Origin of the sequence: Bacillus sp. FSL E2-8900 (assembly GCF_037966225.1) — a bacterium.
GTDB lineage: Bacteria > Bacillota > Bacilli > Bacillales > Bacillaceae_G > Bacillus_A > Bacillus_A cereus.
In genome coordinates this window covers 955686-1013356 of the sequence record NZ_CP150193.1, presented here as the reverse complement: position 1 = coordinate 1013356, position 57671 = coordinate 955686, and the positions used below count along the sequence as shown (strand labels likewise).

The following is a 57671-nucleotide window of genomic DNA, read 5'->3' as shown; positions in this document are numbered from 1 at the left end:
TACTTACGATTAAGAAACCTACGATAAATGGATTTAATCCATCTGCAAATTTATTTGCACCAATTGCTAATATACCAAATACTAAAACGAATGTTCCAATCATTTCACTTAAAAGGTTTGCAAATGTGTTCGGAATTGCTGGACCTGTTGCAAATACACCTAACTTTGTTCCTGGATCTTCTGTTTCTTTCCAGTGTGGTAAGTAATGTAAATATACGATAACTGCCCCGATAATTGCCCCAATCATTTGTGCTACGATATAACCTGGTACGTCACTCCATGGGAACGCTCCCTTAAATGCTAATCCTATCGTTAAAGCTGGATTCAAATGTGCCCCACTAATTGATCCAACCGCATACGCTGCAACCGCTACTGCTAAGCCCCAGCCCATTGTAATAACAATCCAACCTGAATCTTTCGCAAACGATTTCTTTAAACTTACACCAGCACAAACGCCGCCACCAAGTACGATTAACAACGCAGTCCCTATTAACTCTCCTAAAAATGCTGACATAGTATCCCTCCACAATCAATTTAAACGCTTTCAAATGTGATAGAGGTAAAATGAATGGCCATTCGTTTTTGTCAAAAGAAAAAGACCCACAGCTTGCACGCTTCTATATAAATTTATATAGAAACAATGAAATGTGGATCTCTACTTTTCTCCGTCACGTTTATTAACTTGTCTATAATGTTAACCGTAAATGAAAGCGGTGTCAACGAAAAAATTCACATTTTCGTCACTTTTTTTGGTAATGTTTCCATAATTCGCGTTTTGATGTCGTAATTGCTGTCGCACCAGCGTTTAAAGCTCTTTCCACATCTTCTACAGTACGAATAAAACCACCTGCTAAAATCGGTACACCAGTACGCTCTTTCACTTCAGCGATAACATCCGTTAATGCTCCAGGAAGTACCTCAATATAATCCGGTTTCGTCTTATCTAAAAGATTGCAGCTCTTCTCCATCGCACTCGAATCGATTAAAAAGATGCGTTGTATTGCCACAACACCTTTTTGCTTCGCCTTCATAATAACGCTCGCCTTTGTTGAAAGTAACCCGTACGGTCTAAACTCCTGACATAAATATTCCGTCGCATGCCCATCACTCTGCAAACCATGAATTAGATCCACATGTAAAAACACCTTTTTACAATATTGCTTCGCAAGCGATATAACACTCTTCAATTGGCCGACATGAATATCTAAAATAACGATATATTCATACGAACTATGTAATAGCTTTTCCAAATCTTTAATTTGCCTCACTGCCGGCAAAATTTTCTGTTCATGAAATTCCATTCTATACGTCCCCTTCTTTATGTCATCCTATCCTTTATAGTACACAATTTAAGTGAAAAGAACAGCTAGTGTCGGGGATTTCTTTCAAATCTTTCTCTTATCTATATATTTTCTTCAACTTATCAGAACCTATACCACCTATAATCATGAATACAAGAGGCAAAAGATTCATTACATATGGCGCATCTGCTACAATTGTAATACTTGCTCCAGCAAACTTATTTAGCATCCATACAACGATTTTTGCAATAAATAAAAATACTCCTATTATAAATAGACTATCCAAAAACACCTTCCATTTTGGATACGCCAATTGCTTACTATCTTCAATTACTTTCTGCGTCAATTCTTCATCACTCCTTAGCAGTTCATCAATTGTAATACCGAACAGATCACTTAAATGAATAATAATTTCAATGCTCGGATAGTTCTTTCCCGTCTCCCATTTCGAAACAGATTGCCTACTCACATGAAGTTTTTCAGCCAAATCATTTTGCGACCAATTTCTTTTTTCCCTTTCTTCTTTTAAACGCTCACTAAAAATCATACTGTGTTTATCACCTCTCTATGCCCATTATGTTCAAATAAATGATGAAGAGTAAAGCTAGTTATCGTTGCATTTCCTGCGCAACTTATGCGTTACAGCTTATAATGGCGCTATTTTATATGTATCTTCCCTATACTATGCTCCAATAATAATTTCCCGAACAATAATACAAGGGACGGATACTAATAAAGTGAAACTTTAATCAGCCCTCACCAATCGGACTTTTACGGACAGCCCGCCCCCCCACCTAACTTCTTTACTTCAGCTGAATTTTGAGGTGGGGGTCTTACTACCCGGCAAATAGCGGGATAAAGACTAGATTAGGCATAAAAAATACGCCATCCCTTCTTATCAGTCTCCAGAAAGAATAACGCAATTTTTCATTTTTACTCATCACTTTTCGGACTATATGAAAACCCCGGATATTTCACAACAGGCCACTTCTCCTTACGCAGAGCATCCATTACTTGCGGGCCAACATGTATATTACTCTCCACTATTTCTTTAGGAGTCAGTGCCATCCATTGATTTAACGATACATCTTCAAAACGATTGCTTCTGAACATCTCTAAAAACCATAATGTTTCGGTACCTGTATTTTGAATATAATGCCCCGTCGCAAACGGTACATATCCGACATCGCCAGCTCTATAATCAAATGTACGAGCGGTACCATTTCCAAGAAACACAGTCATTCTCGCTTCCCCCGTCAAATAATATTGCCATTCATCATTATTCGGGTGCCAATGAAGTTCTCTCATTCCGCCAGGCTCAACCTCAACGAGCGCTGCTGCGATTGTTTTGGAAATAGGGAAATTTGTGGAATCTACAATTCGAACGCTACCACCAGGCGTCTTAATCGGCTTTTGTTTTAACAATTCATGTTTAAATGTTAAAGGAACTTCTCCTTTCGGTGATTGAACTTCCTGACTTTCAAGGGAACCTGGCACCTCTCCTTGATAAATATAAACTTGATCTGAAGGGATAGAACGAAAAGCACTCTCAGGTACTCCAAAATTAGCCGACAACACCTCTTTTGGCGTATGCGCAAACCAATCTGAAATAGCTAAAGTAGATAAATCAGAAAAATGTCCATCATCGAAAACGAGTAGAAATTCACAATGTTCCAATCCTTGAATGGAATGCGGAATACCAGGCGGAAAATACCAAAGATCACCTGGTCCAACATCAGCAATAAAATTCCGTCCATTTTGATCAACAGCCGTTATGCGTGCCCGTCCTAAAAGCATATACGCCCATTCCGCTTCTTTATGCCAATGTAGTTCTCGTACTCCACCGGCCGTTAAACTCATATTTACTCCTGCAATCGTCGTCGAAACCGGTAGTTCTCGAACAGTAATCTCCCGAGACCACCCGCCTTGTTTCAAAATCATAGAAGTGTCCGAGAATGAAAACTTCAAGTTAGGAACTAACCCTGCATCCGTTATAGGCGGAACAAGCATATTCGGATTTTGAATATCCCGCATAACATTACGAGGTCCAGAATCAATCGCACCTGCTCCGTCGCTGCGGATTGGTTGTGGCACATTCCTTCCTGCTTCATTAACAGTACGTTTCTTCATGATTACACTCCTTTTTCATCCGGTTATGAAGTAAAAAGCCTCCATCATAGTGTATGAATTGGGCTTTAAATGGTTACAGTTACTATGGAGTTACATCATCTGCCTATCATTATCGTTTTGTTCATTTCTCAACTTATACTAGTATGCTTAGCGCTTAGGAAGACAAAAAAATAAACTAGAACTAACAAAAAACCCTGTAAAATTTATTACAGAGTTTTTCACCAATTATTTATTGTTTTACATATCGAATACGAACATTATCGTCCATTTGATAAATTTGTAATGTGTTTCCATAACTAATTCCTAACTCTTCACTTGCACCAACTGCACTTACAAATACCCCTTTAAATACTTTATTCTTAGTTGGTTTTACTACCGATACTCTTCGCTGCTTCTTCAAACAATTTTGAACCTTCTTGTGCTTTACTTAATGATTGATGCATTTTACTCTCGTCTTCTTGGTCTAATGCATCAAAGAGAAGTTGGAAACAATCCGCATACAGTTCCATCGATTGCTTTATCTTCACTTGTTCTCCCTGTAATTCAGGAGGTGCTTGTAGATTCTTCAGTTTCGTTGCAGTTGCCTTTGCTCCACCTAAACTCAGTTGTACTTCACTTTTCTTTTGTTTGTATGATTTTACGTCTGAATCTGCTATTCCTTCAATTAATTTCATTGTATTTTCAATTTGAGTAGCACTATTTATGATTTCTGCCTTATACCTTTCAACATCTGAACCAGTTACCTTGCCAGTTGAAGAACTAGAAGAAGTTGAATTATTTGAAGAGGAACTTTGTTGACTACTTGATGAACTACTATTTGTACCTTCACCTTTCGCTACAGATAAGCTATCCTCTTTCTTGCTATCAGTTGACTTACTCTCTTTTTCAGTAGCCTTACTCTCTTTCTCTACCTTTTGCGTTTCTTCTTTCTTTGGTTCAGCTTTCTTACCATCAGTTTCAATTGTAATACAACCACTCAATAACATAACTGGTAACGCCAAACTTACTAATTTCTTTGCTTTCATGATTACTAATACCCCTTTATTTGTAAAATGTAGTGCAAACAAGTTAATATACTTAACTAATAAATTTCCCCCGAGTAATTTATTAAAATCTACTATCCATAGATTTCCTGTATATTCATAATCTTTCCATATATATCATTTTACAAAGAATTACATATTTGGTCAAAGGGATTTATGTAGTTCTTAAAAGGAAATTTTAATCGCAAAGAAAAGAAGCTAACAATAAATTGTTAACTTCTCAGCTTAAGGAAAAAATAGTATCTTTCCTTATCTTCTAATATCTAGGTTGTGATTGAATATTTGTAAGATGAACATCGTACATATCAATGATTTCAAGAAATCTATCAGCTTCACGGAAAACATGGTCTGCCAATAATGGATGAATGATGCTCTTTATTTTACATTGCTCAATTAAATCACGTGCTGTTTTCTTAAAATCCCGAAGAGATGCAACTGACACGCGATTTTGATCTAAAAATTGATCTAAAAGAGGAGCTGTTTGGGATTGTGGTTTCATAGATTCTAAGTCAATTGCTTGATACATCAATTCATCAAAATCATTGCTAAAATTCCGTGCTGTATCTACAAGCTTTCTTTCTGATGGATCAAGAAGATGGCCAATAAATTTAGCATGGTCTGCCATAATCCTTAAAAAGAAAACATTTTCTTTAATAATAGCATCAGGAAGAGCATCTAATTTACCTTCATTTAATTGTATTAAACGTTTTCTAAAATAATCAGCTTCCCTACTTGTATGGTCAACTAAAAGTGGAAAGTTATTTTGTCCTGGCAATTTACATGTGAGAATTAATCCTAAAATTTTTCGTTTAAATCCCCAAATATTAGTTGCGGCTTGTTGTACTTCTGCATTAAACCTTTTGATTTGCTCAGGATCTGTTTCATTTGTATAGGAATGCGCTATTTGTTCAATATGTTCAAACAACCGATAAAATTGATTCGCCTCTTCAATTAATTGAGTATCCTCACATCTAAATCCCAATCGAAGAAAAAAAGAATGCTCCTTCATGATTCTAGACCAAAAACGAATTTCATTTAATGAACGCTCAACAAACATTACAGACGTAACGCCTGTATCAGGATGTAATGAAGTTTCATCCCTATGCATTGTTAATCCCCCCCAGTAAAATCCCCGCTAGTTCCATTCTTATGAGGAAAAATATATATAAATGCCATCAATAAAAGTTTATGATGACTCTCTTATACATGTAAAATTAAACTAATATAACCTTAGCTTGATGAACATATACTGCTCCCCCAGAAGAAAAAAGCTACCACCTAGATGTAAAATCCTACTAGGTGGTAGCCTTTCAAAATTTCTATTAAAGCAATACCGAATCTTTATCACTATCCTGATTACGTTTCTCACGCTCTTCTTCTAAACGCTTCATATATACTTCGCCTTCTTTTTCGATAAACTCATTATCCATATCTTGCTCTTTTTTCGAAGTATATAAAACCATGTAGCCACTTAATACAATCCCAACAATTACAAGATAAACCCACCATGGTAAAGTTTCCACTCTACTTCATTCCTTTCCTTAGACAAGCCTTATTAGTTTCACTCTATGAGGAAAGAAGTGGATTTATGCTTAAAATTTTTATTGTGGATGCTTCACGAAAAATGCTTGTACATATTCCATAAACTCAATTGGTTCCTGACGAAACGGTGCGTGGTATCCTTTTTCAATAATATGAAACGTACTATTCGCAAATAGCCCATGATACAGTTCACCATTTTTCCACGAAACACTCTTATCATGTCGTCCCCATATAATTAAAGTCGGTACCTTAATTTTATCAGCTTCCATCGCAATGCGGCGCTCTCGCATTTTCGTAAGCTGATCATAATGCTCTTTATCATCACGACTATTTTTTACTTCATTTTTATTATACTTCGTAATCTCAGTTACAGTTTGTAAGTCCGTCGATAGCGGTGGTACTTCATAACTTTCTTTTTGCTGGAAAGACTCTATCCCTGTAGCATCCGCCAAGATGAGATGCGTCACTGCATCCGGATATAAATACGCTAAATTAAGGGACATCTCTCCGCCCATTGAATGGCCGAGCACCGCAAACTGATCGTATCCAAGCTTCTTCATTAACTTATAATATAAATTCACTTGCGCAGGAAACGAATACTGAAAATCAACCGGCTTAGAAGAACGCCCAAACCCTAAAATATCAACCGCAATAATCGTATGATCTCGCACTAGTTCCGGATAAATATCACTAAACCCATCAGAAGAACCACCAAACCCATGCAACATGAGTAACGGAGGTTTCCCCTCACCAATTTGCTTAAAATAAATCGTCTGCCCATCAATTTGCGCCATACTCTCTTTCGTATTCAGCTTCATCATAACAGTATCTTTCACTTCTTCAACCTTCGCAATCGGCTTATCAACGAAGTTACATACGATAAGCAAAACAAGCACAATACCGCTAATCAAATAAAACTTAAACCGTTTCAAAGTTCCCGTCTCCTTTCTTGAGTTGCTATTTAAAGTTTTTACATTTTTTGGTTGTTTTATGTTCTCTTTTTAATTGTAACTAAAACAGTTACAATTATATTAAAAAAATATAACTCATTTCTATTACTAATGGTTATTCTGTAACTATTATAGTTACACATTTAAAGTAAGTCAATTCTTTTCTCTACATGGCCTAAAAATAGAAAAAGGGACTTCATGTTGAAGTCCCTTTCTTTGTTATTATAGTTGGCTTACTCCGCCGTCGCCTTTATTATCTGCTGGTGCTCCGCCTGTGTCACCAATGTTAACGTAGTCTGGTCTTGCTGGTGCTCCGCCACCATCTCCTTTATTAAGTGCAACTGAATTAAAATCATGAAATCCTAGAGATAAAGTAAATGCGAACCCTATTACCGTTAATACAATTTTTCTCATTATTTTAACGCTCCTTTTATCATTTGTTTTTTTCTTGCTTCTTTACTCATATGATAATATTCGCTAGATTTTTCATGATTGTTTTCATAATAAAATTTATCTGCTAAGCGTTCCGTATACTCTTGAATACAATCAAATAATTCTTCTTTTTCAAAATAAGAAATCGCATCTAAAATAACATTTTCAAACTCACCAGTAGTCGCATTCATTTTATTTAAAATCATGAATCGGTATTGATACTCTTGATTTTTTAACTGATTACAAATACGTAACCCTTTATTTATTAACGACTCTGCTTTTTCTAATTCATTTAGTTTTAGGTATTCGTCTGATTCCAAGTATAGTGCTCGAAAATGATTAGGAGATTTCTTTGTTACTTCTGATAAGTGACGGATAGCTAACTCAGATAAATTTTGATTCGCGTACAATAAACCTAAATTATTTCTAACCATTAATATATATTTTTCATGATTAACTTGTTGGAAAACATTCAATGCTGTATTAAATGTTTCTTCAGCGAACTCGAATTGTTGTAAATCAATATAACACAACCCTAACATATTCTCGCACAACGCAAGATTAATCTCATAACCTGGTTGTTTTAAAAAAAACTCTTTTGCTGTTTTTATTTGATCAATCGCTAACATTTGTTGATATGATTGGTTATAAAGATATCCATAACGATAATGAAACTCCGCATGTTCTATCGGATCGGCAATATATTTCAATAACTTCTCAGCTTGCTCATACTGTTCTTTCGCTTCATTATAATTTGAAATTAATGTGCAATGAAACCCTTTAAAAAAGTGATAGTAATAAGCTAGAACACCTTCTGCCGGGATTTCAAAAGATTCTACTTTATCAAAACTATCTTCTCTAATCCCAATCCAATCAACTAATGCACCATATCTAAAATTCAACAACGCATGATAAAGCAATACATCCTGATCCACGTCCAACCCACTAATCTTACTTTCAATCTCCTCTTTCATTTCCGTGGCCTTCTCTATATTTTGCTGCAACATTACACGATACCAATCATCTAAAGAATGTTTCATTTGCTCCCGCGTTACTACATCTGCTCCCATACACTCGCATCCCCTTTTCTCCAAAATTACAAAATTAGGATTTTTATACAATTATTAAAATTGTATATTACCACTCCTTTTCTATGCATTGAAAAATAATTATCAGAAAATTTAATATTTTAATTAATTATACCAAAGTTTTCCTTTTTAATAACTTGAGAAATAATTGTCAGAAAACTTACTAGGATAAATAAAAAAGCAAGTAGTTCCAGCACTCCGCTAAAACTACTTGCTCTCCTACTTACTATCTCTATTTTTACTCTTTAATAAATTCCTTCGTACTTCTCACTGTATCAATTGGACGAACTAATTTTTCAATTTCTTCACGTTTTGGCTCTAGGAATGGAGGTAAAGATAATTTTTCGCCAAGTGTTTCGTATGGCTCATCTCCCATAAATCCTGGGCCGTCTGTTGCAAATTCAAATAAGATTTGTGGTGCAACTCTTGCGTATAATGACTCGAAGAAGTGACGATCTACATAACCAGATGAAGGAAGCCCTACGCTACTGATTCTCTCAATCCATTCTTCTAATACAGCGCGATCTTCTACGCGGAATGCCGCATGGTGCACTGTACCAAAACCTTGTTGTGCTTCAGGAAGAACTGTATTATGTTCTACAATGACAGAAGCACCGTTTCCCCCTTTATTCACTTCAAATAAATAGAACTCTCCTTCTTGCGCAACCTCTTTAAATAATAAAACTTTTTCTAACACTTCTTTGAAGAAACTAAAGTTTGCAATACGGATGAATACAGGCCCTAAACCAGTAATTGCATATTCTAATGGAACTGGTCCGTTTTGCCATGGTGTACCTGATTCAATCCCTTTATCAAGTTCATCTGAGATTAATTGATAGTGTTGGTCATCAAAGTCAACGAAAGAAAGAATTTTCTTACCAAATTGCTCTTTAATTCCTGTATGTTCTACTTCCAAACGGTCAAAGCGTTTCACCCAATACGCTAGTGCTGCATCAGTCGGAACACGGAATGAAGTTTTTGAAATTTCATTTGTACCGTGTACACCTTTCGGAACACCTGGGAAATCAAAGAATGTCATATCTGTTCCTGCACTACCTTTATCATCTGCAAAGAATAAATGATACGTTTGAATATCATCTTGGTTTACTGTTTTCTTAACTAAACGCATTCCTAAAACGTGAGTGAAAAACTCATAGTTCTTTTCTGCACTACTTGTAATCGCTGTAACGTGGTGAATTCCTTTTAATTGGTTCATTTTATATTCCTCCAATGTTTTTTAATTTATATTTTCTCTCCTATTACTTCTCTTCAATAGGTGCTAAATTCGCTTCAATCTCTGCACGCTGATCTTCTAAGAACGGTGGTAAATCAAGTTTTTCTCCTAAATGTTCCACATCTCCATCAACTGTAAATCCTGGTCCATCTGTCGCAATTTCAAAAAGGATTCCGTTTGATTCACGGAAATATAAGCTTTTAAAGTAGAAACGGTCGATGATTCCTGAAGAATGGAAGCCTCTTTGTTTCACCTGTTCTTCCCAATAAGCAAGCTCTGCATCGTTTTTCACGCGAATTGCTAAATGGTGAATGCTACCGCGGCCCGGTTTTTCAGTAGGACCATCTAAATATTTCACAACGATTTCTCCAAAAGCCTCTCCTTTAATGGACTGGAAAATTGCTTCTTGATCATTTCGGCTAACCTCTGTATAACCGAACATCTCTGTAAGTGTACTCGCCATTTTATCAAGTCTACGAACTGTCATTTCTACAGAACCCATTCCTTGAATTTGATGCTTTGTAGGAACTTCTGATTTCTCCCAAGTTTCCCAGTGCTCTACTTTTTCTCCGTTTGAAACGAGTAATACTAAGCGAAGACCTTCAGCATCCTCAAATTGCAAAGCAGGACGATTTGCATATGTTGTTATTTCACTATGTTTCACATCAAATTTCTCAAATCGTTCTTTCCAGTAATGTAAGCTATCCTCTGAAGGAACGAGCAATCCAATTCGAGTAATTGCATTTGTACCGCGATATGTTCTTCCTACTAAAGGAATTTCAAAAAATGATAATTCCGTACCTGGACTTCCTGTTTTATCTCCATAAAATAAGTGGTACATTGACGGATCATCTTGATTTACTGTCATTTTCACACGACGTAAGCCAAGCACATTTTTATAAAAGTGATTATTTTCATTTGCATTTTTCGTAACCATTGAAATGTGATGATGCCCTTTAATTTTATACATTTGTAATTCCTCCACTTCGTTTTACTAGTCAAGTGACGATAAAAAAATAATATGTTTTTTAGCTGTTCAATTTATTCTCATTATGTTTTTGTAAATTCATCTTGGTTTTTACTGCATAAGTTATTTTCGTTTTTAACTCGAAAACAACTGAGTGTATGTTTTTCATATGACTCAATCGCTTTCGTTACTATCACTTTACAACTCAAGTGATTAAAAAGCAAGTAATTTATCTCAAATTCGAGATATTTTTTTATTAAATAACATTTTGGACTAAAAACACGAGAAATTCTTGGTTTGAGGACATTATAAAATTCATAAGTTGATGGATGTGAGATATCGCCAGCATTTTTGAAAAAAACACGCTAAGAGTATGCGAGATTTTATACAGTTTTTTCGTTAATCCAATAACAGACAAGAACCCTAAAACCGCACCAGAATAGGAATGTATAAAAAATTGCATAGATTGATAGAACAAAAAAAGGAGGTTCCCTTGTGAGAGTAGGGTTCCTCCTTTTTCCTTGCTACCGATAATAGGACGTTATGTTAACTGATCATGTATAGGATATTCATATAGGAATTGTTTCTATCAATGCTGAATTATACAAAGAAGGAGGCATGATAATGAAAAAAGAACAATTAATATTAATTGCTAGTCTTACTCTTTTATTTCCTGTCCTTGAATTTTTCTTCCAGAAATATGATTACTTCAATTTTTACGCACATATAGGTATTATAGCCATTGCTGTATCAACTGTCGTATTCACACTCCATTATATAAAACAAATTTATTGGAAATTATCGATCGTATGAGGAAATTATGAAAGAATAGAATTTAATTGAATATGTTTTCTATTACCCGTTTCAAGCTTTTCCCCATACCTTTTACTGCCCATACTAGTTTAAGGAACACTTTAAAGATAGCATCCCATACGTGTTCATTAATAAAAAATTCGTATACTTTCTTTAACCACTCTTTCGGGGATTTACTCTTACGTTTAAACCTTTGCCAATGCGTTTCTTCACTAGTTTTCATAACTACCCCTTCTTTCTTAATCGAATATGCTTTCTATTAGAAGTTTTAACACCTCGCTATAATGATGAAAAGAACGAGGTTTATCATATCTGGCAATTTAATCACTCCTAATTTTAAATTAAATTCATTATATAACGATTTCTGAATTTTTAGTTAATTACTAGTGAGAATTAAGCAAAATTTAAACAAAAACACCTATGTTAGGCTTTAGTTACAGGTTTTCCCCCTATAAAATCAACTATTTGCGCCACCAACTATGGGGTACGCGAATTACTTTGATATTATCTTTGAACGAACAAAATAACTCCTTTCGAAAAACAAATGAACTGATATTAATCAACTTCCAATATCGAGAATTATGTAAATAAGCTGCCCATATGGACAGCTTATTGTATTTTTTGCTTAACATATTTTTTCTGAAATGCTGGCGGTACTCAATTTAAAAGTTGATATGCCCCCATTCTAGTGGCAAGATATGTTTTATTAGTTCTTCGTTACACCCATGCGTACTTCTTAACTATTTTATTTCATTTTTAATAAAGTGAAACTTTAATCAGTGGGGGTTTTCTTCACCCCCCACTGATTATCAACCCTCACCAATCGGACTTTAATGACTTAACATTATGCTTATCTTAGGAGCAAGGTATTTTATCGGTGAGTGTATACAAACCATGTAATGCTTGCTGTTAATAATGCTGACGAAATCAAAGCTGTAAGAACACTATATGTTTGCCACATAAGTATTGTTGACCAATCGAAAGCGCAGCACAGTATACCCAGAGCAATCGTAGCGATCAGGAAAATAACTGTTACGGTTATTCTCTTTTTTGTCATTGGCTGTCGCTCATTCGTTCTCCTTCTGCGTAATCCTAAGAGAAATAGCAAAATGGCCAATAGGCAAAAAATAATTGTGATAGACGACAAAATGATATCCAAAAGCTGTGTGCCGCTTATTTCATATGACTGAGTTAGATTGCCTTCTAATATATCTTTAACTTTTAGTACCATGTTTGTATTGGTATTTGTGCCGTTGCTCAGCAAGGAGACGGCTGTTCGTTCATTTGGCAGTATGACTACTTCGGTTCTGAAATTTGGATTGCCCCCAGTGTGTTCTATAATCGTTTGTTCGGCATTTACGGACCAACCTGCCGCATAATACATACCGTTGACAGCCGAAACAGACATATCACCCCTATGTGATTTTTCGATAACCGTGTGAAATATTTCGGGTATGTCCTGCACGATACCCATCTGTATGCCCAGCCAACGAGCCATATCTTTTGTATTAGAAATGATGTAGCCTGCGGGTTTATTCCCAGCATAATCCGGAGCTTTAAATGGAGTTGTCATAAAAAAGGAAGAACGGTAGCCCTGTGCCAACTGTCCAGTAGCTTGAGCATCTTCTTTATAAACATACGTCTGGTGAAGACCTAGCGGCTGAAATACCTGTTCCTTCATAAAGTCTTCATAGCTTTGTCGCGACACAATCTCAATAACCAAACCCAATACGTCATAATTAACGGTTCCATAGTTATACTGTTCACCGGGAGGGAACGCCAATTCAGCATCAACGAGCATTTCCACAGTCTTTTGCAACATATCCGGTGTATTGCCTTGTGGAATATTTTGAGTATGCCTAATATTTATTAGACCACTGGTATGGTGAAGAAAGTTATTTAGTGTAAGACTTTGCATATCAACAGGTTTCCCTTGATACTTTAATGTAAACCAAGGTAAATATTTTTGGACAGGGTCAGTCATTGAGAGCAGCCCTTGCTCTTCCAATAGCATAATACCCATACCGGTAAAAGCTTTACTGACCGAGGCTAACTCATAGAGTGTATTTTCACTTGCAGACAACCCCTTTTCACGGTCTGCATACCCTGAAGAAAAGTAGAACACTTCATCATCAGCAAGTATTGAGATTGACATTCCCGGCACACCTGATATACGACAGGCATCATCTAGCAACGCTTGTATTGCCGCAGATTGCGAATCTGACAACGCATAACTTTGTGTTGCGAATCCTGAGAATAATATAAATATCGTTAATACAAAAACAATAATCTTTTTCATAAACTCTCCCTTTTGGAAAATTATAAAAGAATAATATAAATAACCTCCTTTTACAACTACGAAACTAATTTTTAATGTATCTTTCTATTCACCTATATAATATCAAATAATTGCGAATAGTTACACTTGAACGAACAGATGGATGTAATTTGAAACAACTTTAAAGAGCCTTGCTACGTAGAATGTAGTAAGGCTCTTAGCTTTTTAATAATCAAAATTCAATAACTTTATTATCATTATACAACAGCCCCACTAAGCTTATTACCACTTAATGAGGCCATTTGATTCACATTATTAATTATGGAACGTCGGCTTATAGAACGAACGATTATCAAGTGCGAAGACACGCTCTGTGTATTCGCCTGGTTTTGTGCGTCCTAATGCGCGGTCCATCATGTTCATTTTTGCATCTAAGTTATCAATGTAGTGCAGAATTTCTGCTTCTTTTACTAATGGTGGTTTTGGGCTACCCCATTCCGCTTTTCCGTGGTGCGAAAGGACGATGTGTTGAAGAATTAATACTTCTTCTGCATCGATTTGCAATTCGTCTGCTGCTTTACCAATTTCGTTCACCATAATAGAAATGTGGCCTAGTAAATTTCCTTCTAACGTATACGTTGTAGAAATTGGGCCAGATAGTTCGATTACTTTACCAAGGTCATGTAAAATAACGCCTGCATATAGTAAGTCTTTATCTAAAGATGGGTATAGATTTGAAATAGCTTTCGCTAAATCAAGCATTGATACGACGTGATAAGCTAGTCCAGATACGAACTCGTGATGGTTCTTTGTCGCTGCTGGATAGTCTAAAAACTCATTTTGATGCTTATTTAATAAATGTCTTGTTAGACGCTGAATGTTCGGGTTTCTCATTTCAAATATGTATTGCGTAATTTTCTCAACCATATCTTCTTTTTTCACTGGTGCTTTTTCTACGAAGTCTGAGATGTCTGTTACTTCATTTTCATTCGCAACACGGATTTGTTTCACACGTAATTGAATACGTCCTTTGTAGTTTAAAATATCTCCAGCTACTTTCACGATTGTTTCCGCTACATATTGTTTCTCAACTTCTGGTGATACGTCCCATAATTTTGCTTCAATATCTCCACTTGGATCTTGTAAGATTACTGTTAAAAATGGCTTTCCATTGCTTGCGATACCTTTTGTCGCTGTTTTAATTAACAAGAAAATATCGACTTGTTCACCAACTTCATACTCTGCAATTTTCTTTTTCATTCGAATTCCTCCACCAAATCAGTTACTTTTAGTATAGCACACTACAACTCATTTTCTTTACGCATATGTGTTAATTTTATAATCTGTTTTTCTGTAAAATACGCGAGTAAATGCGCATGACATGTAAAGAATATGACTTGTCTATCCTTTGCAATTTCCTTTATAAGTTCAATCGTTCGATTCGTCCTTACCGCATCAAAGTGCACGAAACTATCATCAATAATAAATGGGTAATCATGCTCAAATGTTTTTGCTAGTGCAAATCTCAGCGATAAATATAACTGCTCCGCTGTCGCTTGGCTTAGTTCATGACTGTAAAAACGCATACCATCGTTACGCTCTACAATAAACGGCTCTGACTCTGACGGTGAAAAGATTTTACTATATCGTCCGCCTGTTAAATAGACGAAATACTCTTCTGACTTTTGTAAAATACGAGGAAGATGTACTTCATGATAATATTGCTTCGTTTTCGTTAACACTGTCTTTGCGGCCGCATAAGCAGCCCACTTCTTCACTTGTTCACGCACTTGCGCTTTTTTCATTTCCCATTCATGCATTAAATCACCGTACGTACTACCTTCTTCTAAATTCGCAATTTCCATACGATGTTTCGCAATACGCTCTGTCAGTTCTTTCTCTTGCGCCAGACAGTTTTGCACGACTGTCATTTCTCTCTTTAATTTCTCTTCATAACCGTCAGCTTCATAATGTTCAGCTAATGATAAACTCGTTAAACGCTGTTCTAACAGATCAATTTGCGGCAATAAACGCCCCACTTGTTTCTCTGCATCTTCACGTTTTTCCGCCAGTTTACCTGCTTCTAAAAACATCTCTTCATCTGTAGACGCTGCAATATGCCATAAACCATCTCGTTCTATTAGTAATTGCTTTAATTGTTCTTGCATAAACTCATATTCTTCTTGCCATTCCGCCAGTTTTTCTTTTAACTGCTTACAAGTTTGGCGCTTCTCTTTCTCATTTTGCATACGGCTTTGTGCCTCGTGTAGCTTACTATACTCCGCACTACCGATAACAGTTTCTAGTTTATGTTCAAATTGCGAAATCATTTCATATAATGAAGATTTTCGCGTACCTTGCTTCTCTAACTCCCGATATAATTGCTGCATTTTTTCAATACGCTCAAACGCCGGCAATATGTGTGCATACGTATAAAATTCAGGAAACATATAGCGCGTTTTATATGCATCGACTTGTTCTCCCGCCTGGAACGTTTCTCTCTCCCATTCCTCATACGATGAAACGACTTTATCATACGCTCGCTCCAACTGCTGTAACTTATAAGACTCACGCTCAAATAATTTACGTATCTCTTCATCTTTTTCTAACTGATAGCGTACAGACATCGCTTCTTCACTTTGTCTCCCGCCGGCACTTTGCTGAAGTGTAAGGAGCTCTTCTTGTAATCCACTTGATGGATCTTTATATAAAACAAGGGCGAGAACAATCCCTACAAATACGATGACACTAATAAATAAGAGCGGGCGATTGTCTATCAATAAGCTTGTGAATAAAATGCCTGTATTAATAAGGAGTAACAGAAGACAAACTCTTTGCCACTGCTTTTTCTTTTGCTTAGCTGCTCCTGTTTTCTCTTCATACTTGCGCTTCATTCTCTCTGCGCCCATACCGATAAACGCCGCATCTTGGAACGATTTCTCTTTCTCAACTAACACATTTCTCTCTTCATCCACTAACATTTGTTTCTTAATCTGTCTTATATTTTCTTCTTGTTCTTCTAATTGCTCTTGCGCTACTTTAAAACGATCATCGAGCTTTGCTTTTTGCGTTTCTAATTCGCGCGCCTTTTGCACTGTTTGCGTAATTAACTCTTTCGTTGCCAAACTCATATCAAATGAAAGAACTGTTTCCTTTTCAAAAGTAGTACCAATTTGTTGTTCTAGTTCTGCGATTTCTTCTTTTATATTCGTAATATTCCCGCTCATATCACGCATTTCTTGGCGTGCATTTTCGTAAGACATATGCTGCATACGAAGTTCTTCTACATAACTTTCTTTTTGTAAAAACTCTTCATCTATTTGAATCGAAGCAATTTCCGATTGCACTGTCTCAATTTTCTTGTGGAGCGAATCAACTTGTAATTGAAGCGGCTCCATTTTCGCCTTAATTGCTTCATAACGCGCCATTCCGTTTACAGGAAACTGCCCGCTCTCGTTCTCTAACACTTTCTCATGCGCACGTTTTTCAATAACGAGTGGCTCAAGCGCTGCTAATATTTCATAATCTTGCTTTCGCTTTTCTGCACTCTCTTTTTCCCCGCGAACAGAAGCAAGCTTCTCTTCACTTTCTTTTAACTGCTCTACTTGTTTTTCATACGTGCCAATTTTTCCTTGCCACTCTTTCATCTTCTCTTCAAGTTTCTTCATCTCTTGCAATGACACGTTAATTTCTGGTTTACGACCACTCGGCTTGAAGCGCTGGTCCATTTCTTTTTCTAGCTTTTTATCTAACTGCAATAGCGCATCACTTCCGACTGCACTTGCCGAAAATAAATAATTGCCAATATCCGCTTCGCCTAGCTGATGAATATTTTGAAGACCATGCATATCAAATGAAAAGACAGATTCAAATAAACTTTCATTCATCCCGCTTAATATATCGTTTAAAATTTCTTCTCCGCCCGTTTTCCCGTCTTCAAAATAAACGGTCACCTCGCCAGCTGCCGTCTTTGGCAATCGCTCAATTTTCAAACGACCGTACTGCCCTGTTTGCACAGTCATCGCGCCGCCATACTTCCCGCCTTCTTTCGGCTCATAACGGCGCTGTCCTCTCGTCGGAAAACCGAATAAAATACTTTTCATAAATGAGCGAATTGTCGATTTCCCCGCTTCATTTTCACCATATAACACCGTCAGCAAGGAAAAATCCATTTCCACATTTTCTAATTTTCCGTACCCATAAATATGGAGTTTTTCAATTCTCATTTTTTATCCCTCTCTTGCTGGAATAATTGCTCTAAAATAATATTTTCTGCTTCCTTTTGAATCTCTTTCTTCTCTTCTTCTGTAAAAGATTCAATACTATTACGCGCTACAGGAGATGTCCAAATAGTGCGCAATACTCCGTCCATATTGCTGAAAGCTTCTAACTCCTTTAGCACACTACCTACGAAATGATTTTCCGCTTTCAAACGTTCGATTTCCGCAAAAGAAACCGTCTCATTTTTCCACTTCATCGCATATACAAAATCTTTTCGCTCTTCGCCAGATGCTAAAATGTGAAAAATCTCTTCCACGCGCTTTTCGTCACGCAAATAAGGTGAAAGTGGACCTTGTCCTGTGAATACGACAGTTAATAGCGTACCTTCCTCTTCTCTTCGGCATTCATTCATCGCAGTAGATAGGCTCGTCATAAGTTCATCAACAGTTTCAAGTCTATCAATACAAACTTCGATTTCATCCCATACAACATCTGCCGTATGGAAAAATGAACACTGCGTTCCTTGTTTCGTAAGTTCAATAAGGTACGCACCCTTCTCGCCTGTTTCCTTACGATGACGACCTTGTATGTTCCCTGGATAAATAATGCATGGTTCTTCTGATAAAATTTCACGTTTATGTATATGGCCAAGAGCCCAATAATCAAACTGTTTTTCTTTCAACTCACGAATTTGAAACGGTGCATAGCGATTATGCTCTGCATCTCCTTCCACACTTCCGTGAAGCATGCCAATATGAAAAGGCGCATCACTCATTTTCGTATACTGCGCTGTCATATTATCCGTTACCGCTTGCTGCAAATAACTAAAACCATAAATAGAAGCTAATAGCTCACCATTTTTATAAAATGATTTCTCTTCTACATAAGGCTCAGTAAATACATGAACATTTTCCGGAAACTCAATTGCTGCCCAGCTTCCTCCTAAATGATCATGGTTACCGTGAATAATAAAAACAGGGATATCGTACTGCGAAAGTCTCTTCATTTGCTCACGCACAAACACTTGCGCCCTCAAACTTCTCGTCTCCGCATCATACAAATCCCCAGCTAGTAATACGAAATCAACGCGCTCTTGAATTGCTTTATCAACAATACACTCAAATGATTCAAACGTACTTTGCTTCATTCTCTCCCAAACAGACTGCGCAACATTCATCTCCATCCCTTTAAACGGACTATCCAAATGCAAATCAGCCGCATGTATAAACTTTACTTGTTTCACAAATAACGATCCTTCCTATCTTTCAAAAGTTTCATTTTATCAAAATTAAAATCGCTGAAAACTAATAATCATCGAGAATAAAAATATTCTCGATGATTAAAGTTTCATTCTATTTTACCACGCAATGTCATATATTTCTTTGCATATTGCAGCGTTTTATGTCAAAATAATTATAAGATTCTGATTTTAATTATTGGAGGGAATTTTCATGGGAGTATACGTTCTAACAGTCTTTGAAAAAGATGGTTCAAAAGCATTAGACGAATCATTCGAGGCGGCAACTGAAAAAGAAGCAAAAGCAAAAGGTGAATCTATCTTACAAGAAAAAGGATTGTATGAAAAAACACATCGCTGTACATCTACTGCAGGTAAGCTCGTTTTATTCCAGCGCTAAAAAAAGAAGCGTCATCCGCTTCTTTTTCACTCTACTATATCTTCGTCACACCACGTAAACACCACATCTAGAATGCGATTACCGATACGTACGCGTTTATTCCATTTACCTGTTTGGATCTGATGTTGCAATTCAGCTTTCATCTTTTCCGTCCAGTCGTGAATCGTTTCACTACCGTCGTACGGATATACGCTCGGAAACTCTTTCTGCAGTAGATGCAAGCTCTCTGCATCAAAATGAAAATGGAAGAAGTAGTTTGCTGTAAGCGATGGTTCTTGCAATCGTAAAAAATGATCATCAATTTGCTTTCTATTTCGATAGAAAGTAAAGATATTCACTTTACCGCTAGTAATTTGGTCAATTTGAATTTCGTGCTTCTCTATAATCACGTCTTGTCCACCTCGTTGTATACTATCTTTAGTATATATGTCTTTTGCAACAAAGTTAACCATTTTCGCGCGAAATTCATTTCCTTCATTAATAATTCCTGTACCTCCATATGCAATCAGAATAAATAAAAACAAAGTTGAAGGGGAGCGATCACATGTATTTCGGAAGCAAAGGTTGGTATGTAAAAGAACTTAAAAAATTAGGTATCCGTACTTATGAAGGTAAAAAACTAGAATCTTATCGTACGCATGTGTTATCTAGTTTACTTGAGAGAATGAAGAGAGCTTCGGCTTAATAGAATAGCAAGAAGTAAGCCTGAATATTGGTAAATGATAAAAAACACCTCCTAAATTCGCATACTAAGTATGCAAATTAAATGGAGGTGTTTTTATTAGTCTCACTTTTTCAGGGGCGCTTCAGTTTTCATAAAATATTTTTTGTTTCCGCTGAAACGGATAAGTTTTAATCTCAGTTGCATCTAAATTTTCATGGAATAAATGAATAGCTATAATTTGTCTACAATCGTAAGTATGGTAATAATATGTTCCAGACTCCATACACATTGCACTTGTATAGATCGTATTATCTAATATACCGCCTTCTGTTATTACTGCCCCCTTAGGAACCTCACAGTTTGATAAAATATGAAAAATAGCCGATATCCCCTCTTCTTCGTTCTCTATACTTTGAATGTTTTGTTTGCCATATGCTGCCCGTACAAATCTTGATGGCGGAGTGAAATCTCCAGGAAGCCCCATCGTTCCTGAACCTTGGCCAAAAGCACTTAATGGTACATCTCCCCACTCCGTTGGCGCAAATGGCTGCGATTTAAGACCAATATATTGTCTTAAATTTTGTAAATGCCAATTAAACTCGGGACTATTAGTCATCACTCCTATTGGATTGTCATACACTTTTATTCCATCAGCTGTCGGCTCAAGTACAATACACGCTCCCGATTTATCTGCTAAAATCCAATGTAGCGGTGGCGTAATTCCTAAAACTGGTAATGGCACATCTATAAAGGCAATGTTATCAATAGATTTTCTTACCTCTTCAACAGAATTGAACTGCGTGAGGCTCCAAGTCACAAAATCAAATGGCGCTACATTCGTTTTATTGCTATCTATATGATTACTATAAGTAGCGAATCCTGGGAAATAGAGAGTTGCACATGTCATACCAGTTTCATTTACTCCTTCCGCCATCATGACCCTTCCTCCAAAATTAATTCCCATTCCGACAACAGCCTTTTTCGCTCGGATCGTTTCACCAGTTATATTGTTCCACTGATAACGCCGAGGAATGATTATTACTTCTTGATTCATATCTAATGTGAAATCCATTGTTCTCCCAAAAAGATGCTGGAAATTTTTTGTTTGTAACGTCAAACTAGTACACATGAAGAAATCCCCCCCATTTCATAGTTATATACACATTTTATAAAATTCTGATAAATACGTAAATTAAAAACCCTATTTATCATTAACAAAATAACCACCCAAACTAAAAATGCTATAATAAACCCAATGAAACTAAGGGGGCAAATTACTTTGCTTGGAACATGCATTCAATTTCATAAGTTTGGCAATCCAAAAGACGTATTACAAGTTGAATATAAAAATATAGAACCACTGAAAGATAATGAAGTTTTCGTTCGTATGCTAGTTAGACCGATTAATCCATCTGACTTAATTCCAATAACCGGAGCGTACGCACATAGAATCCCTTTACCTAACATACCTGGTTATGAAGGTGTTGGTATTGTAGAAGATGTAGGAGCTTTTGTTTCTAGAGACCTTATCGGTAAACGTGTGTTACCGTTACGCGGGGAAGGTACTTGGCAAGAATATGTGAAGACATCAGCTGATTTTGTAGTCCCTATTCCCGATTCTATTGATGATTTTACCGCGGCACAAATGTATATTAATCCCCTTACGGCTTGGGTTACATGTACGGAAACGCTAAACTTACAACGGAATGATGTTTTGTTAGTGAATGCTTGTGGATCCGCTATCGGGCATCTTTTTGCGCAGTTATCGCAAATTTTAAATTTCCAACTCATTGCCGTGACAAGAAATAGTAAACATACAGACGAATTACTTCAGCTTGGCGCTCATCATGTAATTGATACTTCGACTGCCCCGCTTTATGAAACCGTTATGGAATTAACGAACGGGCTCGGCGCGGATGCTGCAATTGATTCTATCGGGGGACCGGATGGAAATGAATTAGCTTTCTCCTTACGTCCCAATGGGCACTTTTTAACTATAGGACTTCTGTCAGGAATACAAGTAAACTGGGCAGAGATTGTCACGAAAGCAAAAGTGCACGCGAACATATTTCATTTACGACATTGGAATAAAGAAGTGTCACCTTATAAATGGCAAGAAACGTTTCGTCATTTAATTCGCTTAGTAGAAAATGAGCAATTACGTTTTATGAAAGTCCATTCTACGTATGGATTAGCGGATGTGAAAGCGGCAGTTGATGTTGTACAGTCCGCTGAGAAAACGAAAGGGAAAGTTTTTTTAACGAATTATTAAATTGAGTACATTCAACTATCAATCCATTTAGTAGCATAGAATTTTAAGTAGCTTATGTAATTTAATTAAAAAAGCGAAAGGAGATTCTAACATGTGGTTACTCAAAGCAATTGCGCCTGTTTTAATAGTCGGGGGAATTGTAGTCTATGTAATTGGAAGGCTTAAACATAAATATGACAACGGCACATTAGGTAAGAAAAAATCAAAAGAGGCTCAACTGTTATTAGACAGTTTAATACCTATAGGAATGCTTGTTGGCTGTATGATCGGTTTGATTTTCGGTATATTTTTCCCGAACTTCGCCCTGCTTTTAGTTAGTTTAGGAGCTGGAATAGGCTATTTATTTGGATATTTCGCCTATGAATTTTACAGCAAGACAGGAAACAATTTTTCCTAATCCAAAAGGAATAAGCGGGACAGTACATAGTAATCATATGAAATATGTAACTGTCCTTTATTTTTGCATCAATGTTATCACCTTACCTTTCGCCTACTATACACCTCTTTTATTGATTTTTCTCTCCTCCCCTTTTTGCATATCCGCTTTTTTATTTTCATTGGATCTATATCCAAAGTAAAGTAGCGCACATGTAATAATAGAACCTACAATGTATCCTAAAAAACATCCTAACCAAAACATAGTGTAACCGCCTCCATTCATAATAAATTTTATGTAATATAACTCTTTACATACTCCATCGTTTATTTCTATTAACTATACACTTTCTAAAATTATTCATACCACTAATTCTCTTCGTACCTCAAATAGCAATTTTATTATTTGTCATAAAGTTAACACCTTCTTCAAATACAAAAAATTCCATTTACTTGCTTTTTCTCAAGAAATAATATACTACATTTGAAATAAGCGAGCGAGTACGTCGGCTCTTCTCTATTTTAACTTTAGTCATGAACAAAAGAAAAATAAAAAACCCCCTCAAAGCATAAACTTCAAGGGGTGAGCCTGTTTTTTATTTACTTATATACGTACAGCTGTACCACTTACAGCAACCATTAACATTCCATCACGAACTACTTCGTAATCTACGTCAACACCAACGATAGCGTTCGCACCTTTTTGTTTTGCAAGTTCTTTCATTTCGTCCATTGCGATATCACGAGCTTCTTTTAGCTTACTTTCATAAGAACCAGCACGACCACCGACAACATCACGAACAGAAGCGAATAAATCGCGGACAATATTTGCACCCATAATAGCTTCACCATTTACAATATCGATATACTCAATAATTTCTTTACCTTGAATTCCAGACGTTGTTGTTACAATCATGACTGACACTCTCCTAATAAGTTGTAGTTTTTTAATTCGCTTTCTTATGTCTTTATTATGACACAGAAAAAATATCTAATCTATTGAATTACCTTACAGGAATGTGACAGTTTTGTAAGAATGAAACGCGCATTATGTTTCATTCTAATAAAGCGCTTTAACATTAGGATACATAAACGACTCTTTATTTTCTTTCCAGTCCTTTTCTACTTCTTTGAAAGTTGGTCGTCCTAATTTTTCATTGTTTTCATGTTTACGAAACCATTTCTTCACATACTGGTCTCCATTTTTATTTTGAACTGTACAAAGGAAACTATTACTGCTATCCTTTAATATTTTTACAATCACGAAAAGGCACCTCTTCCCTTTTAAATAACAGAATAGAACTTGATCTTTTACTATAAGCCCTTCCTCTCTTATAGTCATACGACTCCTCGGCCGCGCCAAAGTTGTAAGATCAAAAAATGATATTCACTTTGTTTACATTTTATTTAAAGAAATCAGAGTTATAGGCATTATGCTTATCAAATATTTTATAGATTTCTAACTTATCATCTAATTTTGCATCTACTAAAATTAATATATTGCCATCGTAAATATATTCTTCATACTTTTTAGCATGTTCTTCTGGAATTCCTAACCCTATAAATGCTCCTATTAAACTTCCAGCTCCTCCGCCAATACCGGCTCCTCCAATAGCTGCTGCGATCGGTCCTGCTGCTACGATTGGACCCATTCCAGAAACGGCAAGTATACCAAGACCTGTTAATAAACCACCGAGTCCGCCTGCTACTCCTCCTGCCACAAGCCCTGTTGCTGAAAAGATATCTGCTTTATGTGCAGTTTCATGATTTACTTTTTCACCCGATTTTTCTTCAAGGTGTTCAATTTCCTTCTGATCTTTTGCAATAGCTGAAATGTTATCTGCTGAGTATCCTTTATCATTTAATTCATTAATAACGAGTGCCGCATCATCAATTGTTCTAAAAACACCTACTATTTTTCTATCTACATTCATAACTATTAACCTCCTAAAGTTTTATATAATATATTTTTATTTTTCTTCATTTCTGTATACACTAATTTTCTTATTAACATAACCATTTATGAAAAAAGAGAATAGTAAAAGCACTACAAGTGAACTACTTAACAAGTAAATTAAATCAAATGTAATATTAATCATCATTTCATTCATGTATACCAGGCTCCTTTTTATTTAAAGTAAAAGTATATTTTGATAGACTAATCTACTAAACATAGACATCTTACAATTCATCTTCAGTCAATCTCTTTGTAGTATATGTATACCCTTCCTAACCTTTTCTAAACGTAAAAAACTATAATTATATTTTTTCTTATTTATATGTTTAACATTTTTTAAAACGGGTATGTTTATATTGTTATGCTTACTATATGGAAAGGAATATTACGATGAACGCCATTCACTCTACTACTATTTCTTATAATGAAACACCTACAATAACTCAAATTCATCATTTTTATGCTTTAATGACAACATTTCAAACGAATGTATTTATAAGTAAACACGGAACACTTACTTCTATTAAAAACTTAAGCACTCTAGTATCCTTTTTCCTTACTGTAAAAAAGAGAGATCTTGTATTATTTATTTTTGAAGGAATAGATGCAAAAAGAGCTTTAAGAACACTCTTCCCTTCTTAAAAGTTTTGTTATCCCCTATTCCCTCGATTGTTACTTTTCATATATAGTTTTATATTTCAAAATGATTTCCTCTATTAAAAAAGAACCCCCTAATACAATAGGGGGATTTCTAGTTTAGCCTTATGAAAACTGATATAATATATATTACGTTTTTCATTCTTTAAAATAGAAAAGTTTTAATAACCTTGAAGGTAGGAATTTTTAATGAACTCGAAAGCAAAATTTAGTATTCGCTACAAAATTATGGCTGGTTATTTAGTTATCATTTTGTTCTTACTTGTTTCTTTCATTATGTTGAACAATGAGATTTCTAATTTACAAAAATCTCGTAATTTTATTATTGATCACGATTTTAAAGTTCTCAATTTAACAAATCAAGTGGAGAAAGATTTACTAACAATTGAAAATAAAGCGAAAGGGTTTATCATTTCTAATAATCCAAATTACGTACAATCTCTTAATTCTGCGGAAAAGGATTACGAAAAGCATTATCAAGATCTTTTCTCATTATTAGAGGATAACCCATCTCAGCAAGAAAAATTAAAACAGATTAACGAAAATATTATTAGTTGGATAAATAAAGAGATTCACCCACTCATTGCAAATAATAATAGTAATAATGTACAAACAATCGACACGACTCAAATTCAGTCATTACAGTCACAGGTAACTAACTTCCGTAGCACTGAGGAGCAATTAACGAAAAAAAGAGCAGCACAATTAGATACTGAAAATAATAAATTAGAGATTTGGTTATACAGTTTATTGTTCTTACTTTCTTGTATTTCTATTATCATTTCACTCTATATTTCGAATTCCATTACAAAAACGATTAAAAATGTAATTCAAGTTATTAAATCCATTTCTTCTAAAGAAAAAATCACGGAAAGAATTCATGTAAACACACGTGATGAAATAAAAGATCTTGCTCATACAACGAATCACCTACTAGACGAAATATCGAAAAGAGAGTGGTTACAAACGGAGCTTGCAGAATTAATTTTAATGTATCAAGGTGTATCTTCTATTGAGATGTTAGGTAAAAAAATTCTTAGTGGAATTATACAAAAAACGCAAACTTCTTGCGGTGCATTTTATGTACGTGAAGAATATGAAGAAACTGTCTACTATGTGAAAAAAGCTTCTTTCGCCGATCAAGGTGCTGATATTGGGAAACAATCCATTCAAATGGGTGAAGGTTTCATTGGACAGTCTGCCTTAGAAAAGAAAAGTTTTATTCTCAGGGATATACCCGAAGAGTTTCGTTATGTCACTAGCGGAGTATTAGAAATACGTCCTAAAAATTTACTAGTCATCCCTATCTTATTTGAGGATGAAGTGATCGCAGTAATGGAGTTAGTAAGTGTAACTGAGATTTCAGATTTACATCAAGATTTAATTCAACAAACCGTTGATAATCTAGGTTTAACAATCCATAGCATTATGGGACGTATGCGAATTCAAACTCTTTTACATGAATCACAAGCAATGACAGAAGAGTTACAAGTTCAATCAGAAGAATTGCAAACGCAAGCGGAAGAACTACAAATGCAAGCAGAAGAATTACGAACAACGAATGAACAATTAGAGTCTAGAACTGAAGAGGCTGAGCAGAAGACAGCTGACTTACAAATTACCAAATCAGAATTAGAAGAAAAAGCAAGCGAGTTGTTACGCAGCTCAAAATACAAATCTGAGTTCCTAGCAAATATGTCACATGAATTACGCACACCGTTAAATAGTATTTTACTATTATCTGAAATGTTAAGAGAAAATCATGATAACAATTTATCCGACGATGAAATTGAATTAGCAACTGTCATTCATTCATCAGGGAAAGACTTACTTACTTTAATTAATGACATACTAGATTTATCTAAAGTAGAAGCAGGCAAACTAGACATCATTTTTGAGGCAACGAACATAAGTGACATGGCAGCCAATATGCATCAAAACTTTTTACATATAGCTGCACAAAAAAATGTCGAATTTACTATTGAGGACAGTGATACGATTCCTGATCTGTTTTATACAGATGCAAAACGGATTGAGCAAATTATTAAAAACTTATTATCCAATGCATTTAAATTCACAGAAAAAGGATCCGTTTCTTTACATTTTGATTCGATAGAAACAACCAATTTGAGTCATGATATGCAGTCTATAAGTAAAGATTGGATTACAATTTCAGTAAAAGATACTGGTATTGGTATCGCTAAAGAACAGCATCAACTTATTTTCGAAGCCTTTCAACAGGCAGATGGAGCAACGATTCGAAAGTATGGTGGTACAGGATTAGGTTTATCTATTTGTAAAGAGTTTGCGAGATTATTAGGTGGTTGGATTACGTTAGAGAGTAATGTAGGAGAAGGTAGTACTTTCACGGTATATATTCCTAACCTTCCAAATGGATTACATGATATACAGTTATCCAATTTAGAAGTCGCAGCAACGATAGAAGATGTTATTCCTGCTGAAGTTGTTGAAGAAACTATCGTTACTCCAGAAACAAATAACGTCTTCCAAGAGAAAACCATTTTAATTGTCGATGATGATCATCGAAATATATTTGCGTTACAAAATGCATTAAAAAAACAAAATGCCAACATTATTACTGCCCAAAACGGCATAGAGTGTTTAGAAATACTACAAAGCAATACAAATATTGACCTTATTTTAATGGATATTATGATGCCTAATATGGACGGTTATGAAACGATGGAAAATATCCGAATGAACTTAGGGTTAAATGAAATACCTATTATCGCATTAACTGCTAAAGCAATGCCAAATGATAAGGAAAAATGTTTATCTGCTGGCGCTTCAGATTATATAAGTAAACCATTAAATCTACATCAACTCTATTCGGTAATGAGTGTATGGTTAATAAAATAAGTGAGGTTTAGTTGGAGTGGAAAATAAGTATTATAATTTTGATCCATCAGTAGATACGGATGAGCGCACGAACTTAGAAATTGAATTACTATTGGAAGCGGTATTTAAACTATCAGGATTTGATTTTCGCCAATATGCTCGCACATCTATTTATAGAAGGATTTGTAATCGAATGCAGCTCTCTAATATCCCAACCATTTCAAAATTAATTGAAAAAGTAATTCACGAGGAAGCGGTTTTAGAACAGTTATTAAATGATTTCTCAATTAATGTAACTGAGATGTTCCGTAACCCTGCCTTTTTTAAAGCGCTTAGAGAGCATGTTATTCCTGAATTAAAAAAGCATCCCGAAATTAGAATTTGGCATGCTGGATGCGCAACTGGTGAAGAAGTATTATCAATGTCCATCTTACTTCACGAAGAAGGATTAAGTGAAAAGTCGGTTATTTACGCAACAGATATGAATACAAATGTGTTAGAAAAAGCAAAACAAGGTATCCTCCCGTTAAATAAAATGCAAACTTATACGAAAAACTATTTACAAGCTGGCGGTACACAAGCGTTTTCTAACTATTATTCAACAGATAATCGTTTTGCTTATTTTAATCCATCACTTTTACAAAACATTATTTTTGCACAGCATAATTTAGTAACCGATCAATCTTTTAACGAGTTTCATATTATACTTTGTCGTAACGTTTTAATTTACTTTACAAGTAAACTTCAAAATCAAGTGCAGCAACTATTTTATGAAAGCTTAGGTCACAATGGTTTTCTATGTTTAGGGAATAAAGAAACTCTTCGTTTTTCAAATATAATGCCGCATTATACTCAATTTAATCCTAGCGAACAAATTTATCAAAAAATACAATAAAAAGCGTATGAAATCCTCTGTTTGGATTTCATACGCTTTTTATTTCGCATTCGTTTGTATCATAATGAGACACATATCATCTGATTGCGCTTTCTTTTGTTCTTCCTTGTAAAACCCTTCTATCTCGCCTTCTAAATCTCCCCATTTTCTTTCTGTAAAAGTACGTAATTTCTCTTCAGCCTCAAATTCATCATTTGCAATTGCTTCAAGAACACCATCTGTAAACAATAGTATTTGAGCGTTCTTCTCAAAAGGTATAACTGTCTTTTTAACTTTTATTTCATCAAAAAATCCTACCGCACAACTCCCGCGATCTAGTTCAACTACATTTGTTTCATCAACTAAAACATATCCAGAAGGATGCCCTGCATTTACATATTCAACTGTTCTATCTTCTGTATTAACAACTAAGTATATGGCCGTAAAATAATAGGGAATATTATCATTTTCATTATGTAAAAGGGTCATATATTTATTTAATTCTTTAATAACAAGTTCTGGATCAATTAAACATTTAATCGTTTCACGTAATACAGACGAAATAAACATGCAAACTAATGAAGCAGATACACCATGTCCCATCACATCTAATAATATAATACCGTAGCGATTTTCATCGATTTTATACCAATAATACATATCTCCAGCTAGTTTAAATGAAGGTAAGTAACTTGCTTCAATTTTTATATGATCTTCTCGTAATGGGCTACTTAATAAGTTTCTTTGTACTTGCGTAGCTAAATCTAGTTCATTCCGAAGATTTTCTTCTTGTTCTTTATGCCAATTTAATTCCGATTTCAAGCGTAACGCTACACGCATACGTGCTAATAGTTCAACTTTATTTATAGGTTTCGTAATATAATCCATTGCCCCCATATCAAGAGCTTCGGCCAATTTATTTGCATCCTCTAAAGCTGTAACAAAAATAATAGGGATATCTTTAAACTTCTCCTCTTTTTGTAATCGCCTACAAACTTCAAGTCCATCAATTTCAGGCATCATAATATCTAATAATATTAAATCAATTTCATTATGCCTGGAAGAATCTTTTCCAAACTGTATGTATTCGAAGAGCTCTTGTGCAGAATTGAGCGATACAAGATCATGATATCCAGCTTGTTTTAAAATCTTCTCAATTACAAATATGTTAACCGGATTATCATCAACAATTAAAATGGACACAAGTTATTTCCCCTTTTCTTATTTAAAATGTAAATCTATTATTATTTTCTATTTTTCTAGTATTACATACTCAGTTACAAAATGAAAATTTCTTACTCAAACATATTTATACAACAAAAGAACAAACCCCCAGAAATAGGAATTTGTTCTTTCACTCTATAAATTTCTACTTTTAATTTAACACCATTGCTTTATCATTTAAAAGACGATCTAATTCTTCCATATGATTAGTTTCATCTGCAATCATATCTTCTAGCTTTACAACTAACTCTGTCATATTTAATTTCGCTGCCTGTTCTTTTCTCGTTTCATAACGCTTAATTGTTTCATATTCTGATTGTCTAGCGTATTCTAACATTTCTCTAACATCTTCTACTTGTTTCACTGATAAAGGGATCGTAGTAGGTGTACCACCTAGCGTCTTAATTTTCTCCGCTAAATATAGGGCATGTCCTTGTTCATCACTAATTTCAGATTCAAAGAAAGGCTTTAACACTTGTCTATATATACCAGAAACTGTAGCTGCATTATGGTTATACATAATGATTGCTGCGTATTCTCCTGCTAAATCTTCATTCAATCCTTCGATTAGTTCTTTCACATCGTGTGACATTTTCATATCTCCTCCTATACTTAATAAGTACCCCTTTTCTCATGTTTTAAACATCATTATTTTAAATTTTTATGTATCTAAAAATGCGGCTTGCTTCAATTTACTTATCGCTTGTCTTTTAATACGAGAAACGTGCATTTGTGAAATACCTAACCGTTCCCCTGTATCTTTTTGATTTAAATTTTCTCCAAATATATAATGAATAACACTCTTTTCCGTGTCATTTAATACGTTAAAAATATCCTTTAAAACGAGACGCCTTTCTGTCTCTTCATATCCTTGCTCTACTTCACCTACAGATTCAATTCTCGCTACCGAACTACCATCAGATGCATTTTCAACTACATCATCTAAGGAAGATACTCGATAATTATTTTTAGCATCCATAATCTCTAGAACTTCCTCTTCCGATAGTCCTAAATGATTTGCGATTTCTATAATCTTCGGCGAACGTTGCAGGTGATCTGTTAACTCCTCTATCGCAAGTTTAATTTTTCCGCCTAAATCTTTAATTCGCCTTGGAACGTGAATGCCCCAAGTTTTATCGCGTAAATACTTCTTTATTTCCCCTACTATCGTAGGTATTGCAAAAGGCTCAAAAGCATTCCCTATCGAATAATCATACCTTCTTATTGCACCTAAGAGCCCTAACATGCCTACTTGTATAATATCCTCATGCATCGGCCCGCCTTTTGAATAGCGATATGCAATGGAATATACGAGATTTTTATAATGATCAACTAACCTTTCCTGCGCTTCATTACATTGGTTTTGTTGGAAGTCTGCAATTAGTTTAATAACGTCTTCTTTAGTAAGATTCGTAGGTTGAGATTGGATTTCCATCATTCTCCACCTGCTCTCTTTGTATATATTTTGTCATTAAAACCGTCATGCCCTCATCATGCATGATTTGTATATCATCCATTAACGTATTGATTAAATATAAACCTAAACCATTTTCCGGCAAATGTTCTACTGGTTTACTAATATCATACGGACCAACTTTTCTTTTTAAGTTATTAAAATCAAAGCTAACCCCATTATCCGCAACCATAATTTCTAATCGATCTTCATATAGCCCAAAGACAATTGTAATTTCTCCAACGTCTTCTTTGTATGCATGTTGTACAATGTTTGTACACGCCTCACTAATAGCAATTTTCATATCTTCTATATCGTCATAAGCAAAGCCTATTCGATTCGCAACACCAGCCATTGTTAAACGAATAATAGCCACATATTCTGCCTTTGCAGGAATTTTCATTTCTATCTTTTCAAATCTCTCCATCATCCCTAGTCACCTTCTTTCTACTTTTTCAAAATCAGAATTCAAATTTAATATTTCCGTTAATCCTGTAATATCGAATAATCTTTTTAATCTTTTAGATACACCGATAAACTCTAGTTTTCCATCATTTTTCTTAACCGCTTTTAATAGAGCTATAAAAACACCTAAACCAGTACTATCCATATAATCTACGTTATGAAAATCTACTACAATCTGAACCTCTTTTTCGCTTGCAATAGGCATAATCTTATTTTTTAAATCTGATGCCGTATACGCATCAATTTCACCATTAAATTGTACCGTATAACCTACATCATTTTGCAAAATATTTATTCCTAAATTCATCATTTCCGCCCCCTTATCTCGAACTTTTACTATTTAATTACCCATAAAAATTAGTTTTAAACATATTTTTTTATTTTCATTATAAATAAATTTTCTACACCTTTCTCGGCTTAACACGTAAAAAATACTACCAAATGTTTAAAACTTATAAATTTGTGTATGTATAATGTATAAACATTATTTTTAGGGGGATCTATCTATGGAAGAGCACAACTTTAAAAAGGGAGATTTTGTTCAATTTTCTTATCGACACGATCATGCTACAAAATTAGTTGGTTCCATTATTAATATACTAACGAATACAATTGTAGTTGATATAAGTAATAGCGAGGACTTAGCTCATATAGAATCAAGGCAAGTCGTAAGAATAAATAATTGTAAAAAGGTAACGATGGCTTAATACATAATAGAAAGTGTAATGTTAATGAGTGGGGGGTTCTTCATCCTCCACTCATTCCTATGTAAAATACATAAAAAAGCATCCAAATTAGTTTAATTGGATGCTTTTTTATGTATTTTTATCAGTTCATTAACTTTATAACTATATATAATAAACTTAAGATTACTATTTATTATCATACTTACGCTTTCCGCAGCATTCTAGAGAAGAATGTAACGATTAAAATAAAGACGATTGCACCTAATAACGCTGGAAGAACAAAAATGCCTCCCCATTCAGGACCCCAATGACCAAATAACGCACTACCTACCCAAGATCCGATTAATCCGGCAATCACGTTTCCAACTATACCTAACGGAAAGTCTTTTCCTGTAATCATTCCAGCTAACGCACCAATAAGTCCACCTACAATACACGTAATAATAAGTCCCACAATTAAACCTCCTATATTCGTTTTATATTGAATTCATCAAGCTTTAGTATGTAACTAAAGCTTGATGAACATATATTATTCTTTATTATCCAATTCATCACTTATCTTTTGTTTCACTTTTCCGACTTTTTCTTTTATCGTTCCCTTCGTTTTTTCCCACTTACCTTCATTTTTCAACTCTCTATCTTCTGTAACTTCACCAATTCCTTCTTTTACTTGTCCTTTTTTCTTTTCAACTTTACCTTTAACTTGTTCTTTTAGTCCGTTCTCACTCATATTTACAATCTCCTTTTCGTAATAGATTTATAGATTTAAAGGATACAAATTTAAATAGAATACATGCATCTTCTTTCTTGTAACCATTCACCGACTCTTTCTAAATCCTTAACGAATAACAAGATTTTCCCTTCATCCAGTTTTTCTTCATAAAAGTTCGCTTCTTCCTCATTAAGCCCTAACTCTTGCATTTTATTTCTTAACTGATCTCCTGTTTTTTGAAAGACGTTAATAATGCTTGTCCCAAGTCCCTCCTCTTTTATCCCAATTGTATTCACGTCTGCATTGTCCGCAATTCTATCTGTCCTATCTTTCTCATGCGTTAATACGTAAATATCTTTTTGGTCTATTCCTTTTTTCACGAGATCATTCGCCGCATTCATGACCTCTTTCTCCGTAATAAATTCATATACAAAAGGTTTACTATACTTCGTTTCCATCTTTAACTTCCTCCTTTAAAATGAATTATTTGTTATATTATATGTAGTACACCCATTTTCGAAATGTTAAACATAAAATATGAAAAAAGTTATGTGAATTTTGATTTTAATAGAGAATGAACATCATCATTTACCACTTTAAAACATCTTCTCCTTACAATAACTACCTAAATTAACAGAAAATTGTTATAATTAAACTTGAGGAGGGATACTATGAAAAAAATCATATCTATATGCGCTCTAACCGCTCTATCTTTCAATTTAATAGGTTGTACAAGCACCTCGGCTACAGATAAAGCTTCACAAGTTAAGCAAGAACATAAACAAAATACCTTTCAATTAAATTCTGCTAATATTACAGACATTGAAATACTGAAAACAACAAATCATACTACTTCCAAATCTCAAACAGACAACGAAAAAATGATACAATCTATCGTTTCAGCAGTCCAAAAAGGCACTCCTAAACAAATCACACTAGATCAAAAAAAGAGAGAATCTGCACATTCTACTATTACTGTTACATATAAAGATGACTCAAAAGAAGAATTTCTTGTGTGGGCTGATAATAAGGAGCAAATTTCGATTGCTAAAGATGAGAAGAAAGATAAGGTAGAAGGTGTGATAGTGAATATTAAAGATGCTAAAATAATGAAGGATTTCTTTTAAAATTCTAATTAACGTTAAAAAAAAGTAGGATTACATCCTACTCTTTTTTTAATCATGCTCAATAAATAGACCTTTATAAAATCTATTTAAGGTCTAATTTTGCTAAATCATGTTGTAAAACATTATTTCCTTCTTGTGGGTTAAATACGATTGCACTAAGACCAAAAACATTCGTAACAACATCTCTATCTTTCGGACGAATGATTCTTACTTCATAAGCAAAAAGTGCTGGAGGAAGAGCTGCTGAACGAAAAGTAACATATCGATTAGGTGGCAATGTTTGTGTTGAAGGGTCTATTAATGGTAATAATACCGGAGAACCTGATGACCAATCAAACATTTCAACTGTTACTCTACGAGTATCATCTGGATCAACATTCATAGCTTCAACAGTAAGAAATAACGTAGCGGAATGTCTACGTAATACACCCGTTGATAAAGTTTCATTATGATGTTCAAAGCATTTTTTTGGAGGGTGACCATAGCCATAACTCATACCAATTACCCCCTTTCATTTACAATTAAGGACAAGTATTCCTTATAATATATAATGCTAGTATTCTTTTATTGAAAGGTATAAAAGCGGATTTCTATCTATATTTTTGGATATTTTGTTTTTTATTTATTCGCTTTTAAAGAATGATATAGACTCTCCTATTTTGCCTTTGAATTCCTTCTAAGAATAAAGTGCAACTTTATTCTGCCCTCATCAATCGAGGTCTTACTCCCCGGCAAATAGCGGGATAAATCTATTTTGAAAAGGACCTGCTCCATTCATTCGTAAAAGCATAAAGTAAATGGAATCCGTTAAAACACATGAGTGCCCCCTTGGTTTTCCCTTCCTGTTAAAAGGAGGAACTGTTATGGGCTTTGGTGGTAGTTGTGGTGGCTGTGGCTTCGCTGGAGGATTTGCTTTGTTAGTTGTATTGTTTATTTTATTAATCATCGTTGGAGCTGCTTGCTTCTGCTAAAAAACTATCGGAAAAGACACTTTTATATGAGTGTCTTTTCTTCATAAAAAATACGCAATGTGCAGTTTAAGTGTAAGATGTAGTATTACATCCCTCTCCAAAATGAACTTCGATACTATAAATTTCGTTTAGGTGCAATCTTAAAATTTTAGTTTAATAGCAATATGGTGAAACTCTATTCCATATAATATTGCTATTGCAGAAAAGTAAAACAAACTGGACAACCTAGATTTCAAACTGTAAGATTAGATGTTGGTGAAATTGGGCAGCAAAGCATATATAGGAAATAGGTGTTAATTTTGAAAATCAATAAAAAATTCGAACCAATAATTTTTAATATCTTTATGATTTTAGGTATATCTAGTATTATCTCTTTCGTCATGGTTTCAATGAATGTTGGATATACAGCTTTATTTCTCAAATCATGGATGAAAACATGGGGAATTGCTTTCGTACTTGCATTTTTAGCTTCTAAATTATTACCCTTTGTAGTTAAAAAGATAATGAAAATCTTCACTTTTGTTGAGAATGATGCTTAAGAATAAAGTGATGTACTGCGTAGGTTCATTCCAATTAAAAGAGTTTATTATCACAAAAACTTAACCTAGTAAAATGTTTCAAATCGAAGGAAGACACCTTAAAGGTTGTCTTTTCTTTATAAGTAAAAAAAGCCCGCCTATTTCCGTAGGCGGGCTTTATCTTTATTACACAATACGAAAGTATACTCTCTTTTTCACTGAAATTTCATGTAATTATACATATTCATGAAAATAGCAGAATTAAAATATGCCAAAATAAAAAATGAGCTAAATCCCCTAAATAGCTATATAGAGATGAAGTTGTTATGACAACATATTTTCCACTTTCAACTTAGTTATCATTAGAATGTTTTTCTACAAAATCAAGGATCCTAGCATTAACTTCGTTAGAGAACTCACCATTGATTGCGTGAGATGCATTTTTCCAATTAACTATATCAATATCTTTAACGTATTTTTTTCCAGTTTCAACTGCTTTTACCGAATTGTGCATTGTACTTTTTTCAGCTATAAGTGCAAGCACTGGAATATCAATATTTTTTAAGTCTTCTTTACTAAATAAATCAGGCGCTGGCGTTTTCAGTTTATAGTTACGCATACCCGACTCGATTAACTTAGCGATAGGCTCATCGTCACTTGCTTCTGCTCCTCCAGCAACATAGCTTAACATCTTTTCTCTTAAAAACTTAGGGACAATAGGAACGGAAGCTGGAATAGATGCCAGAATCATTTTTATGGATATTTGCGCAAATACAAAGACTGGATCTAATAAACTAGCCGTAGCAATATGCTCAGGATTATATCTGGCCAAGTTCATTGTTGTCCACCCTCCAATGGAGACACCTACGATATGCACTCTTTCTAAACCTAATCCTTCAATTACTTCATTTAACCATTCTGCTTGTTGTTTTTGGTTTTCAATCACCTTCGTTTGCACACTCATCCCAGGTTCACCTAGTAAATCTATCGTATAAACAGGCCTTTTTTCTCTTAGACCTTCTAAATTAGGTACCCACATTGGAGTAGATGCACCACGTCCAGGGAGTAAGAGTATTGGTTCCTTATGTTTGTTTTCCTCTTTAGTAAAATAATAAGCACGAATTGTGCCATATTTCGTTTTTATATTTTTCGTATCGTTAGGTTTTGGAAGGAGTGCCATTGATTCATCGTAGGCAATTTGAAAGTCTTCCTTTCCTTTTTCAGATGTAAAGTGACCAACCTTATTATCATGTCTCTTCATTTGAATGCCTCCTTTCTACAACTATATGGATGAACTTTATCTATATATTCATGGTAATTATCCATTGAATTTTTATCTTCTTTAAGACAAGACTCTCATTTAGAAAAAAGAATAGACACCCTAAGGTGCCTTCCTCCGACTTGAACCATCTTAATTTTAATAATATGTATTGGACTCCCGTCCAACTATTATTTTACCACGTTAAGTTGTTTTGTTTATTGAGAAATACAATGTTTTATTTATGCTAATCTTCTGTATTAGTTCATTTTGTAGTCCGTGCAGCGGTTAACAAGAAAATAATAGCATTGATGACACCTAAAAGTCCCTGCTTAATCCACATAGATAATGCAGCATTTGTGCCAATGGCTAGAAAAATAAGCATTACTGTGTATCTATTGAATCTCAGTATAGACAACCTCCCGATGGGACTATATTTAAGGAAATTTCATTATTTTTTTGTTCCGTAAAACATTGTACTTCCTAGTGAAGAGAAATTCAGTTTTACTTCTATAACTCGCCCTGTTTCCACTCTTTATTATGGATATCTAATCCTTCTTGACCAAAGAAATGGAGAATAAATTCTTTTTCATCACTATCAATTTTTTTAGCTAGTTTAGATCCCTCCATACTTTGCTTTTTTCCTGAACGTAAATAATGAATTTCTTCAAAGTCTTTAACTACAGATTCGAACTCTCCATCATACCATTTGTTCAGAATAGATTCATATTTTGGTCTTTCATCATTATTAATAACATTTAAGTTGTTTTTTAAGTATTGAATGTTTTCTTTCGTCATTTGAAATCGCCCTACATCACGGGTACCGGAAACATGAAGATTATTCCCATTGAATTTGAGTTTTTGTAAAGACATATGTATCATCATATCATTTATAGTTTGCTCGTTTTGAATTTCACCAATCGACTGTGCCGCTTTAGAGAGTTCATCTTCACTTACTATATAACTATCTTTTTGCTGCTTTTGAATGGTTTGAACTTTCGGTTTTTCCTGAACCTTTTCTTCTTGTTTAGGTTTTGATTCAGTTGTAGTCTTCTCATTTGAGCTACAAGCAGCCATTCCCATAAGCAATGTACCGCATGTTAAAGCCATTAGTAACTTTCGGTTCATTTTTTTCCGCCTATCTGCATTAGTTATTTTAAACAGTTTTTTAATGTAAGATTTCTCATCTCATAGTAGCAAAGAATGTATCTATATATTGTCATGTTTTGTCGAAGAATAATAAAAAAACAACCTAGATCCTATAGGATCTAGGTTGCTTTTAATACGTAAACGTAATCGTCACTAAAGAATACCCTTCTTTCGCATTATAAGGCTCCGCTTTATAAGAAACTCGATTTGCCCCTTGCGGATAATCGATTTCGCCAATTGCCTTTTTCACATCTTGCAGTGCACCATTCATTGATTGCTTGTATAGCACTTCAATTTTCTCTGGTTTTGCACTATAGCGTTGCTGCATTTTATTTTTTAATTCGGTATAGTTATTTGCGATATATTCATTTCCTAAATAGTTTAACTTTGTATCTTTTAATATTTGTTGATATGCAGGCGTTTTCGTACTACCTGCCGCAATTTTGTTTGTCAGTGTACTATAATAATTCGTTGTAGCTTGCGGGTAGTCTCCGCGGTTCCACTCATGATTTCTTGCGATTTGTTCATCTGATAAATTGAAATACGAATACGTGACGCGGCCCTGCTCATCTGGCACTGGATCATCGAATGTTGTATCAAGGTGATACCATTTGTTTTCGATTTTCACTAAATTCCAAGCATGAGGTTGTCCGTCCCCAGTTCCTGTCACAAAATGATTTTCAATTCCTGCTTCTTTTAATAATTGATAAGTTAATAGTGCGTAACCTTGGCAAACCGCAGAACGATTTACAAGTGCTTCATATGCTGTGTAAGCTTTATAAGACGTATCATAAGAAACATGCTTTACTACGTAATCATGAATCGCCTTCACTTTTTCGTGATCATCCATTCCAACTTGAGTAATAGAAGAAACGATTGCTTTCGCTTGTTTCATGACATATTCCGTCTGTTCTTTCGTTTCACGATATGTAATCTTAAGCGTAAACGTATAATTTCCAGGTGATCCAGAAAGTCCATATGAAACATTCGATCTATTATTATTTGTATACTCATTTTTACTTGCAACTTCTTTATATGCGTTAAAAAGTGTATTCATCACTTCTTCTGTATTATTATTTTTCGTTTTATATGGAAGTGTAATATTTGTCTCGTATGTATTAATACGCTTTTGTACTTCCTCTTTAAAAGCTGTTAATAATGCCTCATCTCCTGTGTCTTTCACATCGGCATTTTTATATTTCAAAGTTTTATATAAAAACTGCGCATACTGTTCACGTGTTACTGTGCCATACGGTTCAAAATTCCCGTTCCCTGTGCCATCTGCGATTCCATTTGACTGCACCGCACTAATTGCATTTTCTGCCCAAAATGGATTTGGAACATCCTTAAAGGTATGTTTTTGTTTTGCCGCAAGATGGAAAGCATTTGTAAGAATTTGTGCCATTTCCGCACGACTCACAGAAGCTTTCGGTCTAAATTGGCCATTTTCATCACCTTTAAAAACTCCTAAATTTGTTAAAGTTAATACCTCTTCTGGGAACATTGTAGAACTTTGATTAATATCACCGTAAGGATTTTTAAACGTAGATCCATCCTTTAATACGTAACGAGTTCCACCATTACTAAACGAACCGCCTTGTTTATTTGGTACTAACACTCGATAAATTAAAGCCGCAACTTGCTCCCTTGTCGCAACATCTCCAAAACCAAATATCCCATTTCCATAACCGGAAATAATATTCTTACTCGCTAAATCTTTAATCGCAGGATATGACCAATGTGATGTCGGCACATCAGAAAAAACACCCACTTCAGCAGCTTTTACATCGCTGCCATTTGTATATAACAACGCACCACCAATCAGTGATAATGATGTAATTGATTTTAATAGTTTTGTATACATAATGTCTTCTCCCAATACGCTCTCTATTTTTGTTGGTTTATGTCGAAAAATCTAAAAATATGACAAAATATATTATACAATTAAAAGTTTTTGAGGGATATATTGAATTTTAAAATATGCAAAAATTCATATTAATATATTTTTCCGTATTAATATTATGTTGTTTTGCTTGTGAATATATATAAGTAGTCAAGTCAACACAAATAATAAAAAGACAGCTATCCATAGATAGCTGTCTTTTTATTGAATCCAATTTAATTATTTTGAAAATCTAGCATACCCCAAGAAATGCTTCTGAGTGTATGGACTGTTTATCTTACTTTTAATTACACCTGTTGTCGTATCCGCTGCATGGATATATTCGCCATTTCCTAAATATATTCCTAAATGAGAAGGACCTTGCTTATATGTATTCTGTAAGAATACTAAATCCCCTGGTTGAGGATCACTTATTTTTGTAACCATTCCCCAGTATCCTGCAACACTTGTTCTCACAATGTTATATCCATTATTTTTAAATACGTAATAAATAAAGCCACTACAATCAAATCCATTTGGTCCTGTCCCAGCTTCAACATACGGCTTTCCAAGTTGTTTTAAAGCTAAATCAATTACTCCAGAAGAACCAGAATCTGTTTGGTTTAGGTTCATCCACTTGTCGCCTTCCCATGTTTTAATCTTCAACCATCCACTAGTTGTCCCATCTATTACTCTAAAATTCTGCGGACTATATAATGCTCCAGCGTTTGCTTTGCCTGAACTAAATGAAGGCTCGTTATACGCATAGAATGATTTTTCTATGAACCTTTCTTCTCCATCTAGATTCAGCCATTTCTCGCCTTCCCATGTTTTAACCTTTAACCATCCATTAGGTGTCCCATCCACAACTCTAAAATTCTGCGGATTATATAATGCTCCAGCGTTTGCTTTTCCTGCATTAAATGAAGCTTCGTTATACGCATAGAATGCTTTGTTTATGAATCTTTCTTCTCCATCTGGATTGATCCACTTATAACCTTCATAAGTACTTACCTTCATCCAGCCATTTTCTTTTTTTTCTACTACTCCCCAATTTTGTGGGTTAAATGGTGCTCCATAATTTGCTTTCTGTGCATTAAATGAAGGCTCATTATATGCATAAATCGTTTTGTTGACGGTAATTTGTTCAGCCGCAGGATTCATCCATTTTTCGCCTTCCCACGTCTTAAATTTAAGCCAACCATCTGTTGTTCCATCTACTATTCTAAATGTTTGTCGCCCGTACTTCGCTCCAGCATTCGCAACCTTTGATGAGAGAGAAGGTTCATCATATGCATAGAAATCTCCCATGACACGTTCTTCCCCATTCAAGTTAATCCAAACTGGACCTTCCCATGTTTCAATCTTCCACCAGCCATTATCTCTTTTTTCCATGACTCCTACATTTTGAGCACCATACTCTGATCCGCCATTTGTTTTAGCTGAATTAAAAGATGGTTCTTTATACCCATAGAATGATTGATTCACGTATTCTGAACTATTAGCAGCGTGAGTTACCATACTGAATGTCGAGATAGATAGAATAAAAAACAATAAGATTCCTATACTTTTCTTAAACATAAAAATATCCTCCCTTTTATTTTGTCTAATATATAATTTTCGAAGCAAAGAATAGATATATCCTATTTCATTATTTTAATTCTCACTTTTTTACGTCCCCATTCACGTGCTTGCTTTTCTGTAGGAAACAGAACATCAATTTTATTGCCTTTAATAGCCCCACCTGTATCTCCAGCAATTGCATCACCGTATCCTTCAACCCAAACTTTCGTTCCTAGTTTAATAACTTTAGGATCAACTGCAATTAACTTGATGTTAGGATTTTTTCCTATGTCTATTCCAGACGCCGTAATCCTTTCATTTGGTGGACTACCTTCTACACTATATGCAGTAGCTTCCACGTAGAATTCTACGCCTGTATCTTCCGCATTTAAATTCATCCACTTGTCGCCTTCCCATGTTTTAATCTTCAACCACCCACTAGTTGTCCCATCTACAACTCTAAAATTCTGCGGACTATATAATGCTCCAGCGTTTGCTTTGCCTGAGCTAAATGAAGGCTCGTTATACGCATAGAATGATTTGTTTATGAATCTTTCTTCTCCATCTAGATTCAGCCATTTCTCGCCTTCCCATGTTTTAACCTTCAACCATCCACTAGGTGTTCCATCCACAACTCTAAAATTTTGTGGACTATATAATGCTCCAGCGTTTGCTTTTCCTGCATTAAATGAAGCTTCGTTATACGCATAGAATGATTTGTTTATGAACCTTTCTTCTCCATCTGGATTGATCCACTTATAACCTTCATAAGTACTTACTTTCATCCAGCCATTTTCTTTTTTTTCTACTACTCCCCAATTTTGCGGGTTAAATGGTGCTTCATAATTTGCTTTCTGTGCATTAAATGAAGGTTCATTATACGCATAGATTGTTTTGTTGACAATAATTTGTTCAGCCGTAGGATTCATCCACTTGTCGCCTTCCCACGTCTTAAATTTTAGCCAACCATCTGTTGTTCCATCTACTATTCTAAATGTTTGTCGCCCGTACTTCGCTCCAGCATTCGCAACCTTTGATGAGAAAGAAGGTTCATCATATGCATAGAAATCTCCCATGACACGTTCTTCCCCATTTAAGTTAATCCAAACTGGACCTTCCCATGTTTCAATCTTCCACCAACCATTATCTCTTTTTTCCACGACTCCTACATTTTGAGCACCATACTCTGATCCGCCATTTGTTTTAACTGAATTAAAAGATGGCTCCTTATACCCATAGAATGATTGATTCACATATTCTGAACTACTAGCAGCGTGAGTTACTATACTAAATGTAGAAATAGATAAAATGAAAATTAATAGCAATGATACGCCTTTTTTAAACATATAAACTTTTCACCTCTTCCTTTTTTTAACAGTATATTACCATAAGTACATTAACATAAATTTCTTTATTTATCTATAATTTACCATATTAATTGGTAAACAATTTAGATTATTATATTTCTTTTAAACCCTCTCTATTCAAGGCATAATTGGGTTCAATGTAATATGAAATACAAGATATGCAATATTGCATATCTTGTATTTTTTATATTAAATTATTAATCTATTCCTTTCTTATACAAAAGTATCTAATTTTTGCTAGTTTCTCTTCTTTTTAAAATAACTATTTAGAGATAGTTTTATTAAATTTTTCACTACTAGCCACAAAAATATCTTATAATCTTTATATAATAAATTAATGTATTAGGGGTAGATAAAATGCCAGTTACACTCGAACTTATTCTTTTCATTCTTATAGCAATTAGTGCTGTTGGCTATTTAATAAAAGAATTTCAAAAAACTAGGAAACGAACACTTGGAATTTCACTAGAATTTTTAGTTCTTTTCTGGTCAATATGGAGAATATCAACTATCATAATCTAATTTATAAAACATGAATTCCTTCGAATGAAGTGAAACTCTAATCAGCGGGGTTATAGGACAAATTTACCAGTATTTTTACCACAACATCCATGTTAAAATCCCTTGTGAGTACGACATAACTCGACCTTATGAAGTTCCGCAGCTTTTATCGCGGAGCTTTTTTTATTTAAAATAACTATTTTGTTCACTTTTTTGATACATTTACGAAACATTCATATGTTACGTTATATAAGTCCTTTTTTAAATCTTATTCATTCTAGCAAAAAGTCCTAGTCCCCCTAGGGCTTTTTGCATTCAAACAATGAGTTGTATTTTTTCTCAATAACCGAAACTACTTAAGGTGGTAAAATAATAATTGGACTGGCATCCAATACCATATTACAATGGAGCAAATCGCAAGAAGGCACCTTAGGGTGTCTTTTTTATAGAGAATCGGTTTAAAAACTACAAATAAAAGAACCTCAATAAATGAGGTTCAAAAAATCTACTATTTTAAATTACCTTCGTAAAAAGCAACTCCATTTTGAACATGTTTTAAGTACCACGTAATCGTCCCGCCACAAACATTTTCATTAAAACTATTAGCATATACTCCATTTGAGTAATAAAGAGTTCTTTTGAATTTACCATTAGAATACTCATAAGGAATTGAGCATGTGGCTTGCTTCGGAGAGCTCACAGCTTTTTGTGTATCAGCTGAAGCTGCACCAATTCCTCCTGTTAATGCAATACCTGTTGCTAACGCTCCTACTACTAATTTCTTGAACATAATAAATCCCCCTTTAATAGTTTTTATAGATTACAACTTAAATGTATCACTTTTATAATTTATGTAAATATCTTGAATATGTAGAAATATTTATTTAATTATTGGTAATATTGGAATTTCATTTTATCAAATGGAAAATAGAGGAATTGGAAAGGCATGTGAAAATACAGCTAGGTTTATATTAAATGAAAGTGGTTCAAGTCGGCGGAAGGCACCTTAGGGTGTCTTTTTTGTACATAAAAAAATCTCACCATCTTATAGAAACGATAAGCCCTTTAAAACAATAATTGCAACTATATTAATTTTACATTACATTAAGGTTAGAGAATGTTCTTATTTTAATAAAGTGCTAAATAGTAGGTGGAAAAATGGAATTTAACGATTTGGGTATTACCATTAAAGAACTTAGAATCAAAAAAAATATATCACAATCCGAATTATGTCATGGAATATGTTCACAAAGTCAAATTAGCAAGATTGAAAAAGGTATGATTTATCCATCTAGTATATTGTTATATCAATTATCAGAAAGACTTGGTATTGACCCAAATAATATATTTGCACTAACTCAAAACAAAAGATTAAAATATGTAGAAAATGTAAAATACGTAATAAAAGATTGCTTAAAGCAAAAACAATATAAAGAACTTTATGAAATAGTAAAAAAAGAGAAAAACTTAAATAATTTTCAAACAAAAGATGAGAAACAATTTCTAATGTGGCATGAAGCAATTGCTGTATTTATGGTGGATAAATCAATAAAAACTGCTTTAGATTTTTTAAATCATGCATTAAAACTGACTTTAACTAATTCTGATTTTTTATCAGAAAGAGAAATAGATATTATGCAAACAATGGCTATATTTTATGCAGAAAATAAAGAATATGAAAAAAGTATTAATATATTCAAAAGATGTTTAACTAATTTTAATAAATTAGATTTTCCTAGAGATAAAGAAATTAAATTAAAACTCATGTTAAATTTAGCAAAATGTTTCGACTTCACATATCAATATGAAGAGGCAATAAAGTACATTGATAAGGGTATCAAATTAGCAATTAATCTACATACTTTATACCTACTAGGTGAACTATTCTATTTAAAAGGTCAGTGTTTATTAAAAATGAAACAACATAATGTAGAAGATGTTATTTATAACTGGAAAAAAGCATTATTTATATTTGAACTAACAGAAAAAGAATATTATACAAAAGTGATACCAGATGAACTTATTGAATTACAAAATAAAAAACACTCATAATTTCATAAAAACTACTTACAAATCCTATAGAAAAAATCCTTATAGCTTTTAAACTTAGATCGATAATATTAAAATAATTTAAGCCGGCGGAAGGCACCTTTAGGTGTCTTTTTTTTATTTTTACAAGGACCTGCTCAATTAATTCTTAAAAACATAATAGGGAATATTGTTTTATTTATCTCATTTTCATTCATGCTATATATAAAATTCGTTAATAAACCCACCTCAAATACTAGTTCCTTTTATAAGCCGTTTTTTTGATGTAGATGACATTATTCTCAATACAATAGAATGAATTATTGGAACATACTTAGCAATATATATCAAAAAAACATAAAAAAAAACCCTTCACCTTAAGGTAGAAGGGATCTTCAAATTTCCGTAAAGATAACCCAAAGCGTATGTGCACCTGCATCTGGATATCCTAAACTTCTTTCGCCAACTACCGCTCCTCTACCGAACAATCTTTCACCGATAGATTGTATGCCGTGAAGTGCTACTTGTAACATTTCAATTCAGATATACGACAGTAAAGAATACATCATTACAGTGTCAGCAAGAAAAAGTGTATTCTGCATTTCTGAAAACAGTAGATGGCAGATTATGACCTACTGAATCTGCTAAGAAAGAATATACAAGAACATCCTTAACATCCTCTCTATTTCCACTAATGATGACATCAAGGAAATCTTCTACTTGAAATTCTGGAGTAAACAACACAATCTTAGTTGTTCTATTTGGTTCTAAAGAAACAAAAGTACGAGAGATTTCAACTAATTCATTTTGAGTTGGGAAAAAAGTGTTTCGACTTCTCTTAACAGTTACCGTTACATTACTAGTATGGCAACGTGAATCATTGTTTAACATAATGTTGAGAGCAGTTGGAATAATCCCATTTTCAGAGACTGGAACTCGAAACACTCCAGTAGATTTATGAGCCATATAATCACATCCTTTCAAAATAAAATATATTTACAATATATTAGATGCAAAAAACGTTCATTTTGATATGGACAAATTACATGATTAATATATCTATAATAACCCTCGGTATTACTAAGCCAATGTTTTAAAAGATTAACAAATATCGCGAGAACCAATCAAATGTATATTAAAAGTAAAAAGAATAAGTTGTCTAAAAGACCCCCTATTTTGAGCCAATAATGAGACATTATGTTAATCTTATATGTATAGCTGCACAAAATTGAGAAACTTAAGGAGACAGATAAATTTTATGAGAAAATTATCTATATTACTTACTTTCATTCTAGTATTAGTCAGTGTTACGGCTGCTTGCACACAAGATAAAACAGATAGTGCCGTTGAAAATGGTCCAATAGAAGAACCAACCGCAAAAAATGAAAATGAAGAATTAATAAATTTTGAAGAAAAAGAAGATATGAGCCGCTTGGAACAAGGTATTTTATTAGTTGGTGAGAGTGTTAAGGGAGGCTATTACTTGACCGCTGTTCAAAGTGCCTATTTAAATGCTAGCAACGATTCCGTCATTGTTAATGTCTCTGTAAAAAATGTACGAGGTCAAACGATTGGACTATCAGAATTAAAATATAACTTAAAAGATGAAAAAGATGGAAAGATTTATAAAGGAAAGGTGCTTGATCAAAACCCTTCTGATATACAAGTTAAACCAAATGAAACGGTAGAATTGAAAATAGCTTTTGAAGTACCACGTACCGCAGATGAATATATGTTTTATATTGAAAGCTCTTTAGACCCTCTACAAACATACTGGAAAATTGATAAGCTGCAATCACAAACAAACTAAGTCTAAAATAAGCAAAAAACAATGAAAAATTTAATATATATACAAATGAATACTATATAAACGTAAGACCATCGATTTAATGAATCGTTGGTCTTTTTCAAAAAATGCCCCATTAAAAACTAAGAAATAAAAAAGAACTAATCTCGAGAAGAGATTAGCTCAATATATCCAAAGCTATTATGGTACATAGTTTTATGAGCAAACGTTATATAATGTTGTATGGGATACATAACCTGTCATCCCTTTATATGTAACTTTTAACCACTGTTTAGAATTACTGTAATGACCTTGAACATATTCACCAGTTACCCATGTTCCAGTAATTTTCGTACCATCATTAAATGTATGTAAGACAGGTGAATCGACAGTATAACCACTGCGCATCTTTGCACCATATACACCTACCGTACCTCCCTTTGCACAAGCTGCTACTACATTTTGATTTTCAGTAGCATTCGTAGCCGCGAAAGCAGAGCCGTTAAATGTAAATAAAGTAAATATAAAAGCTGTTAGTACTGTACAAATAGATAAACGACGTAACAAAATAAATTCCCCCTTTTTTTATAATTTACTTCTTCACAAATGATTATCTTAAATATTCTAACTATTTTCAATATATTAATGTTGAGAAATATTAGTTGTATTTTTGAAATAAGATTTTATCAAAAATAGTAACAAACTCATATTTTACTGAGAAAGAACCGAAAGAAGTCTTCTACATATCAACTATATAAAAATCCCTCCACCTTAAGGCAGAGGGACTTTCCAATTCCTATTTCAAACTACCCGCAATCTCCGTAAAGATAACCCCAAGTGCATGTGCACCTGCATCTGGATATCCTAAGCTTCTTTCGCCAACTGTACCAGCGCGGCCCATGCGAGCTACGATTTCTTTCGTGTACTCTGCTCCTTTGACCGCTGCTTCTGCTCCTTTTTCAAAGGCAGTTTTTACGTCTACTTCGTTTGAGGCGCTATCTAACCAAGAATCTACACATGGAGCAAGTGCGTCAACAAGTGTTTTGTCACCAACTACTGCTCCTCTGCCGAATGATCTTTCACCGATCGATTGGATGCCTTGCAATGCTGCTTGCAGCATTTCAGCGAATTCTTTCACTGTTAACTCACGCTTCTCGCCTGCTGCTTTACTAGCTGCGCGGAATGCTCCGCCCCAAATTGGACCAGAAGCGCCGCCGCAATGTTCCATAATAATCATCGAACAACCGTCAAGGAATGATCCGATCGTTACGTTCTCTTGATCTACAATCGAATGCCACTCACGTTTTAATTGCTTAAATCCTTTTGCTACACTCATTCCGAAGTCGCCGTCACCAGCATGCGTATCTAGCTCACAGAACGGTACTTCATTTTTAATAATAATATCGCTCATTTTATCAACGAGATAAATCATGTTGTTTAATGTGATAACATTATTTTTTATCACAGCGTGTTCTTCCGCCGTTTCTAGTTCAAATGAAACTTCCTTCTCTTCTGTCTCTTCAAGTACATTTACGTACTCTACACTTTCAACTGGACCGTCTACTTTAAACGCTGGTGTATTACATTCTTTTGATAGTAATGTTTTTAGCTCTTCATCTAACTTCATTACCGTTAAAGACATACCAGCCATATCGATACTCGTCATATAGTTGCCGACGAATACTCTATTAATTTTAATGTTTCTAGCAGCTAATTCTCGCGTCACTGCATTGTTAAATAAGTAAAGTTCCTGCAGTGGTGTTCCGCCAAAACCGTTAACTAGAAGTGCGATTTCCTCGCCATCTTTTACTCCTAAATCTTTCATTAAATCATTTGTCATACGGTTAGCTAGTTCATCTGCTGACAGCATTTTTTCACGCTTAATTCCTGGTTCGCCGTGAATACCTACGCCGTATTCCATTTCATCTTCCGCAAGTGTGAAAGTAGGTGATCCGCTCGCTGGAACTGTACAAGACGTTAACGCTAAACCGATTGTGCGCACGTTAGCCGCTGCTTTTTCTGCTACAGCTTTCACCGCTCCTAAATCCATACCTTCTTCCGCTGCTGCGCCGGCAATTTTATGAACTAAAATAACTCCCGCAACGCCGCGGCGTCCTACTGTATATAGGCTATCTTCTACCGCAATATCATCGTCCACCTTTACGTAGTCGACTTCAATTCCATCTTCCGTCGCTAAATGCGCACCGTTTTTGAAATTCATAATATCGCCGCTATAATTTTTAATAATTAATAACGTACCTTTTTTACTAGCTGTCTCTTTAATCGCTTGGTATACCTGAATTTGTGAAGGTGACGCAAACACATCTCCGCACACTGCCGCATCTAACATTCCTTTTCCGACTAATCCTGCATGTGCCGGCTCATGACCACTACCGCCGCCACTAATTAACGTTACTTTGTTTTCGTTCATTTCTTTCTTCTTGATGACTTTATATTTTTTCAAAAGCTCAAGCTCTGGATGAGCCATAACCATTCCGTTGCACATTTCCATTACTAATGTTTCTGGTTTGTTTATAATCTTTTTCATTGTAGTTCTCCCTCAATTCCTTTAATATATTGTGATATATTTGAAATCTTCTTCTTACTAACCATGTTAAAATGAAAGCGTTTTATAGTAAACGGACAAAATGGACAATCTGTCTAAAGACACCGCTCTCATTTATAGATAGGATTTTTATATTACTAACATTCTAGGGATGATTCAGATGACCTCTTCTATAATTTCTAAAAAGATAATCGCAAACTCATTGAAGTATTTAATGGAAACAGAGTCGTTTCATAAAATATCAGTGAGCGATATTATGTTACACTGTCAAATGCGTAGGCAAACTTTTTATTATCATTTTAAAGATAAATTTGAACTATTAAGCTGGATTTATAGAGAAGAAACGAAAGAAAATATTATAGACTTTCTCGATTATGAAAAATGGGAAAACATTTTCGATTTATTATTTGATTACTTTTATGAAAATCAAAAATTTTACCGAAATGCTTTTAAAGTCATTGAGCAAAACTCGTTTAATCACTATTTATTTGAGCATACGAAAAACTTATATATGAAGATTATTGATGAATTATCTGTGAGCTGTGGATTCAGCCTTTCTGATGAGACAAAAAATACGATTGCCTCCTTTTATAGTCACGGCTTCGTTGGAACGATAAAAGATTGGATTGAAAGTAAGTGCGAAGTAGATCCATCCGTTATGTCTTCTCTTATGAAAAATATGATAAACAATCAATTACTACTATTACTTGAGCAATCAGCAAAGTAATTAAAGGGTGGCAAAAGCAATGAAAAAGATTATGAATGATGTACAAAATATCGTTCAAGATATGCTGCACGGCTTTTATTTTGAACATAACGACAAAGTAAATTACGACGAAACAAATAACATCATTTATGTAAAAAATATCGAAAAACTGGAGCAAGACGTCGCTATTATAAGCGGCGGTGGTAGCGGACATGAACCTGCTGATATTGGTTATGTAGGAAAAGGTATGCTTACAGCGGCAGTAAACGGCAATATTTTCACTCCGCCTACAGTGGAACAAATTGTAGCGGCAACTCGCCTTATGCCAAAAGATAAAAGTATACTATTCATCATTAAAAACTTTAAAGATGACGTTGAGAACTTTCTTGCGGCTGAGCAGATCGCTAAAGAAGAAGGAAGAAAAATTGACCATATTATCGTAAATGACGACGTTTCAATTGAAGATGATGCTTCTTTTAATAAAAGAAGACGCGGCGTAGCTGGTACTGTTTTCGTTCAAAAAATACTTGGTGTGGCCGCTCTTGAAGGCCATTCTCTAGAAGAACTAACAACACTTGGCCGCTCTATCACTGAAAACTTACACACATTAGGAGTTGCCCTTTCCCCTGTCAACGATCCAGTAAAAGGAAAAGCTTCATTCACATTAAATGACGATGAAGTGTTTTATGGCGTCGGCATCCATGGCGAAAAAGGTTACCGTAAAGAAGCACTATCCTCTTCTGAAATATTAGCGATCGAACTAATGAACAAACTAAAAAGCATTTATCGCTGGAGAAAAGGAGACAACTTCGCTATCCTCATTAATGGACTCGGCGCAACTCCATTAATGGAACAATACATTTTCGCAAACGACATTCGCCGTTTGTGTGAACTTGAAGGATTGCAAGTGGCATTCGTAAAGGTTGGTACACTGTTAACTTCTTTAGATATGAAGGGTGTTTCGCTTAGTTTGCTTAAGGTAGAGGATTTGGATTGGGTGAAGTGGTTGAAGGCGGATGTTAGAGTGGGTAATTGGTAAGTAAAAATTATGATGATAAAAGCCTTTAACTATAACAAGTTAAAGGCTTTTTGCAAATTGAAATATCGCTCGAGCGTTCAAAAGAAATTCGTAATTACCTCACTGAATGATTACAGGTCTTCCAAATAAAGCTGGATGATAAATTAACATCGCCCCTACAAATGAACACACTAAACAAAAAATAGCCTCGTATTTTATAACTAGAGAAGAGTTTGTATCCAGCTTTTTTTCCTCTCTTTTATATATCATTTTAAATAATGCTTTATATAATACATACCCAATAATCGCCCCGAGGGTGTTCGTAAATACATCATCAATATCTGTAATTCTATTATTTAGTAATTGATTTAACTCAATTGCCAGTGAAAAAAAGAATCCTGCACATACGGTGTTTTTCATTTTTCTAAACTGCGGCCAAATAGTCGGTAATAAAAAACCTAATGGCATAAACAGTACAATATTTAAAAGATACGTCGTACTACCTGCCGTATCAAATAGAGTCAAGTTGATTTGATTTACACGAATCCACGTTTCATATCTACTTATATCCCATACAGTCGCGATTTGCGTCACCTTATACACTAGCGAAAGATAGAACAGAAAAACATACACCCACAAAAAATGCAGAATAGATATAGTTCTTTTCGCTTTAAAATAAAATTCAATTTGAAACACAACACAAAACATAATAGTAAAAAAATAAGTATACAAATAACTCATCAAAACTCCTCTATGCATGTGGAATCCCCTAACTTTACATTTTCACCTATTATTTAGAACATAGTTTAAGAATCGGTACTTTGTTCATATATTTAATCTTCTACTTTGTCTTCGAACATAGGGAATATATTAAAAATAAAAAATCCCCACTTCTTCATTTTCAGTCTCCTCCTTGATGTAACTTGTTTATAGGATAGGAGAAACTTTTAAAATAAAGAGTAGGGTAAATATAAAATTTTTCTTAAATCTTATGTTGGGTTTTATTATTACTAATCCGCTATTCGTTGTTAGGCAACAGTATGCTTAAACTTAGTTTTCACTTTACTCCTTCTCATCCCTCATACTGTAATACCCCAAATTAATAATAACCAAGAAATACCCACTCATAATTCCAGCAGCAAATGTCCACATGAATTCATGGTGTTCAATTTCATACATAATAATTGCGCCGAGAATTGCGGCTGCGAACCGGTTCATCATTCCGAGCATCGGTGCTTTTTCTTTTTTTACAATGCTATCTCCGAACTTTTCAATACGTCTTCCTAAAATCCAGGCGCAGTACATACTTACTAAAAGGCCAATGCTTATCCCTACGAACTGTGCTGAAAAAGGTGTCACAAGCCATCCCAATAACATTACGCCTAGCAAACAATACATTTGTATGTTAAACGATTTTAGTGCCATACGAATCATGTTATTCTCCTTTATCTTTCTCATTGTAATTCCGTATCATCAATCCAATCTTCCAGGCTTCAAGCTTTCAGCTATATCTTTTTTAAAATGAGGGAATTTGATTTTGCTCACCATTAAATAAGCGAGTACGCATGTACCAAACGCCACAGAAACTGGATTCTTTAAAAAACATAAAATGAGGAGACACATTGCCGCGAATGGAATAGGCATGCCGATAAAGGTTGGGAGTTTGCTTTGCTGCGTGTTAAATCTCGCAAGCCGAAGCATTCCGCAAATACTATAAGCAAGCGCACATATCATCCCGATAGACTGCAAATCTTTTAACGCGACACTATATGCAAGAATAGACGGTGCCACACCAAAAGTAACTAAATCCGCAAATGAGTCCAACTCTCCACCAATTTCCGAAACAGAATCAAGTTTCCGAGCGACCATACCATCTAAAAAGTCAAACAACATACCCGTAATAATAAAAACTGCTCCCAAATAAATATCGTGAACGAAAACAGCGTAAATAGCTAAAAGTCCACATACAAAATTTGCTATCGTAATCATATTTGGTATGTAACTCATAACACGCTTCTCCTCCTTTCTACTAATTGCTTCATCTACGTTCTTACTCATTACAATTAAGATCCTTCTGTTTTTCTTCCAATATCACTTTATTTATTCTCGTTAACGTCTCGGTCATTTGCTCAAGGGCATTTATATCGATTTTAGAAAAATATTTCTCAATTAATACATCATCTAACTCAGACAACCGCTCTATATACTTACTACCGTTTGGACCAAGTGTAAGAAAATACTCCCGTTTATTATTAGGGTTTACTTGTTTTGAAATCATCTTCTGTTTCTCCAATTTAGATAAAACTTGGCTAACGGCACTTTTGGATACATTAAAGGTAGTCGCAATGTGATTTGCTGTCGTGTTTTCATTTAAATTAATATGAAATAGCATGCTCTCTTGCTGTCCTGTAAGACCGAACTCATCTTTTAACTCCTGGAATAGTAAAATGTAGAATTCATTATAAGCTCGGTTCATTTCATTAATTACTTCTTTATACGTTCTAGTCATAGCGTTATTCCTCCATGCTTTTATTTCGTTTTGTTTAATAGTTAAGTTCACTTAACTTAACTATAGTATACCGTTATGTTCGTGTAAAGGGAAATATAACGCTACACTTTACTCACAGTGATACAAAAAAGAAGACACTCTTCTAAAACAAGTTAAGTCCCTTCTTCCTCACTGCTTCCTTCATCCAAATACCCAATTAATCGTTCTGAATAATCAAAAAGAAAATCAATTAAATTCCATATAGACCCATTACTGGTTAAAATGTTATAATGGAATCACCCTACATAGTTACTCATAGCCAGACTGAGGAACTAGCGTCTTATTAAGTAATGCGCATAACTAAAATAAAAAAGACACTTTACGGTGTCTTTTTTATTTATATTCATTGCAATTATCTCTTTTATAAACAAACTCTATCAAACAGTAAAGGAGACTAACAGATGGAACATCCTGTTGCAAGAGAATTACGTTTTATACGGGTATGTCTTATCATTTTGATTATTGTCATTGCATTCTAGGATCGTGAGAAAACTGTGGAAATTACTGATCACGGTAGCGATCCTATCTTAAACACCAGCAATATGACCCAAGTTGGTGAGAATACATTTGCATACAAAGACGAATCGAATCAAATTAAAATATTTAAGTTTAATCCAGATACAAATGAAATAAAATTAATAAAAGAGTTTTATGCTAACGAATATTAATTACATGAATTAAATAATTCAAATCTGTAGAAGACACTTTAAAGTGTCTTTTCTTTATGAACTACAAAGTATGAGGCCCCAAGTCATTAGCTGCAATTACGACTAAGGCTTTTACTATATAAAAAATAAAACATAGTAAGAATAGAATACTCACTTAAATTATTTTTCACTTCACAAACTACATCCAAAAAGTTGGATAACTTCTTTTACTACTCATATTATTAATGAATAAAGCAATAACTACAATAACAACGGAGCCAATTAAAACTGGTGTTACTAAATAACTCCAACTATTTGCCCCTAAAATTACGATAATCGGATCGGCGCCTGCCGGAGGGTGCGTCGTTCTCGTTAACATCATAACGGCTATTGCCATCCCCACCGCTAAAGCAATTGTCCAATATTCATTCCCAAACAAATGATATATTGATAGACCAATGAAAGTTGAAATCAAATGTCCTCCAATAATATTACGCGGCTGAGATAATGGCGCATTCCAAACTCCAAACGCTAATACACAACTCGCACCAAATGGAGCCATTAATAATTCTGTAGAGGTTATGCTCGTTAAATATGTTAAGGTAAGAATTGTTAAAAATCCCCCTAGTAGTCCCGTTAAAGAGTCCTTTACATTTACTTGTAATGGGCTTCTTCCTTTCCCTTTCATTTTTGTAAAATATCGTACACTTATTGGTTGAGGATCTTTTTGCTTAGTTGCTGTTATATTATTCATCGTTCTCCTCCTTTATTTACCAACCATTATAACTTGGCAATAACTAACCTGTAAATATTAATTTTAGAGGTTAGTTATAGAATACAAAAAAAGAATCAACTATTATAAGTTGATTCTCTAAACTTCCTCAAATTTTCGATCCTGAAATTTTGCTACCTTTTTCCGGTTCCCACATATTTTCATAGAACACCATTTTCGTTTCCCACTCTTATCTATAAATAATAAAACACATTCAGGATTTGAACACCTTTTAAGGAAAATCAGCTTATTTTCTGCTATTAAGGTTAAAGCATCAAATGCAATTAACGATGCGATTACATCCTCGATTTCTCCAACCGGGATAGATACTAGCTGTTGTTCAATGATTTTATATGTAAATGGTGCCTTCTCAATTTGTTTTTCTAAATACGTAATAAAATCATTAGAAATTTTTTGCTGATCAGCAATTGCCTCAAACTGTTTTCTCAGTACTTCTCTTATTTCTAATATACTAGATGTAACTTGATTCATTCGCTTCTGAATTCCTATAAGTGTTTTTTCATTCCAAAAAGGAAGATTAACCTTTATTACATGTAACCATTCTAATACATCTTCATCTGTTATTAATAAATCATAACGTTGTCCACGCCTAACTAGCTCTGTATTTACTAAATCTAATGAGAGATTTCCAGATATAAGCGGGAATTGTTTTTTGTCCTGCATGTACTCATCACCTTCTCTTTAAATAATCATATTCCAAATTAATACAGCAGTGCAACTTTTTTATAAACTAAAAAGTATGAAGATCAAAGCCTTTAGCCATAATTACGACTAAAGGCTTTTTGTATGTAAGTAAATGAAAAAGGAGCTAATTTTATGGAACATAATAAAAATGGAATACTTGCTTTAATTGTTTTATTTGTAGGACTAGCATTTTTTGTCAGTGGAATGGTTTATCATTTATGGGGCTCATTTTAATTTCAAATTTTAGACAGATAAATAATTCGAATCAGAGAAATGCTCATTTTTCCCTTTTCCTTCCAAAATTAATATAATAAGATATAAAATGTAATACATATACAACTATATATAGCACTCATTAAAAGTGCTTCTATTTTGGAAGGAAGAAACAAACGATGAACAAAAAGTTATTAACATCATTATTATGTAGCACATTCTTGTTTGGAGTATCAGCTTGCGGTTCACATGATACATCTGCGAAAAACGAGCAAAAGACTTCTAAAAAAACAGAGAATGACAAACTTAGCAACAAGGATTCGCAAAAAGAACTTCCTACCAATGTAGATTCCTCTGATGTATACATGTCAATGGGATCTGCCGAGTCATTAGATGTTCTAGGGACTGGAGAAGTTAAAGCACAAGGTGTCTTTAAAGTATTAGACATCGCCGTTTATAATCGTAAAGAAGAACCCATTACACTAGATATTAACAACTTTAAATTAATTGAT

The 57671-nt window shown here is 34.3% G+C and carries 67 protein-coding genes and 1 pseudogene (2 of these 68 cut by a window edge); 18 read left to right on the top strand and 50 right to left on the bottom strand.

The genetic code is table 11. From position 1 onward, the window contains the following. The 13 genes from glpF to NST90_RS05180 all read right to left on the bottom strand — a co-directional run. A protein-coding gene (gene glpF, locus NST90_RS05240; protein WP_001272200.1) for a glycerol uptake facilitator protein GlpF crosses the window boundary here: on the bottom strand, positions 1 to 514 show its 5' portion. Its footprint begins 308 nt before the window's first position; only the first 514 of its 822 coding nucleotides appear in the window; its start codon is at positions 512 to 514; its stop codon lies beyond the left edge, outside the window. A gap of 226 nt (positions 515 to 740) precedes the next feature. After that, positions 741 to 1301: a glycerol uptake operon antiterminator GlpP gene (gene glpP / locus NST90_RS05235; protein ID WP_000394285.1), complete on the bottom strand. Its 561-nt coding sequence runs from the start codon at positions 1299 to 1301 to the stop codon at positions 741 to 743. Positions 1302 to 1398: 97 nt separating this feature from the next. Next, positions 1399 to 1848: a helix-turn-helix transcriptional regulator gene (locus NST90_RS05230; protein WP_000577663.1), complete on the bottom strand. Its 450-nt coding sequence runs from the start codon at positions 1846 to 1848 to the stop codon at positions 1399 to 1401. Between the two features lie 386 nt (positions 1849 to 2234). Next, positions 2235 to 3431: an oxalate decarboxylase family bicupin gene (locus NST90_RS05225; RefSeq protein ID WP_046392427.1), complete on the bottom strand. Its 1197-nt coding sequence runs from the start codon at positions 3429 to 3431 to the stop codon at positions 2235 to 2237. A gap of 229 nt (positions 3432 to 3660) precedes the next feature. Next, positions 3661 to 3831, bottom strand: coding sequence for a hypothetical protein (locus tag NST90_RS05220; protein ID WP_000744795.1), 171 nt, complete (start codon positions 3829 to 3831; stop codon positions 3661 to 3663). Continuing rightward, positions 3791 to 4456 carry a hypothetical protein gene (locus NST90_RS05215; RefSeq protein WP_046392426.1) on the bottom strand — a complete coding sequence of 222 codons (666 nt, stop codon included), beginning with the start codon at positions 4454 to 4456 and terminating at the stop codon, positions 3791 to 3793. Before NST90_RS05215 ends, NST90_RS05220 begins: the two co-directional genes overlap by 41 nt. A 274-nt stretch (positions 4457 to 4730) precedes the next feature. Beyond that, entirely contained in the window at positions 4731 to 5582 is an 852-nt protein-coding gene (locus tag NST90_RS05210) for a DUF2935 domain-containing protein (RefSeq protein ID WP_000554479.1), read from the bottom strand. 214 nt (positions 5583 to 5796) lie between these two features. Continuing rightward, on the bottom strand, positions 5797 to 5997 hold the full coding sequence (locus NST90_RS05205; protein WP_000449223.1) for a sporulation YhaL family protein: 201 nt from the start codon (positions 5995 to 5997) through the stop codon (positions 5797 to 5799). A 78-nt stretch (positions 5998 to 6075) separates the two neighbouring features. Next, complete coding sequence (locus NST90_RS05200) at positions 6076 to 6948, bottom strand: alpha/beta hydrolase (RefSeq protein WP_000819469.1); 873 nt, start codon at positions 6946 to 6948, stop codon at positions 6076 to 6078. 240 nt (positions 6949 to 7188) lie between these two features. Beyond that, positions 7189 to 7380, bottom strand: coding sequence for a hypothetical protein (locus NST90_RS05195; protein ID WP_001227132.1), 192 nt, complete (start codon positions 7378 to 7380; stop codon positions 7189 to 7191). Further along, a complete protein-coding gene (locus NST90_RS05190) occupies positions 7380 to 8468 on the bottom strand; it encodes a histidine kinase (RefSeq protein WP_044307196.1) in 1089 nt (362 codons plus the stop codon). The genes NST90_RS05195 and NST90_RS05190 overlap by 1 nt, the downstream gene beginning before the upstream one ends. A 256-nt stretch (positions 8469 to 8724) precedes the next feature. Next, positions 8725 to 9702, bottom strand: a complete 978-nt coding sequence (locus tag NST90_RS05185; RefSeq protein ID WP_088867667.1) for a ring-cleaving dioxygenase — start codon at positions 9700 to 9702, stop codon at positions 8725 to 8727. A 43-nt stretch (positions 9703 to 9745) separates the two neighbouring features. Then, positions 9746 to 10690 (bottom strand): ring-cleaving dioxygenase, encoded by a 945-nt coding sequence (locus NST90_RS05180; protein ID WP_000276675.1) that lies wholly within the window; start codon positions 10688 to 10690, stop codon positions 9746 to 9748. 615 nt (positions 10691 to 11305) lie between these two features. On the opposite strand from NST90_RS05180, the gene NST90_RS05175 reads away from it, so the two are divergent. Next, complete coding sequence (locus NST90_RS05175; RefSeq protein ID WP_002060880.1) at positions 11306 to 11500, top strand: hypothetical protein; 195 nt, start codon at positions 11306 to 11308, stop codon at positions 11498 to 11500. Between the two features lie 22 nt (positions 11501 to 11522). Here the strand turns inward: NST90_RS05175 and NST90_RS05170 are convergent, their stop codons facing one another. The 5 genes from NST90_RS05170 to NST90_RS05150 all read right to left on the bottom strand — a co-directional run bounded on the left by NST90_RS05170 (position 11523) and on the right by NST90_RS05150 (position 19242). Next, entirely contained in the window at positions 11523 to 11723 is a 201-nt protein-coding gene (locus NST90_RS05170) for a hypothetical protein (RefSeq protein WP_000858032.1), read from the bottom strand. A 648-nt stretch (positions 11724 to 12371) separates the two neighbouring features. Beyond that, on the bottom strand, positions 12372 to 13799 hold the full coding sequence (locus NST90_RS05165; protein WP_048558528.1) for a serine hydrolase domain-containing protein: 1428 nt from the start codon (positions 13797 to 13799) through the stop codon (positions 12372 to 12374). A 294-nt stretch (positions 13800 to 14093) separates the two neighbouring features. Beyond that, positions 14094 to 15038, bottom strand: coding sequence for a 3'-5' exoribonuclease YhaM (yhaM, locus tag NST90_RS05160; protein WP_000726639.1), 945 nt, complete (start codon positions 15036 to 15038; stop codon positions 14094 to 14096). A 41-nt stretch (positions 15039 to 15079) separates the two neighbouring features. Continuing rightward, positions 15080 to 18004, bottom strand: a complete 2925-nt coding sequence (locus NST90_RS05155; RefSeq protein WP_088867666.1) for an AAA family ATPase — start codon at positions 18002 to 18004, stop codon at positions 15080 to 15082. Then, positions 18001 to 19242, bottom strand: coding sequence for a DNA repair exonuclease (locus NST90_RS05150; protein WP_006924751.1), 1242 nt, complete (start codon positions 19240 to 19242; stop codon positions 18001 to 18003). Before NST90_RS05150 ends, NST90_RS05155 begins: the two co-directional genes overlap by 4 nt. A gap of 208 nt (positions 19243 to 19450) precedes the next feature. Here NST90_RS05150 and NST90_RS05145 point away from each other — a divergent pair, with 208 nt between their 5' ends. Next, positions 19451 to 19636: a YhzD family protein gene (locus tag NST90_RS05145; RefSeq protein ID WP_000539552.1), complete on the top strand. Its 186-nt coding sequence runs from the start codon at positions 19451 to 19453 to the stop codon at positions 19634 to 19636. A 26-nt stretch (positions 19637 to 19662) separates the two neighbouring features. Here NST90_RS05145 and NST90_RS05140 read toward each other — a convergent pair whose 3' ends face one another. Further along, positions 19663 to 20025 (bottom strand): hypothetical protein, encoded by a 363-nt coding sequence (locus NST90_RS05140; protein WP_000582785.1) that lies wholly within the window; start codon positions 20023 to 20025, stop codon positions 19663 to 19665. 155 nt (positions 20026 to 20180) lie between these two features. Between NST90_RS05140 and NST90_RS05135 the strand changes: the two genes are divergently transcribed. After that, the gene (locus NST90_RS05135; protein ID WP_000273537.1) at positions 20181 to 20321 is read left to right on the top strand and encodes a YflJ family protein; all 141 of its coding nucleotides are present in this window, start codon (positions 20181 to 20183) and stop codon (positions 20319 to 20321) included. A 121-nt stretch (positions 20322 to 20442) separates the two neighbouring features. On the opposite strand, the gene bsh is transcribed toward NST90_RS05135, so the two are convergent. Then, the gene (gene bsh, locus NST90_RS05130; protein WP_283748236.1) at positions 20443 to 21429 is read right to left on the bottom strand and encodes a choloylglycine hydrolase; all 987 of its coding nucleotides are present in this window, start codon (positions 21427 to 21429) and stop codon (positions 20443 to 20445) included. A 150-nt stretch (positions 21430 to 21579) separates the two neighbouring features. Between bsh and NST90_RS05125 the strand changes: the two genes are divergently transcribed. Together NST90_RS05125 and NST90_RS05120 are read left to right on the top strand one after the other, a co-directional pair. Beyond that, entirely contained in the window at positions 21580 to 22572 is a 993-nt protein-coding gene (locus NST90_RS05125; RefSeq protein ID WP_157418320.1) for a zinc-dependent alcohol dehydrogenase family protein, read from the top strand. Positions 22573 to 22663: 91 nt separating this feature from the next. Beyond that, positions 22664 to 22969, top strand: coding sequence for a hypothetical protein (locus tag NST90_RS05120; protein WP_044307193.1), 306 nt, complete (start codon positions 22664 to 22666; stop codon positions 22967 to 22969). A 96-nt stretch (positions 22970 to 23065) separates the two neighbouring features. On the opposite strand, the gene NST90_RS05115 is transcribed toward NST90_RS05120, so the two are convergent. The 5 genes from NST90_RS05115 to NST90_RS05095 all read right to left on the bottom strand — a co-directional run bounded on the left by NST90_RS05115 (position 23066) and on the right by NST90_RS05095 (position 25058). Continuing rightward, positions 23066 to 23212 carry a hypothetical protein gene (locus tag NST90_RS05115; RefSeq protein WP_000498628.1) on the bottom strand — a complete coding sequence of 49 codons (147 nt, stop codon included), beginning with the start codon at positions 23210 to 23212 and terminating at the stop codon, positions 23066 to 23068. Between the two features lie 339 nt (positions 23213 to 23551). Continuing rightward, positions 23552 to 23863 carry a heavy metal-binding domain-containing protein gene (locus tag NST90_RS05110; protein ID WP_000637511.1) on the bottom strand — a complete coding sequence of 104 codons (312 nt, stop codon included), beginning with the start codon at positions 23861 to 23863 and terminating at the stop codon, positions 23552 to 23554. A gap of 144 nt (positions 23864 to 24007) precedes the next feature. Next, positions 24008 to 24211, bottom strand: a complete 204-nt coding sequence (locus tag NST90_RS05105; RefSeq protein WP_002023439.1) for a DUF4028 family protein — start codon at positions 24209 to 24211, stop codon at positions 24008 to 24010. A gap of 139 nt (positions 24212 to 24350) precedes the next feature. Next, a complete protein-coding gene (locus NST90_RS05100; RefSeq protein ID WP_001100088.1) occupies positions 24351 to 24881 on the bottom strand; it encodes a general stress protein in 531 nt (176 codons plus the stop codon). A 36-nt stretch (positions 24882 to 24917) separates the two neighbouring features. Beyond that, entirely contained in the window at positions 24918 to 25058 is a 141-nt protein-coding gene (locus tag NST90_RS05095; protein ID WP_016122039.1) for a hypothetical protein, read from the bottom strand. Positions 25059 to 25294: 236 nt separating this feature from the next. On the opposite strand from NST90_RS05095, the gene NST90_RS05090 reads away from it, so the two are divergent. The 3 genes from NST90_RS05090 to NST90_RS05080 all read left to right on the top strand — a co-directional run bounded on the left by NST90_RS05090 (position 25295) and on the right by NST90_RS05080 (position 29315). Further along, on the top strand, positions 25295 to 25546 hold the full coding sequence (locus tag NST90_RS05090) for a hypothetical protein (RefSeq protein WP_000991357.1): 252 nt from the start codon (positions 25295 to 25297) through the stop codon (positions 25544 to 25546). Positions 25547 to 25750: 204 nt separating this feature from the next. Further along, on the top strand, positions 25751 to 28441 hold the full coding sequence (locus NST90_RS05085) for an ATP-binding protein (protein WP_001084959.1): 2691 nt from the start codon (positions 25751 to 25753) through the stop codon (positions 28439 to 28441). Positions 28442 to 28457: 16 nt separating this feature from the next. Continuing rightward, on the top strand, positions 28458 to 29315 hold the full coding sequence (locus tag NST90_RS05080) for a protein-glutamate O-methyltransferase CheR (RefSeq protein ID WP_283748237.1): 858 nt from the start codon (positions 28458 to 28460) through the stop codon (positions 29313 to 29315). Between the two features lie 39 nt (positions 29316 to 29354). Here NST90_RS05080 and NST90_RS05075 read toward each other — a convergent pair whose 3' ends face one another. From NST90_RS05075 to rsbV, 5 genes are all read right to left on the bottom strand, one after another. After that, a complete protein-coding gene (locus NST90_RS05075; RefSeq protein WP_000025520.1) occupies positions 29355 to 30497 on the bottom strand; it encodes a fused response regulator/phosphatase in 1143 nt (380 codons plus the stop codon). A 172-nt stretch (positions 30498 to 30669) separates the two neighbouring features. Next, positions 30670 to 31110: a ferritin-like domain-containing protein gene (locus tag NST90_RS05070; protein ID WP_000017742.1), complete on the bottom strand. Its 441-nt coding sequence runs from the start codon at positions 31108 to 31110 to the stop codon at positions 30670 to 30672. Between the two features lie 69 nt (positions 31111 to 31179). After that, entirely contained in the window at positions 31180 to 31956 is a 777-nt protein-coding gene (gene sigB, locus NST90_RS05065) for an RNA polymerase sigma factor SigB (RefSeq protein ID WP_016122036.1), read from the bottom strand. Continuing rightward, positions 31919 to 32401 carry an anti-sigma B factor RsbW gene (gene rsbW / locus NST90_RS05060; protein WP_000970572.1) on the bottom strand — a complete coding sequence of 161 codons (483 nt, stop codon included), beginning with the start codon at positions 32399 to 32401 and terminating at the stop codon, positions 31919 to 31921. Before rsbW ends, sigB begins: the two co-directional genes overlap by 38 nt. A gap of 6 nt (positions 32402 to 32407) precedes the next feature. Further along, entirely contained in the window at positions 32408 to 32746 is a 339-nt protein-coding gene (gene rsbV / locus NST90_RS05055; protein WP_283748238.1) for an anti sigma b factor antagonist RsbV, read from the bottom strand. Between the two features lie 196 nt (positions 32747 to 32942). Here rsbV and NST90_RS05050 point away from each other — a divergent pair, with 196 nt between their 5' ends. Beyond that, entirely contained in the window at positions 32943 to 33143 is a 201-nt protein-coding gene (locus tag NST90_RS05050) for a methyltransferase (RefSeq protein ID WP_283748239.1), read from the top strand. Positions 33144 to 33324: 181 nt separating this feature from the next. Here the strand turns inward: NST90_RS05050 and NST90_RS05045 are convergent, their stop codons facing one another. The 3 genes from NST90_RS05045 to NST90_RS05035 all read right to left on the bottom strand — a co-directional run bounded on the left by NST90_RS05045 (position 33325) and on the right by NST90_RS05035 (position 34292). Further along, positions 33325 to 33576 carry a GlsB/YeaQ/YmgE family stress response membrane protein gene (locus tag NST90_RS05045; protein WP_000522903.1) on the bottom strand — a complete coding sequence of 84 codons (252 nt, stop codon included), beginning with the start codon at positions 33574 to 33576 and terminating at the stop codon, positions 33325 to 33327. A 75-nt stretch (positions 33577 to 33651) separates the two neighbouring features. Beyond that, positions 33652 to 33852, bottom strand: a complete 201-nt coding sequence (locus NST90_RS05040; RefSeq protein WP_001293468.1) for a CsbD family protein — start codon at positions 33850 to 33852, stop codon at positions 33652 to 33654. Between the two features lie 50 nt (positions 33853 to 33902). Then, a complete protein-coding gene (locus NST90_RS05035; RefSeq protein WP_000448802.1) occupies positions 33903 to 34292 on the bottom strand; it encodes a general stress protein in 390 nt (129 codons plus the stop codon). A 213-nt stretch (positions 34293 to 34505) separates the two neighbouring features. Here NST90_RS05035 and NST90_RS05030 point away from each other — a divergent pair, with 213 nt between their 5' ends. Further along, a complete protein-coding gene (locus tag NST90_RS05030) occupies positions 34506 to 34961 on the top strand; it encodes a hypothetical protein (RefSeq protein ID WP_000720832.1) in 456 nt (151 codons plus the stop codon). Positions 34962 to 35043: 82 nt separating this feature from the next. Here the strand turns inward: NST90_RS05030 and NST90_RS05025 are convergent, their stop codons facing one another. Beyond that, a complete protein-coding gene (locus tag NST90_RS05025) occupies positions 35044 to 35457 on the bottom strand; it encodes a hypothetical protein (RefSeq protein WP_000120217.1) in 414 nt (137 codons plus the stop codon). Between the two features lie 367 nt (positions 35458 to 35824). On the opposite strand from NST90_RS05025, the gene NST90_RS05020 reads away from it, so the two are divergent. Further along, complete coding sequence (locus NST90_RS05020) at positions 35825 to 35932, top strand: YjcZ family sporulation protein (protein WP_000505670.1); 108 nt, start codon at positions 35825 to 35827, stop codon at positions 35930 to 35932. A 299-nt stretch (positions 35933 to 36231) separates the two neighbouring features. Next, positions 36232 to 36471 (top strand): DUF2798 domain-containing protein, encoded by a 240-nt coding sequence (locus NST90_RS05015; protein WP_000700210.1) that lies wholly within the window; start codon positions 36232 to 36234, stop codon positions 36469 to 36471. A gap of 331 nt (positions 36472 to 36802) precedes the next feature. Here the strand turns inward: NST90_RS05015 and NST90_RS05010 are convergent, their stop codons facing one another. From NST90_RS05010 to NST90_RS04985, 6 genes are all read right to left on the bottom strand, one after another. Beyond that, positions 36803 to 37711 carry an alpha/beta hydrolase gene (locus NST90_RS05010; protein WP_002023421.1) on the bottom strand — a complete coding sequence of 303 codons (909 nt, stop codon included), beginning with the start codon at positions 37709 to 37711 and terminating at the stop codon, positions 36803 to 36805. Between the two features lie 507 nt (positions 37712 to 38218). Further along, a complete protein-coding gene (locus NST90_RS05005) occupies positions 38219 to 38836 on the bottom strand; it encodes a DUF6241 domain-containing protein (protein ID WP_001080422.1) in 618 nt (205 codons plus the stop codon). Positions 38837 to 38987: 151 nt separating this feature from the next. Continuing rightward, positions 38988 to 40721 (bottom strand): S-layer homology domain-containing protein, encoded by a 1734-nt coding sequence (locus NST90_RS05000; RefSeq protein WP_283748240.1) that lies wholly within the window; start codon positions 40719 to 40721, stop codon positions 38988 to 38990. A gap of 258 nt (positions 40722 to 40979) precedes the next feature. Continuing rightward, positions 40980 to 42320, bottom strand: a complete 1341-nt coding sequence (locus NST90_RS04995) for a C40 family peptidase (RefSeq protein ID WP_283748241.1) — start codon at positions 42318 to 42320, stop codon at positions 40980 to 40982. Between the two features lie 62 nt (positions 42321 to 42382). Then, complete coding sequence (locus tag NST90_RS04990) at positions 42383 to 43648, bottom strand: 3D domain-containing protein (protein ID WP_283748242.1); 1266 nt, start codon at positions 43646 to 43648, stop codon at positions 42383 to 42385. 1030 nt (positions 43649 to 44678) lie between these two features. Further along, a complete protein-coding gene (locus tag NST90_RS04985) occupies positions 44679 to 44960 on the bottom strand; it encodes an LCI fold-containing protein (protein WP_000473814.1) in 282 nt (93 codons plus the stop codon). 368 nt (positions 44961 to 45328) lie between these two features. Between NST90_RS04985 and NST90_RS04980 the strand changes: the two genes are divergently transcribed. Continuing rightward, positions 45329 to 46222 (top strand): helix-turn-helix domain-containing protein, encoded by an 894-nt coding sequence (locus NST90_RS04980; protein ID WP_000395469.1) that lies wholly within the window; start codon positions 45329 to 45331, stop codon positions 46220 to 46222. 371 nt (positions 46223 to 46593) lie between these two features. Here NST90_RS04980 and NST90_RS04975 read toward each other — a convergent pair whose 3' ends face one another. Both NST90_RS04975 and NST90_RS04970 read right to left on the bottom strand, forming a co-directional pair. Next, on the bottom strand, positions 46594 to 46731 hold the full coding sequence (locus NST90_RS04975; RefSeq protein WP_000942237.1) for a DAK2 domain-containing protein: 138 nt from the start codon (positions 46729 to 46731) through the stop codon (positions 46594 to 46596). A 43-nt stretch (positions 46732 to 46774) separates the two neighbouring features. Further along, entirely contained in the window at positions 46775 to 47164 is a 390-nt protein-coding gene (locus NST90_RS04970) for a hypothetical protein (RefSeq protein WP_000940665.1), read from the bottom strand. Between the two features lie 292 nt (positions 47165 to 47456). Between NST90_RS04970 and NST90_RS04965 the strand changes: the two genes are divergently transcribed. Next, a complete protein-coding gene (locus NST90_RS04965) occupies positions 47457 to 48008 on the top strand; it encodes a DUF4352 domain-containing protein (protein WP_001228901.1) in 552 nt (183 codons plus the stop codon). A gap of 192 nt (positions 48009 to 48200) precedes the next feature. Here NST90_RS04965 and NST90_RS04960 read toward each other — a convergent pair whose 3' ends face one another. Together NST90_RS04960 and dhaK are read right to left on the bottom strand one after the other, a co-directional pair. Continuing rightward, positions 48201 to 48551, bottom strand: a complete 351-nt coding sequence (locus NST90_RS04960) for an SH3 domain-containing protein (protein ID WP_000946193.1) — start codon at positions 48549 to 48551, stop codon at positions 48201 to 48203. 229 nt (positions 48552 to 48780) lie between these two features. Further along, entirely contained in the window at positions 48781 to 50532 is a 1752-nt protein-coding gene (gene dhaK, locus NST90_RS04955; RefSeq protein WP_006917963.1) for a dihydroxyacetone kinase subunit DhaK, read from the bottom strand. 178 nt (positions 50533 to 50710) lie between these two features. Between dhaK and dhaS the strand changes: the two genes are divergently transcribed. Continuing rightward, a complete protein-coding gene (gene dhaS / locus NST90_RS04950) occupies positions 50711 to 51277 on the top strand; it encodes a dihydroxyacetone kinase transcriptional activator DhaS (protein WP_000204213.1) in 567 nt (188 codons plus the stop codon). Positions 51278 to 51296: 19 nt separating this feature from the next. After that, on the top strand, positions 51297 to 52295 hold the full coding sequence (gene dhaQ, locus NST90_RS04945) for a DhaKLM operon coactivator DhaQ (RefSeq protein ID WP_088859419.1): 999 nt from the start codon (positions 51297 to 51299) through the stop codon (positions 52293 to 52295). A 99-nt stretch (positions 52296 to 52394) separates the two neighbouring features. On the opposite strand, the gene NST90_RS04940 is transcribed toward dhaQ, so the two are convergent. From NST90_RS04940 to NST90_RS04925, 4 genes are all read right to left on the bottom strand, one after another. Next, positions 52395 to 53033: a VanZ family protein gene (locus NST90_RS04940; RefSeq protein ID WP_283748243.1), complete on the bottom strand. Its 639-nt coding sequence runs from the start codon at positions 53031 to 53033 to the stop codon at positions 52395 to 52397. A 303-nt stretch (positions 53034 to 53336) separates the two neighbouring features. After that, positions 53337 to 53708 carry an ATP synthase subunit I gene (locus tag NST90_RS04935; RefSeq protein WP_000620578.1) on the bottom strand — a complete coding sequence of 124 codons (372 nt, stop codon included), beginning with the start codon at positions 53706 to 53708 and terminating at the stop codon, positions 53337 to 53339. Between the two features lie 39 nt (positions 53709 to 53747). Further along, a complete protein-coding gene (gene pssA, locus NST90_RS04930) occupies positions 53748 to 54332 on the bottom strand; it encodes a CDP-diacylglycerol--serine O-phosphatidyltransferase (RefSeq protein ID WP_000042263.1) in 585 nt (194 codons plus the stop codon). Continuing rightward, positions 54325 to 54783, bottom strand: a complete 459-nt coding sequence (locus NST90_RS04925; protein ID WP_023521311.1) for a MarR family winged helix-turn-helix transcriptional regulator — start codon at positions 54781 to 54783, stop codon at positions 54325 to 54327. Before NST90_RS04925 ends, pssA begins: the two co-directional genes overlap by 8 nt. A 440-nt stretch (positions 54784 to 55223) precedes the next feature. Here NST90_RS04925 and NST90_RS04920 point away from each other — a divergent pair. Further along, a pseudogene (locus NST90_RS04920) lies at positions 55224 to 55490 on the top strand (YmzC family protein). A 178-nt stretch (positions 55491 to 55668) separates the two neighbouring features. Here NST90_RS04920 and NST90_RS04915 read toward each other — a convergent pair. Together NST90_RS04915 and NST90_RS04910 are read right to left on the bottom strand one after the other, a co-directional pair. Beyond that, positions 55669 to 56223 (bottom strand): HPP family protein, encoded by a 555-nt coding sequence (locus NST90_RS04915; protein ID WP_001059994.1) that lies wholly within the window; start codon positions 56221 to 56223, stop codon positions 55669 to 55671. A 117-nt stretch (positions 56224 to 56340) separates the two neighbouring features. Beyond that, positions 56341 to 56925: a CGNR zinc finger domain-containing protein gene (locus tag NST90_RS04910; protein WP_098955350.1), complete on the bottom strand. Its 585-nt coding sequence runs from the start codon at positions 56923 to 56925 to the stop codon at positions 56341 to 56343. A gap of 413 nt (positions 56926 to 57338) precedes the next feature. Here NST90_RS04910 and NST90_RS04905 point away from each other — a divergent pair, with 413 nt between their 5' ends. Beyond that, a protein-coding gene (locus NST90_RS04905) for a DUF4352 domain-containing protein (protein ID WP_046392417.1) crosses the window boundary here: on the top strand, positions 57339 to 57671 show its 5' portion. Its footprint extends 207 nt past the window's final position; 333 of the gene's 540 nt are visible here — the first part of the coding sequence; its start codon is at positions 57339 to 57341; the stop codon falls past the right edge of the window.

Bases quoted from the DNA above. Each gene is read 5' to 3' on its own strand.
- glpP (WP_000394285.1), bottom strand. From the start codon at position 1,301: ATGGAATTTCATGAACAGAAAATTTTGCCGGCAGTGAGGCAAATTAAA.
- NST90_RS05230 (WP_000577663.1), bottom strand. From the start codon at position 1,848: ATGATTTTTAGTGAGCGTTTAAAAGAAGAAAGGGAAAAAAGAAATTGG.
- NST90_RS05225 (WP_046392427.1), bottom strand. From the start codon at position 3,431: ATGAAGAAACGTACTGTTAATGAAGCAGGAAGGAATGTGCCACAACCA.
- NST90_RS05215 (WP_046392426.1), bottom strand. From the start codon at position 4,456: ATGAAAGCAAAGAAATTAGTAAGTTTGGCGTTACCAGTTATGTTATTG.
- NST90_RS05210 (WP_000554479.1), bottom strand. From the start codon at position 5,582: ATGCATAGGGATGAAACTTCATTACATCCTGATACAGGCGTTACGTCT.
- NST90_RS05195 (WP_001227132.1), bottom strand. From the start codon at position 7,380: ATGAGAAAAATTGTATTAACGGTAATAGGGTTCGCATTTACTTTATCT.
- NST90_RS05190 (WP_044307196.1), bottom strand. From the start codon at position 8,468: ATGGGAGCAGATGTAGTAACGCGGGAGCAAATGAAACATTCTTTAGAT.
- NST90_RS05185 (WP_088867667.1), bottom strand. From the start codon at position 9,702: ATGAACCAATTAAAAGGAATTCACCACGTTACAGCGATTACAAGTAGT.
- NST90_RS05180 (WP_000276675.1), bottom strand. From the start codon at position 10,690: ATGTATAAAATTAAAGGGCATCATCACATTTCAATGGTTACGAAAAAT.
- NST90_RS05175 (WP_002060880.1), top strand. From the start codon at position 11,306: ATGATAATGAAAAAAGAACAATTAATATTAATTGCTAGTCTTACTCTT.
- NST90_RS05170 (WP_000858032.1), bottom strand. From the start codon at position 11,723: ATGAAAACTAGTGAAGAAACGCATTGGCAAAGGTTTAAACGTAAGAGT.
- NST90_RS05165 (WP_048558528.1), bottom strand. From the start codon at position 13,799: ATGAAAAAGATTATTGTTTTTGTATTAACGATATTTATATTATTCTCA.
- yhaM (WP_000726639.1), bottom strand. From the start codon at position 15,038: ATGAAAAAGAAAATTGCAGAGTATGAAGTTGGTGAACAAGTCGATATT.
- NST90_RS05155 (WP_088867666.1), bottom strand. From the start codon at position 18,004: ATGAGAATTGAAAAACTCCATATTTATGGGTACGGAAAATTAGAAAAT.
- NST90_RS05145 (WP_000539552.1), top strand. From the start codon at position 19,451: ATGGGAGTATACGTTCTAACAGTCTTTGAAAAAGATGGTTCAAAAGCA.
- NST90_RS05135 (WP_000273537.1), top strand. From the start codon at position 20,181: ATGTATTTCGGAAGCAAAGGTTGGTATGTAAAAGAACTTAAAAAATTA.
- bsh (WP_283748236.1), bottom strand. From the start codon at position 21,429: ATGTGTACTAGTTTGACGTTACAAACAAAAAATTTCCAGCATCTTTTT.
- NST90_RS05120 (WP_044307193.1), top strand. From the start codon at position 22,664: ATGTGGTTACTCAAAGCAATTGCGCCTGTTTTAATAGTCGGGGGAATT.
- NST90_RS05115 (WP_000498628.1), bottom strand. From the start codon at position 23,212: ATGTTTTGGTTAGGATGTTTTTTAGGATACATTGTAGGTTCTATTATT.
- NST90_RS05110 (WP_000637511.1), bottom strand. From the start codon at position 23,863: ATGATTGTAACAACAACGTCTGGAATTCAAGGTAAAGAAATTATTGAG.
- NST90_RS05100 (WP_001100088.1), bottom strand. From the start codon at position 24,881: ATGAATGTAGATAGAAAAATAGTAGGTGTTTTTAGAACAATTGATGAT.
- NST90_RS05095 (WP_016122039.1), bottom strand. From the start codon at position 25,058: ATGAATGAAATGATGATTAATATTACATTTGATTTAATTTACTTGTTA.
- NST90_RS05090 (WP_000991357.1), top strand. From the start codon at position 25,295: ATGAACGCCATTCACTCTACTACTATTTCTTATAATGAAACACCTACA.
- NST90_RS05085 (WP_001084959.1), top strand. From the start codon at position 25,751: ATGAACTCGAAAGCAAAATTTAGTATTCGCTACAAAATTATGGCTGGT.
- NST90_RS05070 (WP_000017742.1), bottom strand. From the start codon at position 31,110: ATGTCACACGATGTGAAAGAACTAATCGAAGGATTGAATGAAGATTTA.
- sigB (WP_016122036.1), bottom strand. From the start codon at position 31,956: ATGATGGAAATCCAATCTCAACCTACGAATCTTACTAAAGAAGACGTT.
- rsbW (WP_000970572.1), bottom strand. From the start codon at position 32,401: ATGATGGAGAGATTTGAAAAGATAGAAATGAAAATTCCTGCAAAGGCA.
- rsbV (WP_283748238.1), bottom strand. From the start codon at position 32,746: ATGATGAATTTAGGAATAAATATTTTGCAAAATGATGTAGGTTATACG.
- NST90_RS05050 (WP_283748239.1), top strand. From the start codon at position 32,943: ATGGAAGAGCACAACTTTAAAAAGGGAGATTTTGTTCAATTTTCTTAT.
- NST90_RS05040 (WP_001293468.1), bottom strand. From the start codon at position 33,852: ATGAGTGAGAACGGACTAAAAGAACAAGTTAAAGGTAAAGTTGAAAAG.
- NST90_RS05035 (WP_000448802.1), bottom strand. From the start codon at position 34,292: ATGGAAACGAAGTATAGTAAACCTTTTGTATATGAATTTATTACGGAG.
- NST90_RS05030 (WP_000720832.1), top strand. From the start codon at position 34,506: ATGAAAAAAATCATATCTATATGCGCTCTAACCGCTCTATCTTTCAAT.
- NST90_RS05025 (WP_000120217.1), bottom strand. From the start codon at position 35,457: ATGAGTTATGGCTATGGTCACCCTCCAAAAAAATGCTTTGAACATCAT.
- NST90_RS05020 (WP_000505670.1), top strand. From the start codon at position 35,825: ATGGGCTTTGGTGGTAGTTGTGGTGGCTGTGGCTTCGCTGGAGGATTT.
- NST90_RS05010 (WP_002023421.1), bottom strand. From the start codon at position 37,711: ATGAAGAGACATGATAATAAGGTTGGTCACTTTACATCTGAAAAAGGA.
- NST90_RS05005 (WP_001080422.1), bottom strand. From the start codon at position 38,836: ATGAACCGAAAGTTACTAATGGCTTTAACATGCGGTACATTGCTTATG.
- NST90_RS05000 (WP_283748240.1), bottom strand. From the start codon at position 40,721: ATGTATACAAAACTATTAAAATCAATTACATCATTATCACTGATTGGT.
- NST90_RS04995 (WP_283748241.1), bottom strand. From the start codon at position 42,320: ATGTTTAAGAAAAGTATAGGAATCTTATTGTTTTTTATTCTATCTATC.
- NST90_RS04990 (WP_283748242.1), bottom strand. From the start codon at position 43,648: ATGTTTAAAAAAGGCGTATCATTGCTATTAATTTTCATTTTATCTATT.
- NST90_RS04985 (WP_000473814.1), bottom strand. From the start codon at position 44,960: ATGTTCAAGAAATTAGTAGTAGGAGCGTTAGCAACAGGTATTGCATTA.
- NST90_RS04980 (WP_000395469.1), top strand. From the start codon at position 45,329: ATGGAATTTAACGATTTGGGTATTACCATTAAAGAACTTAGAATCAAA.
- NST90_RS04975 (WP_000942237.1), bottom strand. From the start codon at position 46,731: ATGTTACAAGTAGCACTTCACGGCATACAATCTATCGGTGAAAGATTG.
- NST90_RS04970 (WP_000940665.1), bottom strand. From the start codon at position 47,164: ATGGCTCATAAATCTACTGGAGTGTTTCGAGTTCCAGTCTCTGAAAAT.
- NST90_RS04965 (WP_001228901.1), top strand. From the start codon at position 47,457: ATGAGAAAATTATCTATATTACTTACTTTCATTCTAGTATTAGTCAGT.
- dhaK (WP_006917963.1), bottom strand. From the start codon at position 50,532: ATGAAAAAGATTATAAACAAACCAGAAACATTAGTAATGGAAATGTGC.
- dhaS (WP_000204213.1), top strand. From the start codon at position 50,711: ATGACCTCTTCTATAATTTCTAAAAAGATAATCGCAAACTCATTGAAG.
- dhaQ (WP_088859419.1), top strand. From the start codon at position 51,297: ATGAAAAAGATTATGAATGATGTACAAAATATCGTTCAAGATATGCTG.
- NST90_RS04940 (WP_283748243.1), bottom strand. From the start codon at position 53,033: ATGCATAGAGGAGTTTTGATGAGTTATTTGTATACTTATTTTTTTACT.
- NST90_RS04935 (WP_000620578.1), bottom strand. From the start codon at position 53,708: ATGATTCGTATGGCACTAAAATCGTTTAACATACAAATGTATTGTTTG.
- pssA (WP_000042263.1), bottom strand. From the start codon at position 54,332: ATGAGTAAGAACGTAGATGAAGCAATTAGTAGAAAGGAGGAGAAGCGT.
- NST90_RS04925 (WP_023521311.1), bottom strand. From the start codon at position 54,783: ATGACTAGAACGTATAAAGAAGTAATTAATGAAATGAACCGAGCTTAT.
- NST90_RS04915 (WP_001059994.1), bottom strand. From the start codon at position 56,223: ATGAATAATATAACAGCAACTAAGCAAAAAGATCCTCAACCAATAAGT.
- NST90_RS04910 (WP_098955350.1), bottom strand. From the start codon at position 56,925: ATGCAGGACAAAAAACAATTCCCGCTTATATCTGGAAATCTCTCATTA.